The following is a 57,671-nucleotide window of genomic DNA, read 5'->3' on the forward strand; positions in this document are numbered from 1 at the left end:
GACAGAAAATCATCATTGGCGCCCTTCAAGAACCAGATCTTTCTGACGATCTGGCTGGCCAGCATCACCTCCAACTTCGGCGGCCTTATCCAAGATGTCGGCGCCGCCTGGATGATGACATCGATCTCCTCTTCGGAAAGCATGGTGGCGTTGGTCCAGGCCTCCAATACCGCGCCGATCATGCTGTTTTCGCTGGTGGCTGGCGCGCTTGCCGATGGGTTTGATCGCCGCCGGGTGATGCTGTTTGCGCAGGTCTTTCTGTTGACCGTCTCGGCGCTTCTGTCGCTCTTTACGTGGTTTGGCCTCTTGACCCCGTGGTCGCTTCTGGCCTTCACCTTTCTGATCGGCTGCGGAACGGCCTTGAACAGCCCGGCCTGGCAAGCCTCGGTCGGCGATATCGTCGGGCGCGAAGACCTGCCCTCCGCCGTCTCGCTCAACAGCATGGGCTTCAACATCACCCGCAGCGTCGGCCCCGCCATTGGCGGCCTGATCGTTGCTGTAGCAGGCGCTGCCACAGCCTTTGCCATCAATGCTGTCAGCTATCTGGCGATGATCTATGCCTTGTTTCGCTGGAAGCCGGTCTATCCGAAAAACACCCTGCCCCGCGAAAATCTTGGCCACGCCATCGCCGCTGGCCTGCGCTACATGGCCATGTCGCCCAACCTAATGAAAGTGCTGTTTCGCGGCTTTTTCTTCGGCTTTTGCGCAACCGCGATTCTGTCGCTATTGCCGCTGGTGGTGAAGGATAATCTGGGCGGCGGTCCACTGGCCTATGGCGGGTTGCTCGGGGCTTTCGGGATTGGTGCCATTGCAGGCGCGATTTCCAATGCCCGTATTCGTGAAAAGCTGAGCAGCGAACAGATCGTCAGCTGTTCCTTCGCCGGTTTTGCACTGGCCTCCGTTCTGACCGGTATCAGCCATCATTTCTGGCTGACGGCCCCTGCCCTGGTGCTGGCCGGAGCTTGTTGGGTACTGTCCCTGTCGCTGTTCAACACGGTGGTGCAGCTTTCAACCCCACGCTGGGTGGTGGGCCGGGCATTGTCGCTCTACCAGACCGCCACCTTCGGCGGTATGGCGGGCGGTGCCTGGATCTGGGGCCTGCTGGCCGAGTCCGGCAGCGCAGGCCATGCCCTGGTGATGGCGGCCGGGCTGATGGCTCTCGGTGTCGGCATTGGTCTCGCCTTGCCGATGCCCGCCTTTGCGACGCTCGATCTCAACCCGCTCAACCGTTTCAACGAACCGCCCCTGCGGCTGGATATCCGCCCACGCAGCGGCCCGATCGTTATCCAGATCGATTTCGAGATCGACGACAAGGACGTGCCGGAATTTCTGGAGGTTATGGTTGAGCGCAGGCGTATCCGCTTGCGAGACGGCGCCCAGAACTGGGCGCTGATGCGCGATCTGGAAAACCCTGACATTTGGACGGAAACCTATCACACCCCAACCTGGGTCGATTACGTGCGCCACAACCATCGCCGCACCAAGGCCGATGCCGAAATCACCGACCGGCTGGGAGACCTGCACAAAGGCTCAAAACCACCGCACGTTCACCGGATGATCGAACGCCAGACCATCCCGCCTGCCGACGACATATTCCACAAACCGCATATCGATCATCATTGAGGGGCTGTTGTCGTTACGCCGATAGGACCTTTTCCAGCAGGGCAAGATCAACGATCTGCCACATGTCGTTCCTGACCTTGACCTCTTTTGCTGTTCCGTCTGCATTCTGGCCGGGCATGTCGGGATTGATGATTGCCGTATAATCCAGTCGTTTTTCCTGGCAAATTCGGGCATAGCAGGCATTGATGCAACTCGCCTGGAACAGCTCAATAACCCTGGTTTTGGCTCCTGGTCGGCAATAGACAAGATTTGCCAAACCCGCGCCATGCGGGGCGACAATGACCTCGGCATCGCGGAAAGCGACCACCTGTTCCCTCACGGAAAGCTCACCAGGTGTGATGATTTCAAACCCACGGCTTTCGAGAAACGCGCAGACAGCCTCTTCATTGACAACTCGGCGCACATCGCCAGCATCCAGGCGCGAGACATAGAGCTTGCGGCTTAACCGGCGCTCAATTGTGACACGCTGCGCAAGGGCTTCGAATTCCGCGATAACGGCTGGATGGGGGAGGTGGGCAAAACCGCCGCCGGTTAGATTGCTGGTGATGCAGTCATCGACATGTAAAACATCGTGATAGTCCATCTCGAGCACTCGCCCATTAAACCCGGTGAGCGAAAGAACTTCATTCCTCCACCCATTCAGACGCGGCATTGCCAATAGAATATTATTATCATCGCGATGTTTTTTATAAATCAACAGACAGCTGATAGCCTGAAACGTCCAGTGATAATAGTTTTTGTACCAACCATTACCAATGACAATTGGTGATATATCCGTTACGCGCGATATTTTTGCATTTTTAGGAACCAATTCATCGACTATCTCTGGATATACGCCATACAGCGTGTCTTCGATATCACCGAAATTCTTCGATTTTATCGCACCACACCAGCCGAGAACGAAGGATTCCCCAAGCCTGCGAAAGGTGATTTCCGGGCTAGTATAACCAAGCGGAATGTCTTGCCGAAATTCCTCCAGCTCGTCGTCACGCTCAGCATCGGCGGCAACATAAATTTCAGGTGTCCAGGAACGCACTTCAGCGGCAGCGATGTTCAGGGTCATCTCAAAAATCCCATTAATTTCGAAAGACGTCTAAAAATTGGTATGGGCGTCAACCGAACATATTCCTGCATCGACAGGGAGTGATAGTGCTTTGAGACCATGAAATAAAGGGGCGCACGGCCAGGTTTTCATGATTGCGCCGCGAAGCCGTTTAGTGCTTACGCTGGCGTTTTTTGGCCAAACTATTGCGCGGACGATACTACAAGCATTGCTTTCATCTTTTGATTGTATTTTTCTAAATTAGACGATAAAATTCCCTCTATACGATTATACTCGGATATGCCAACTATAGCCTGGGACGCAATCAGGGGTATATTATATGGCGACTTTAACTGGTGATTCTGGAAACAACACTTTAAACGGCACTTCAGCGGCAGATACAATTTCAGGTCAGGCTGGCGACGACATATTAAACGGTAACGATGGCAAAGATACGCTAAATGGTGGCGCAGGGGCGGATACCCTGAATGGTGACAGTGGTGATGATACACTGATCGGTGGGGCAGGTGCCGACGTTCTGAAGGGGGGTGACGGTTCCGACACGGCGAGTTATTCGGGAAGTGCGGCGGTCAACGTCAATCTCAAGACCGGTGTAACATCGGGTGGAGACGCGGTTGGGGATAAGTTCGACAGTATCGAGAACCTGACAGGATCGAGCAATGCCGACACGCTGACGGGAGATGATGGGGACAATGTTATCAATGGCGGCGGCAGCGGCAATGATCTTCTTGATGGAGGAAAGGGAGCAGACACCTTCTTAAACACCACTGGTACGGTCACTTACGTAAACTCCGATGCCGCAGTTAATATTAGCGTTACGCTCGTAGATGGTAAATGGACAGGATACGGAACCGGTGGCGATGCTGAAGGGGATGTTCTGAATCAGATTATCAATGTTCGTGGATCGGAATACAATGATACATTCGAATCCGCGTCAAGAAACTCCTTTAATTTTGCAGGTGGATTAGGCAATGACACCTATATTGTAGGCCATATTGATGTCAGCGTCACGGAAGAACTGGATGCCGGCAACGATACTGTGCTTTCTTCAACTGATTACACTCTCTCAAATTACATCGAAACGCTGGAATACACAGGAACCGGCGACTTCACCGGCACTGGTAGCGCACAGGCCAACACGATCATCGGCGGCTCCGGTAACGATACGCTGATCGGCAAGGCGGGTGCCGACGTTCTGAAGGGGGGTGACGGTTCCGACACGGCGAGTTATTCGGGAAGTGCGGCGGTCAATATCAACCTCAAGACCAATGTAGCGACTGGCGGCGAAGCGGCTGGCGATAAATTCTTCAGTGTCGAGAACCTGACGGGGTCAAGCAACGCCGACACGTTGACGGGTGATGACAACAACAACGTTTTCAACGGTGACAAAGGCAATGACACGCTGACAGGCGGCAAAGGCGCCGATACCCTGATAGGTGGTTATGGTGATGACACCTTGGTAGGTGGCGAGGGTGCCGACACGCTGAACGGTGCCGCTGACACTGACACGGCAAGCTACGCCAGTTCGTTAGCCGCTATCCAAATCAATCTCATCACCGGCACGAATACGGGCGGTGATGCAGCAGATGATACGCTGATCAGCATTGACAAGATTATCGGCTCTGACTTCAACGACACATTCACGGCAAACTCAAGAATAATCTTCGCAGGTGGAAAAGGAGATGACACCTATGTCGTGGACAGCACCAGCGTCACCGTTTCCGAGGCAGCAGATGAGGGCAGCGATACTGTCCGTGCATCAATGGATTACACACTCTCGAACAATTTAGAGAATCTCGTATACACAGGCTCCAATGATTTCATCGGTACCGGTAACGCACTGAACAACACCATCACCGGCGGCTCCGGTAACGACACGCTGATCGGCAAGGCGGGTGGCGACGTTCTGATTGGCGGGTCGGGCTCAGATACCGCAAGCTATGCTGGGAGCGCAGCAGTTAATGTCAATCTCAAAACCAACTTGGCGACCGGCGGCGAAGCGGCTGGCGATACATTCTCCAGCGTCGAGAACCTGACAGGCTCCAGCAATGCCGACACGCTCACGGGCAATGACAGCAACAACGTTCTCAACGGTAGTGGCGGCAATGACACCTTGGCAGGCGGCAAAGGAGCCGACACGCTGAATGGTGGCGATGGCTCCGACACGGCAAGCTACGCCGCTTCCTTTGCAGCCATCCAGATCAATCTCGTGACTGGTACGCATACGGGCGGTGATGCCGCAGATGACACACTGAGCAGCATCGAAGGCGTGATCGGGTCTCAATATGATGATCGGTTCACGTCGGCATCAACAGGAACGCTTTCGGGTGGCGGTGGCAATGACACCTATGTCGTCAGCCAAGGTGCCAGTACGACGGTTCTGGTCGAAGAGGCCAGCGCTGGCACGGACACGGTTGAAACAACCTTGACCAGCTACACGCTGAAAACCAATTTCGAAAATCTCACCCACACCGACTCGACCAATTTTCTCGGTTACGGCAATAGTGCCGACAATGTCATTGTCAGTCAGGGCGGCGTCGATAAGCTCTATGGCTATGCCGGCAACGATACGATCCGTGGCGGCAGCGGTGGCGATACCATTGACGGTGGCGACGGAAGCGATACGGCAAGCTACAGCGATTCCAACGCAGCGGTGACCATTAATCTTCTCACGAAAACTGTCTCCGGCGGTTACGCCACAGGCGATGTATTCACCAGCATCGAAAACGTTGAAGGATCGGCCTATGCCGATACGCTGACGGGAGACACCGGGGCCAACGTGCTATCGGGTGGCTCTGGCGATGACCTATTGATCGGCGGCGCGGGTGCTGACACCCTCAATGGCGGCGCTGGCCAAGACAAGATCACCTATGAAGCCTCGTCTGCGGCGGTTACGGTGGATCTCAGCACTGGGACAGCAACAGGCGGCGATGCGCAAGGCGATAAACTCAGCAGCATCGAACGTGTCATCGGCTCCAGTTTCAATGACACGCTGATTGGAAGCAGCGTAGCGGAAATGTTAACGGGCGGCGCTGGCGACGATATTCTGATCGGCGGCGGCGGCAATGACGTCCTGAACGGTGGAGAGGGCGCCGATGTCCTCGATGGCGGTGCGGGAAATTACGACACGCTCAATTATTCTGCAGCAACATCGGCGGTGGCCCTGGATCTGACGACAGGAACCGGCTCCGGTTACGCGGCGGGCGATACATTTACCGGGATCGAGGCCTTCACCGGCAGCGCTTACGGTGACACCTATACCGGTAGCACCTATGCTGCCGAGTATAATGTCGGTGCCGGCAATGACACTGTGTTGGCGGGCTCCGGCGCAGAGAAAATCAATGGTGGCGCGGGGACGGATACGGCAAGCTATGCGCTTTCCACAGCAGGCGTGTCCGTCAACCTGGTGACGAATGTCGGCAACGGAGGTTACGCCGAGGGCGACCAGTATAGCAGCATTGAGGTCGTTGTCGGGTCAGACTATAGCGACACGTTCACCTCAAGCACCGACAAGACCCTGCTGGGCGGCCTTGGCGATGACACCTATGACATCGGCAGTTCGGCAAGCACTATTATGGAAAATGCCGATGCCGGGACAGATCTCGTCAAGACCAGCAGTGCCAGCTATACGCTGGGCGATAATCTCGAAAACCTCACCTATACCGGCACGGCCAACTTCACCGGCTCCGGCAACAGCGCCGACAATGTGTTGACCGGCAGTGCTGGCGATGACGTGCTGGATGGCAGCACCGGCAATGACTCCCTCTACGGTGGTGAAGGCAGCGATGTGTTCGAGTTCAACACCAGCTATGGCAATGATGTCGTTTTCGACTTCCAGGCCTCGTCGGACACAATCGATCTGACCGGCATGGGCTTTGCCACCGCCACCGATGCTGCCGCTTATGCGAGCGAGATTGAGGACGGCGTGCTGTTCAACTTCGGCAACGGGGATACGCTGACAGTGCATGGCTTGAATTATGCAAGCCTGACGTCAAACGATTCCTTGATGTAAAAATCGACTTGTGGCCGGGGTGCTTTCGTCCCGGCCACATGCTCCTGTTTCAATTTGATTTCATTGGCCGATCATTCAATCAAGACTTTTCCAGCAGGGCAAGATCGACGATCTGCCACATGTCGTTTCTCATCTGATCTCTTTCAGCGTCCCATCCGCGTCCTGCCCGGGCCTGTCATGATTGATGATTGCCGTATAATCCAGCCCGTTCGCCTGACAAACTCTTGCATAGCAGGCATTGATGCAACTCGCCTGCAACAGTTCGATAAGCCTGGTTTTGACGCCCGGCTGGCAATAAACGAGATTCGCCAAGCCTGCGCGATGCACGGCGACAATCCATGATTTAATATTGCTAAATTAGACGAAAATATTCCCTCTATGCGATTATATTTTGATATGCAATTTATAAGTCAGGGTGCAATCAGGGGTATGTCACATGGCGACTTTAACGGGCGATTCTGGAAATAATACTTTAAACGGAACAACAGCGGCAGATACAATTTCGGGCCTAGCTGGCGACGACATATTAAACGGTAGCGATGGTAACGATACGCTAGATGGCGGGGCAGGAGCTGACGTTCTAAAGGGCGGGTCGGGTTCCGACACGGCAAGCTATGGTGGAAGCGCGGCGGTCAATGTCAACCTCAAGACCGGCATCACATCAGGTGGAGATGCCGCTGGCGATACGTTCGACAGCATCGAGAACCTGACAGGGTCAGGTTATAACGATACGCTGACGGGAGATGATGGCAACAACGTTCTCAATGGCGGTAGTGGGAGTGACACCCTGGCAGGTGGTGAGGGCGACGATACAATCTACGGTGGCAATGACGGTGACACCTTGGTAGGTGGTGAGGGCGACGATACGCTCTACGGTGGCAATGACGGTGACACCTTGGTAGGAGGCCGGGGAGCAGATACGCTGATCGGTGGCGATGGCACGGCCACGGACACGGCAAGCTATGCCAGTTCGTCAGCAGCCGTCCAAATCAATCTCGTCACTGACGTGTTCACCGGGGGCGATGCCGAGGGAGATACGCTGACCTCAATCGAATGGATCGCCGGGTCGGACTTCAACGACACATTCACCGCATCGAATTTCATCATCCTGGCAGGTGGAAAAGGTGACGATACCTATGTCGTGGGCAGCAACGTCACCATCTCCGAAGGCGCAGGTGGGGGCAGTGACACGGTCCAAACCACTTTTGATTACACTCTCTCGACCTATTTCGAAACCCTGGAATATATAGGAACCGGCGACTTTACCGGTACAGGGAGTGCGCAGGACAACACGATCATCGGTGGCGCCGGCAACGATACGCTGATCGGCAAGGCGGGTGCCGACAGCCTGAACGGCGGATCGGGCACCGACACGGCAAGCTATAAGGGAAGTGCAGCGGTCAATATCAACCTCAAGACCAGTGTTACATCCGGTGGAGATGCAGTTGGCGATACGTTCACTAGCATCGAGAACCTAACTGGCTCCAGCTATTCCGACACGCTGACGGGTGATGATGGCGACAACGTTCTCAACGGCGGCGGCGGCAACGACACTTTGGCCGGCGGTGACGGTTCCGACACGGCAAGCTATGCCGGAAGTGCGGCGGTCAATGTCAACCTCAAAACCGGCGCGAAATCGGGTGGAGATGCAGTTGGGGATACGTTCACCAGCATCGAAAACCTCACGGGCTCCAGCTACGCCGACACGTTGACGGGCGATGATGGCAACAACGTTCTCAACGGCGGTAGCGGCGATGACACCTTGGTAGGTGGCGAGGGTGCCGATACGCTGATCGGTGGCGATGGCACGGACACGGCAAGCTATGCCAGTTCTCTAGCAGCCATCCAAATCAATCTTGTCACCGGCGTCTCCACCGGGGGCGATGCCGAGGGCGATACGTTCCAGACCATCGAAAAGATCACCGGCTCAGACTTCAACGACACATTCACCGCATCAACCTCTATCACCCTGGCAGGTGGCAAAGGGAATGATACCTATGTTGTGGGCGGCCGCGGTGTCGCCATCTCCGAAGACACAGGTGGAGACAATGACACGGTCCGGACCTCTGTAAACTACACGCTGTCGGACTATGTCGAAGCGTTGGAATACACGGGAACCGGCGACTTCACCGGTACCGGGAGCGCGCAGGATAACACGATCACCGGCGGTGCTGGCAACGATACACTGATCGGCAAGGCGGGTGCCGACGTTCTAAACGGCGGATCGGGCACCGACACGGCAAGCTATGAGGGAAGCGCAGCAGTCAATGTCAACCTCAAGACCGGAGAGAAATCTGGTGGAGATGCAGTTGGCGATACGTTCGACAGTATCGAGAACCTGACGGGTTCCAGCAATGCCGACACGCTGACGGGCGATGATGGCAACAACGTTCTCAACGGCGGTAGCGGCGATGACACCCTGACAGGTGGCGAGGGTGCCGACACGCTGAGCGGAGGCAGCGGCAACGACACCCTGACAGGTGGCGAAGGTGCCGACACGCTGAGCGGTGGTAATGACGCTGACACCTTGGTAGGTGGCGAGGGTGCCGATACGCTGATCGGTGGCGAGGGCACTGACACGGCAAGCTATGCCAGTTCTCTAACAGCCATCCAAATCAATCTTGTCACCGGCGTCTCCACCGGGGGCGATGCCGAGGGCGATACGTTCCAGAGCATCGAAAACATCACCGGCTCAGACTTCAACGACACATTCACCGCATCGAGCTCCATCACCCTGGCGGGCGGCAAAGGAGATGATACCTATGTCGTGGGCAGCAGCAGCGTCACCATCTCCGAAGACACAGGCGGGGGCAGCGTTGACAAGGTCTGGACCTCTGTAAACTACTCGCTGTCGGACTATGTCGAAACGCTGGAATACAAAGGAACTGGCGACTTTACCGGCACCGGGAGCGCACAGGACAACACGATCACCGGCGGTGCTGGCAACGATACGCTGATCGGCAAGGCGGGTGCCGACAGCCTGAACGGCGGTGACGGCACCGACACGGCAAGCTATGAGGGAAGTGCAGCGGTCAACGTCAACCTTAAGACCAGCGAGAAATCAGGGGGAGACGCAGTTGGTGATACATTCACCAGCATCGAGAACCTCACGGGCTCCAGCTACGCCGACACGCTGACGGGGGATGATGGCAACAACGTTCTCAATGGCGGCAGCGGCAACGACACCCTGACAGGTGGCGAGGGTGCCGATACGCTGATCGGTGGCGATGGCACGGACACGGCAAGCTATGCCAGTTCTCTAGCAGCCGTCCAAATCAATCTCGTCACCGGCGTCTCCACCGGGGGCGATGCCGAGGGCGATACGTTCCAGACCATCGAAAAGATCATCGGCTCTGACTTCAACGACACATTCACCGCATCAAGCACCATCACCCTGGCAGGCGGCAAAGGGAATGATACCTATGTTGTGGGCAGCAGCAGCGTCACCATCTCAGAAGGCGCAGGTGGAGACAATGACACGGTCCGGACCTCTGTAAACTACACGCTGTCGGACTATGTCGAAACGCTGGAATACACAGGAACCGGCGACTTCACCGGTACCGGGAGCGCGCAGGATAACACGATCACCGGCGGTGCTGGCAACGATACACTGATCGGCAAGGCGGGTGCCGACGTTCTAAACGGCGGATCGGGCACCGACACGGCAAGCTATGAGGGAAGCGCAGCAGTCAATGTCAACCTCAAGACCGGAGAGAAATCTGGTGGAGATGCAGTTGGCGATACGTTCGACAGTATCGAGAACCTGACGGGTTCCAGCAATGCCGACACGCTGACGGGCGATGATGGCAACAACGTTCTCAACGGCGGTAGCGGCGATGACACCCTGACAGGTGGCGAGGGTGCCGACACGCTGAGCGGAGGCAGCGGCAACGACACCCTGACAGGTGGCGAAGGTGCCGACACGCTGAGCGGTGGTAATGACGCTGACACCTTGGTAGGTGGCGAGGGTGCCGACACGCTGATCGGTGGCGAGGGCAATGACACTTTGGAAGGTGACGAGGGAGCAGATACGCTGAACGGCGGTTACGGTGGCGACATCCTGAGAGGTGGCGAGGGTGCCGATACGCTGAGCGGTGGCGATGGCAATGACACTTTGGTAGGTGGTGAAGGTGCCGACACGCTGATCGGTGGCGATGGCCCAGACACGGACACGGACACGGCAAGCTACGCCAGTTCTCTAACAGCCGTCCAAATCAATCTCGTCACCGGTGTCTTCACCGGGGACGATGCCGAGGGCGATACGTTCCAGAGCATCGAAAACATCACCGGGTCGAGCTTCAACGACACATTCACCGCATCGAGCTCCATCACCCTGGCAGGCGGCAAAGGGGATGATACCTATATCGTGGGCAGCAGCAGCGTCACCATCTCCGAAGACACAGGTGGAGACAATGACACGGTCCGAACCTCGGTAAACTACACACTGTCGAACTATGTCGAAACGCTGGAATACACAGGAACCGGCGACTTCACCGGTACCGGAAGCGCGCAGGATAACACGATCACCGGCGGTGCTGGCAACGATACGCTGATCGGCAAGGCGGGTGCCGACATCCTGAACGGCGGATCGGGCACCGACACGGCAAGCTATACAGAAAGTGCAGCGGTCAATGTCAACCTCAAGACCAATCTTGCCACCGGCGGCGAAGCGGCTGGCGATACATTCACCAGTATCGAGAACCTGACGGGCACCAACTACGCCGACACGCTGACGGGGGATGATGGAAACAACGTTCTCAATGGCGGCAGCGGCAAAGACACCCTGACAGGTGGCGACGGCGCCGACACGCTGATCGGTGGTAATGACGGTGACACCTTGGAAGGTGGCACTGGAGCGGATACGCTGAGCGGCGACGGCGGCGATGACACCTTGGTAGGTGGCGAGGGTGCCGATACGCTAAGTGGTGGCGATGGCAATGACACCCTGACAGGGGGCGAGGGTGCCGATACGCTGAACGGCGGTTACGGTGCTGACATAATGAGAGGGGGCGAGGGAGCAGACACGCTGAGCGGTGGTAATGACGGTGACACCTTCGAAGGTGGTGAGGGTGCCGACAGGCTGATCGGTGGCGATGGCACTGACACGGCAAGCTATGCCAGTTCTCTAGCAGCCGTCCAAATCAATCTCGTCACCGGCGTCTCCACCGGGGGCGATGCCGAGGGCGATACGCTGACCTCAATCGAAAAGATTACCGGGTCGAGCTTCAACGACACATTCACCGCATCAAGCTCCATCACTCTGGCAGGCGGCAAAGGGGATGATACCTATATCGTGGGCAGCAGCAGCGTCACCATCTCCGAAGACACAGGTGCGGGCAGTGACACGGTCCAGACCTCTGTAAACTACACGCTGTCAAACTATGTCGAAGCGTTGGAATACACAGGAACCGGCGACTTCACCGGCCAAGGAAACGGGCAGAACAACACGATCACCGGCGGCGCTGGCAACGATACGCTGATCGGCAAGGCGGGTGCCGACAGCCTGAACGGCGGCGAAGGCACCGACACGGCAAGCTATACAGAAAGTGCAGCGGTTAATGTCAACCTCAAGACCAATCTTGCCACCGGCGGTGAAGCGGCTGGCGATACATTCACCAGTATCGAGAACCTCACGGGTTCCAGCAATGCCGACACGCTGACGGGCGATGATGGCAACAACGTTCTCAACGGCGGTAGCGGCAACGACACCCTGACAGGTGGCGAAGGAGCCGACACGCTGAGCGGCGGGAATGATGCTGACACCCTGGTAGGTGGAGAGGGAGCCGATATGCTGATCGGTGGCGATGGCACGGACACGGCAAGCTACGCCAGTTCTATAGCAGCCGTCCAAATCAATCTCCTCACCGGTGTCTTCACCGGGGACGATGCCGAGGGCGATACGTTCCAGAGCATCGAAAAGATCACCGGGTCGAGCTTCAACGACACATTCACCGCATCGAGCTCCATCACCCTGGCGGGCGGCAAAGGGAATGATACCTATGTTGTGGGCAGCAGCAGCGTCACCATCTCCGAAGACACAGGTGCGGGCAATGACACGGTCCACACCTCGGTAAACTACACGCTGTCGAACTATGTCGAAGCGTTGGAATACACAGGAACCGGCGACTTCACCGGCCAAGGAAACGGGCAGGATAACACGATCACCGGCGGTGCTGGCAACGATACACTGATCGGCAAGGCGGGTGCCGACATCCTGAACGGCGGTGAAGGCACCGACACGGCAAGCTATACAGAAAGTGCGGCGGTCAATGTCAACCTCAAGACCAATCTTGCCACCGGCGGAGAAGCGGCTGGCGATACATTCACCAGTATCGAGAACCTGACGGGTTCCAGCAATGCCGACACGCTGACGGGCGATGATGGCAACAACGTTCTCAACGGCGGTAGCGGCAACGACACCCTGACAGGTGGCGAAGGAGCCGACACGCTGAGCGGCGGGAATGATGCTGACACCCTGGTAGGTGGAGAGGGAGCCGATATGCTGATCGGTGGCGATGGCACGGACACGGCAAGCTACGCCAGTTCTCTAGCAGCCGTCCAAATCAATCTCGTCACCGGTGTCTTCACCGGGGACGATGCCGAGGGCGATACGTTCCAGAGCATCGAAAACATCACCGGGTCGAGCTTCAACGACACATTCACCGCATCGAGCTCCATCACCCTGGCAGGCGGCAAAGGGGATGATACCTATATCGTGGGCAGCAGCAGCGTCACCATCTCCGAAGACACAGGGGGAGACAATGACACGGTCCGAACCTCGGTAAACTACACGCTGTCGAACTATGTCGAAACGCTGGAATACACAGGAACCGGCGATTTCACTGGCCAAGGAAACGCGCAGAACAACACGATCACCGGCGGTGCTGGCAACGATACGCTGATCGGCAAGGCGGGTGCCGACGTTCTAAACGGCGGATCGGGCACCGACACGGCGAGCTATGCCGGAAGTGCAGCGGTCAATGTCAACCTCAAGACCAATCTTGCCACCGGCGGAGAAGCGGCTGGCGATACATTCACCAGTATCGAGAACCTGACGGGTTCCAGCAATGCCGACACGCTGACGGGCGATGATGGCAACAACGTTCTCGACGGCGGTAGCGGCGATGACACCCTGACAGGTGGCGAGGGTGCCGACACGTTGAGCGGCGGGAATGATGCTGACACCCTGGTAGGTGGAGAGGGTGCCGATATGCTGATCGGTGGCGATGGCACGGACACGGCAAGCTATGCCAGTTCTCTAGCAGCCGTCCAAATCAATCTCCTCACCGGTGTCTTCACCGGGGACGATGCCGAGGGCGATACGTTCCAGAGCATCGAAAACATCACCGGGTCGAGCTTCAACGACACATTCACCGCATCGAGCTCCATCACCCTGGCGGGCGGCAAAGGGAATGATACCTATGTTGTGGGCAGCAGCAGCGTCACCATCTCCGAAGACACAGGTGGAGACAATGACAAGGTCTGGACCTCGGTAAACTACACGCTGTCGAACTATGTCGAAACGCTCGAATACACAGGAACCAGCAACTTTACCGGTACCGGGAGCGCGCAGGACAACACGATCACCGGCGGCGCTGGCAACGATACACTGATCGGCAAGGCAGGTGCCGACAGCCTGAACGGCGGCGAAGGCACCGACACGGCAAGCTATGCCGGAAGTGCGGCGGTCAATGTCAACCTCAAGACCAATCTTGCCACCGGCGGCGAAGCGGCTGGCGATACATTCACCAGTATCGAGAACCTGACGGGTTCCAGCAATGCCGACACGCTGACGGGCGATGATGGCAACAACGTTCTCGACGGCGGTAGCGGCGATGACACCCTGACAGGTGGCGAGGGTGCCGACACGTTGAGCGGCGGGAATGATGCTGACACCCTGGTAGGTGGAGAGGGTGCCGATATGCTGATCGGTGGCGATGGCACGGACACGGCAAGCTATGCCAGTTCTCTAGCAGCCGTCCAAATCAATCTCCTCACCGGTGTCTTCACCGGGGACGATGCCGAGGGCGATACGCTGACCTCAATCGAAAAGATTACCGGGTCGAGCTTCAACGACACATTCACCGCATCAAGCTCCATCACCCTGGCGGGCGGCAAAGGAGATGATACCTATGTCGTGGGCAGCAGCAGCGTCACCATCTCCGAAGACACAGGTGCGGGCAGTGACACGGTCCAGACCTCGGTAAACTACACGCTGTCGAACTATGTCGAAACGCTCGAATACACAGGAACCGGCGACTTCACCGGCCAAGGAAACGGGCAGGACAACACGATCACCGGCGGTGCTGGCAACGATACGCTGATCGGCAAGGCGGGTGCCGACGTTCTAAACGGCGGATCGGGCACCGACACGGCGAGCTATGCCGGAAGTGCAGCGGTCAATGTCAACCTCAAGACCAATCTTGCCACCGGCGGCGAAGCGGCTGGCGATACATTCACCAGTATCGAGAACCTGACGGGTTCCAGCAATGCCGACACGCTGACGGGGGATGATGGCAACAACGTTCTCGACGGCGGTAGCGGCAACGACACCCTGACAGGTGGCGAGGGTGCCGACACGTTGAGCGGCGGGAATGATGCTGACACCCTAGTAGGTGGCGAGGGAGCCGATATGCTGATCGGTGGCGATGGCACGGACACGGCAAGCTATGCCAGTTCTCTAGCAGCCGTCCAAATCAATCTCCTCACCGGTGTCTTCACCGGGGACGATGCCGAGGGCGATACGTTCCAGAGCATCGAAAACATCACCGGGTCGAGCTTCAACGACACATTCACCGCATCGAGCTCCATCACCCTGGCAGGCGGCAAAGGAGATGATACCTATGTCGTCAGTCAGATTGCCACAACGACGGTTTTGGTCGAAGACGCAGGCGCTGGCACGGATATGGTTGAAACAACCTTGACCAGCTACACGCTGAAAACCAATTTCGAAAACCTCACCCACACCGACTCGACCAATTTTCTCGGTTATGGCAATGGTGCCGACAATGTCATTGTCAGTCAGGGCGGTGTCGATAAGCTCTATGGCTATGCTGGAAACGATACGATCCGTGGCGGCAGCGGTGGTGATACCATTGACGGTGGCGACGGAAGCGACACGGCAAGCTACAGCGATTCCACCGCAGCCGTGACCATTAATCTTCTCATGAAAACTGTCTCCGGCGGTTACGCCACAGGCGATGTATTCACCAGCATCGAAAACGTTGAAGGATCGGCCTATGCCGATACGCTGACGGGAGACACCGGGGCCAACGTGCTATCGGGTGGGGCTAGTGATGACGTGCTGGATGGTGGCACCGGCAATGACGGACTTTACGGTGGTGAAGGCAGCGATGTGTTCGTGTTCAACACCAGCTATGGCAATGATGTCGTTTTCGACTTCCAGGCCTCGTCGGACACAATCGATCTGACCGGCATGGGCTTTGCCACGGTCAGCGACGCCGCCGCCTATGCGAGCGAGATTGAGGACGGCGTGCTGTTCAACTTCGGCAACGGCGATACGCTGACAGTGCATGGCTTGAGCTATGCCAGCCTGACATCCAGCGACACATTGATGTAAAGCGCGAAATGCCGTCGAGATCACTGTCTCGGCGGCATTTTCTTACTTCAATTTCGCCTTCAGGCCCTCATCGGGAAAGCAGGTCGGTTTCAGCCCGTTTTTCGCCTGCCAGTCGCCCAGCGACCGTCGGGTCTTGAAGCCTGCGAGACCATCGGCCTTGCCGACATCATAGCCCTTTTTCACCAGCGTCTGCTGCATGGACTGCACGTCGGAGCGCAGCATGTGGCCGACATCGCCCCATGGTGCCGAAAAGCTGCCTGAACCATAGGCGATCCGGTCGGCAAGATTGCCAATAAACAGGGCGTACAGGTCGGAATTGTTATATTCCTTCAGCACGTAGAAATTCGGCGTCACCAGAAATTCCGGCCCATGGGTTCCGGCGGGAACCAGCATCATGGTTGGGGCAGACAGATCCTGTTTCGGGAAGGCTTTGCCGCCAATGCGGCTGATGCCGGTTGCCGCCCAGGCCGACATCGGCTTTGCCAGATCCGGCCCTTCCTGGGCGCAGGAGACGCCGGACGGTATCGTCACTTCGAACCCCCAGTCACGACCACGCTGCCAGCCTTTCTGCACCAGGAAATTGGCCATGGAAGCCAGGCTGTCCGGCACCGAGGTCCAGATATTGCGATGACCGTCACCGTCAAAATCCACCGCATATTGCAGGAAGCTCGAGGGCATGAATTGCGGCTGGCCCAGCGCTCCCGCGCTTGAACTCAGCATGGCGTTGGCAGCAATATCCTTGCCGTCGATAATATGCAGCGCATCGATCAGCTCGCGGGTGAAAAGCTCTTGCCGTGTGGACATGAAGGCGCTGGTGGCCAGAACATCAACCGCTTCATAGGGAAGTTTCGCCCGGCCATAGCCGGTTTCCCGACCCCAAAGCGCCAGAAGAATCGGACCGGGAACGCCGTATTTGGCCTCGATTTTCTTCAATGTCGAGGCGTATTGATCAGCCAGCGCTCTGCCGCTCGCGGCCAGCGCCTGCATGCGGGCCTCACGGAAATACGGGCCGGGAGAGGAAAATTCCGCCTGGCTCTGCGGACGCTGCTTCGGTGGAGGGAAGCCGGGGGGCGCCAGATCGGGAAGCGACCAGTCGAGCTTCACCGTCTTCATCACCGAGGTAAAGGTTGCCTGCGAAATACCGGCCTGTTTGGCTTGCGGCCAGAGGTCCCGGCTGATCCAGGACTGGAACTGGCTTTCCACCTGCGCTTTCGATGGTGCTGCCATCGCAGATTTGATCGCCAGAAAGCAGAAGGCTGCTGCAAGCGCAGCCATCAGGGGGCGGCGAAAATGGGGCATGTCGTCTCCCGGTCAGAAATTATCGGTCAGATGTCTATTATCAGCATCGATCTATATCAGCGTGCGGGCGCGAAGTGCCGCCGAGAGCGTACCCTCGTCCAGATAGTCCAGTTCTCCGCCGACAGGCACGCCATGAGCAAGCCGGGTGGTTTTCACCCCTAGCCCGGCCAGGTGATCGGTAATGTAATGGGCCGTGGTCTGGCCTTCCACCGTGGCATTGACCGCGATGATGATTTCCCGCACGCCGCCCTTTGCCACCCGGTCAATCAGACCCTTGATGTTGAGATCGTCAGGCCCGACGCCATCGAGCGGCGACAGCGTACCGCCCAGCACATGATAGGCGACATTCATCGCGCCCGACCGTTCCAGCGCCCAGAGATCGGAAACATCTTCCACGACGATAATCACCGATTGGTCGCGCCGCTCGTCGGTACAGACAGTGCAGGGATCAATCGTATCGACATTGCCGCAACAGGAGCAGATCTTCACCTTCGCGTGGGCCTCGCCCATGGCCAGCGCCAGCGGCCCCATCAATTGCTCGCGCTTCTTGATCAGATGCAGCGCTGCTCTTCGGGCCGAACGGGGGCCGAGCCCCGGCACTTTCGCCAGGAGCTGGATCAGTTTTTCGATTTCGGGACCAGTGACTCGCTTTGCCATGGCGCGTTCTTAGCCCATATCTATCGGAAACGGAATCGCCGAAGGAGAACAGCCTCATGAAAATCCTCGCGGTCTGCCTTGGTCAACCACAAACCTTGCCCGGTAAAAGTTACAGGACAGGGATTTTCAAATCGGCGCGGACAGGTCCGGTGATGGTCGATGAATACGGTCTCGTCGGCGATGCGGTGCTGAATCGTAAGCATCATGGCGGGCCGGACCAGGCGATTTACCTGGAAGGTGCGCTGACCTTGCAATGGTGGGAGACACAACTGAACCGGCAGATCGCACCCGGCCTGTTTGGCGAAAATCTGGTCATCGACGGTCTCGACAACCGCGAGCTTGCCGTCGGCGACCGGCTTTCCATCGGTGACATATTGCTGGAAGTGACCGCGCCGCGTATTCCCTGCGCCACATTCTCGGCCCGTATGGAGGATTCCAGTTTCGTAAAGCGCTATGCCAAAGCAGCACGACCGGGCGCTTATTGCCGGGTGCTGCAAGTCGGGATGATCGAAACCGAACTTGCGGTCAGCTATCAAGCCGTCAAGGGTGACCGGTTATCGCTCAGCGAGATGATCGGGGTGTCGTGGAAAAACCTGCCGGCAGATACGGTTTTGCGATATCTCGCAGCGCCCATTGCAAAGCGCGTGAAGGAACAGCTTCCCATACACCAAAATCATCTTAAAATTGTAATAAATTAAAACACTCGTTAAGATTATACCGTTAACACACTCCTGTCAGTAAACATTGGTTGGGAGGACAGAGTGGCATGAGCGAACTAGCCGTCATTTATCATGATATTTTTGCTGCGGATTATAGCGTGACAGGCATTCGCCAGGATGGCGGTGATAGCCGTCCGGTTATCATCACCGGCAGTTACCAGCAGGCAACAAGCAAGCAACCGCAGGCTCTCCTCTATAGCGGGCCGCTTTATCCGACCGACAGTTCCGGTTATCATTATTTTCAACCAGCATTTTCCGGACAGACCGTTACGTCTGCAGTGTTTTACGGGCCGACGACCCCGCTGTTCGACCCAGGGATCGGCAAGGGTAATGTCCGGGTTGTCGGGAGCTATAAATATAGCGAGGGCGGCAAGGGCGATCACGGGATGATCTATCAGGGCCCGATTGACGGTTCAGGCGTATGGACGGCACTCGACCTGCCGGCCGATCTGGCGGGCGGGACTGTGGCCAATGTCATTGCTCATAGCACGATGGGCGATCTGGTCGTTGGCAACTACGATCTCGAAAAGCAGCCGGGATCGGCGAATGCGTTCATTTATCATATCAAGACGAAGACCTATACTTTGTTGGACCTTGGACCGCTGACCACCGCCTACGGTGTCTGGCAGAACAGGGATGACGGTTCCTACACGATTGTCGGCGGCAGCAAGGCCGATGGCGGACTGAACAAGGGACTGGTCTTCAGCTACGATGCGGCCACCGGGACCATTAGCCATGTCACCACCTTCAGCGGCAATAACGATCCGGGGCTGATCACCCATTTCGAGGGCATAACCGAACTTGGTGAGGGCTACAGTCTTGCAGCGGAAACCGACAAGGGCGCAGCCGTGGCTATTATCAGCCGCAAGGCCGATGGCTCCTATGGTGAGGCGACCTGGATTGCAATCGCAAACCCCGCCGCCGACGGCATCTGCACCGGTAATTCCATTTTGGAAAACAATCTGATCGGCATCTACCAGCCTTCATCCGGCGGCATCCAGAGCTATGTTGCCTCCGTAACCGGTGGGTCGGCAGCCAGCGCTTGATAACGCCGCCTATGGCTTTTCGATAAAATGAGCATGGCAGCCAAGGTCGGCTGCCATGCTTCACTGTAGCACTTTATATCTGCTGCATATAGGTCACGAGAACAATTGACAGAGCGCAAAGCATTGTCGATCCTCTGCGGTATATGGCACGGCATGGAACAAAATTCAGTTTATGGACTTGAGACGTCGGCACGATATTGCCGTCTTTGGCGGCATAAGGTGGATCTATAGACTTATCCATGAAGGAGTTTCCCATGTCATCGCTCACAAAGCTCTCAGCTCTGTTTGTCACCGCCGCCCTCGCGGTTCCGCTGGGCGCCACGGGCGCCAAAGCCGCGGTGCAGGTTGGCATGCTCACCTGCGAAATGAGCCCCGGCATCAGTGCGGTCGTCGGCTCCAGCCGCGACCTGACTTGCGAATTCAAGCCGACAACATCGGCACCGGTCGAATATTACCAAGGCACGCTTAGCAAGCTCGGCATCGATCTGGGCTATGTGCAGGGCGGAAAAATGGCCTGGGCGGTGTATGCACCAGGTCGCCTGGTGGAAGGCGCCTTGCAAGGTAGCTATGGCGGTACCAGCGCCAATGCCGCTGTTGGTTTTGGCGGTGCGGTCAACCTGCTGATGGGCGGTTTCCAAGGCTCGGTCGCCTTGCAGCCTATCGCGCTGGAAAGCACGCTCGGCGTCAATCTCGGAGCGACACTCGCCTCGCTGAAGCTCGCCTATATGCCGCCATCCACGCCAAAGTCGCTGGATAATGGCCCGCCGCTGCGCCACGGCAAGCACTACAAGGGCTGATCCGCCCGTCAACGGACTTCATCTCCCCGGCAAAACCTATGCCGGGGAGATTTTTTATGGCGATGTGATTTGGTTACTTATTGGCCATCGCCGCCATTTTTTCGGGATAGCGCCCGCCTGCCACCTTCTGCGGCGACAAGAGATCTCCCAAGGCCCTCACCTCTTCCTCACTCAGGACGATATCAACGGAACCGATATTCTTTTCCAGATTGGCTATTTTCGTCGTCCCCGGGATCGGCACGATGAAATCACCCTGGGCTAGCACCCAGGCCAGGGCCAGCTTGGCGGCTGTCGCACCCTTCGCTTTTGCCATGTCTTCCAGCGTCTTGACCAGCGCCAGATTGGCGTCGAAATTTTCCTGCTGGAAGCGGGGCAGACCCCGGCGGAAATCGGTGTCGGAGAGGCCATCGAGGTTCTTCAACGCACCAGTCAATGTGCCGCGACCGAGCGGACTGAAGGGTACGAAGCCGATACCCAGTTCACGGCAGGTGTCGAGCACGCCGTTTTCCTCGGGGTCACGGGTCCAGAGGGAATATTCGCTCTGAATGGCGGCGATGGGATGGACGGCATGGGCGCGACGCAAGGTCTCGGCGCTGGCCTCCGACAGGCCAAGGGCGCGCACTTTGCCCTGTTTCACCAGATCGGCCATCGCCCCGACTGTTTCTTCAATCGGCACATCGGGATCGACACGGTGCTGGTAGAAAAGGTCGATAACATCAATGCCGAGCCGTTGCAACGAGGCCTCGGCCACCGCTTTCAGATGTGCAGGCCGGCTATCGAGCCCGACCATGGCATTCTGTGAGGATTGCGTCGGGTCGATCTTGAAGCCGAACTTGGTGGCGATCACCACCTGGTCGCGATAGGGCTTCAACCCCTTGCCGACCAGAATTTCATTTGTGAACGGCCCGTAGACTTCAGCCGTGTCGAAGAATGTCACGCCAAGCTCGACGGCCCGCGCCAGCGTGGCAAGCGAAGCGCTTTCATCAGCCGACGGACTATAGGCATGGCTCATACCCATGCAGCCAAGGCCAATAGCCGAGACGGACAGGTCGGAGCCGAGTTTTCGGGTTTTCATGGTCTTCACCTTCTCAATCAGGATCGATAAAGCATTTCCAGGAAAAGTGGAAACCGGTTTTCCGTCCGGAAATGCGCAAAACAAAGAGCTAGAGCGTCGCTGCTATTCTATGAATTGCAGCGACGCTCTAGAAACAAAATACCGCCTTTGCCGCGAAAGATAATGGATGCAAATGCGCAATTACCGTTCTAACAAATAGAACAATGAACAGAATTCAATTATCCCAACTGGCCGTGCTGGCAACGGTGGCCGAAACATCGAGCTTCAGGAAGGCGGCGGAAGAGCTGGGCATTGCGCCTTCTGCTGTCAGCCATGCAGTGTCGGCGCTGGAGGCCAGCCTTGGCGTGCGGCTGCTGGCGCGCACCACCCGCAGCGTCGCTCCGACCGAAGAGGGGCGGCAATTGCTGCAAAAGCTGGCACCAGCGCTGGCCGATATCGGTACGGCGCTGGAAACCCTGGCGGAAAACAAATCCAATCCTGCCGGACCGCTGCGGATCACCATGCCGGCGCTGGCTGCTGAAGACCTGATTGTACCGCGACTTGGAGACTTCCTCGGCCTCTATCCGGATATCCAACTCGAACTGATCACCAATGATCCGTTCGAGGATATTGTCGAAAAGGGTTTCGACGCAGGACTTCGGCTTGGCGAACATCTGGAAGCAGATATGGTGGCGGTCAAGGCGAGCGGACCGATCAGCGGCACGATTATCGGCGCACCCCGCTATTTCGAAAGGCATCCCCTGCCCGTCCACCCACATGACCTGATGGAGCATCGCTGCATTCGCCGCCGCTTTTCCAGCGGGCGGATCTATCGCTGGGAATTGGAAAAACACGGCAAGCAGATTGCCGTGGATGTGCCTGATGTTCTGACACTGGCCGACCAGCGACTGATCCGGCTGGCGGCGCTAAAGGGTGTCGGGCTGGCCTTTGTCTTTGACCAGCGGGTAGACAAAGACATCCGCGAGGGCAGGCTGATCCGGGTGTTGGAAGACTGGTGCCCGCCGTTTGACGGCTTTTATATCTATTATCCCACCCGCCGCCAGATGCGACCGGCCCTGCGCGCCTTCGTCGATTTCTTCCGGCACCGGAATTGAGCCGAATTATTGCCCGCGCAAAGCCCTATCGGCTCGCCATGCCTCGTTAGTCTGCTCCGGCCTCATTCAGGCTTTGCATCTGCGCCGCAGATAATTCAAGCGTTCCAGCCCTGACCATCGCTTCAAGCTGCGACAGGCTGGTGGCCGAGGCGATGGGCGCGGTAATGCCGGGGCGGGCTGCGACCCAGGCAATGGCAACCGTGGCAGGGGTCGTGCCGGTCTCGGCTGCGACCGCGTCCAGGGCGACGAGGATGCGGTGGCCCTTGTCGTTCAGATAGTTGGTGACGCGGTAGGAGCGCGCCTTGCCCTCGGCATCTTCCACTTGGCGATATTTTCCGGTGAGAAAGCCTGCTGCCAGCGCGTAATAGCTGATCACTCCGATCTCTTCACGCATGCAAAGCTCTGCCAGCGACCCCTCGAATTTCTCGCGGGTATAGAGATTATACTCCGGCTGGATCACATCATAGCGCGGCAGGCCAGCCTTGGCCGCTGCATCGAAGGATGCCTGCAATTGGGCGGCATCGAAATTCGAGCAACCGAAGGCGCGGATCTTGCCCTCATCCTTCAGCTTGGCATAGGCACCCAGCGTTTCCTCATGCGGCGTATCGGCATCAAAGGTATGCGATAGATAGAGATCAATATAGTCGGTCTGAAGCCGCTTCAGGGAGTTTTCAACCGCCTCGACAATCCATTTGGCCGAAAGCGCCGGCTTGCCCTGGCCCATATCCATGCCGACCTTGGTGACAATCACCACCTTGTCGCGGGCGACATGTCCCTGTTTCAGCCATTTGCCAATCACGGTTTCGGATTCACCGCCGGAATGGCCGTCTATCCAACGCGAATACACATCAGCCGTATCGATGGCATTATAACCAGCATCGAAAAACGCATCGAGCAGCCTAAACGAGATTTGCTCATCCGCCGTCCAGCCGAACACATTGCCGCCGAATACGACGGGGGCGATTGTGAGGCCGGAGCGGCCGAGATTTCGTTTCTGCATGATAGGTCTCCATGACAAATCGAGAAGGGAAATTCGACAGGAAAATAACGCGGACTGCACCGATAACAACCAAGCCCTGTTCACAATCCGGGCATAGGCGTTATGTGTCGTCTACAGAAATACGATTTGCGGAGGAGATAGGACATGCTGCGGTTTGGAATTTTATCGACGGCGAAAATCGGCCGTGAACTGGTCGTTCCCGCCATTCAGGATGCGGAAGGGGCTGTGGTCAGCGCCATTGCCAGCCGTGACCTTGCCAAGGCCCGCGCCATGGCTGACCGATTTTCCGTGCCGCATGCCTTCGGCTCCTATGAAGACATGCTGGCTTCCGACCTGATCGACGCCGTCTATATTCCCCTGCCGACCGCCCAGCATGTGGAATGGACGATAAAAGCTGCCGATGCGGGCAAGCATGTGCTGTGCGAAAAGCCGATTGCCCTGAAAGCGGCGGACATCGACAGCCTGATTGCCGCGCGCGACCGCAACAAGGTGCTGATTTCGGAAGCCTTCATGGTCACCTATGCGCCTGTCTGGCACAAGGTCCGCGCCCTTCTGGCTAATGGCGCCATCGGCAAACTGCGGCATGTGCAGGGATCGTTCACTTACTTTAACCGCGACCCCGGCAATATGCGCAATATCCCGGAACTCGGCGGCGGCGCGCTGCCGGATATCGGTGTCTATCCGACCATCACCACCCGCTTCGTGACGGGCCTTGAGCCAGTACGAGTGCAGGCGGTGACGCAACGCGACCCTGAATTCGGCACCGACATCTATTCCAGCGTCAAGGCCGATTTCGGCAGCTTCGAGATAAGCTTTTACATCGCCACGCAGATGGCCGCCCGCCAGACAATGGTGTTTCATGGGGATGAAGGGTTTATCGAGGTGAAATCACCGTTCAATGCCGACCGCTGGGGGGCGGAAGAGCTGGAACTGACCAACCGCAACCACAGCGAATCGCAAATCTTCCGCTTTCCCGATAGCCGCCAATATCGTCTGGAGGCTGAGGCGTTTGCCAAGGCGGCGCGGGGTGAGGAGAGCGATGTTGTGACGCTGGAAAACTCCCGCGCCAACCAGCGCTTCATCGATGCGATTTACCGGGCGAGCGAAAAGGATGGTTGGGAGCCGGTTTGATCCAACCGATTTCAGTGCTTCAACGGCGAAACACAAACCGAGAATAGCCGAAAAAGCTGAAAGCCATCGCGGCAAGCGATGCGAAAACCAGCGCCGCGAAAGGATTGAGTGCCGGGATGGCGATCAACAACCCGGCATAAAGACCGTAATTGACCAGCGACGAGACGAGCCCGACCGAGCCATAGCGAAAGCCCTCGACGGCGAGGCTTCGCCGGGACGCTCCGAAGGTGAAGGCCCGGTTGAGCCACCAGGTGACGAGCAGGGCCGCCAGAATGGCAAGGGCGCGGGCCGCCAAGGGGCCGAGAGCGCTGTAAGACAGAAGCAGCCATAAAAGCCCGGCATCCACGGCAAAACCCGCACTGCCAACCAGAGCAAAACGGACCAGCTTCGTCATGCAGCGTCCGCAGCCGACCGAGCCGGATCGATGGCGGAATCAACCGCTGATAAGGCCGGGTTTTGATGAGCGACAAAGGCGGGCAAGGCGATGTAGGAAAGCCGCAAATGCTCGGCCCGCGCCCGTGACAGCGAATCCAGGATCAGCCCTGCAATAAACAATAGCTGGCTCATCAACAGCAGCGCCACCGACAGGACCCAGGTCGGCAGCCGCGAAACGAGGCCGGTGGTGAAATACTCGCCCAGAACCGGCACCATGAAACCGAGGCTTATCGCCAGGACCAGCCCGGCCAGCGCCGAGAACGTCGCGAATGGCCGCGTCTCCTTGGACAACATCGCGAACATCCAGAGGATTTTTGCGCCGTCGCGCAAGGTTGATAGCTTGGAATGAGAGCCTTCGGGCCTGCGTCCGTAGTCCAGTTCCAGTTCCACCACCGGCAATTTCAGCCGTGAGGCATGAACAGACATTTCCGTCTCGATTTCAAAGCCTGCCGACACCGCCGGAAAGGTTTTGACATAGCGGCGCGAAAAGGCACGGTAGCCGGAGAAGATATCGGTAAAGCCCGGGCCAAACAGAAAGCGGTAGAGCCCGTTGAACAGGCGATTGCCAAGCGCATGCCCCTGACGCCCGGCATCATTGTGGACATTGCGGCGCGTGGCGACCACCATGTCGGCGCGCTCTTCTATCAGCAGATGGATCAACGCATTCGCATCCTGCGGCGCATAGGTGCCATCGCCATCAGCCATCAGATAGACATCGGCGTCAACATCGGCAAACATCCGGCGCACCACATGACCCTTGCCCTGCCTGCGTTCTTGCAACACCTCGGCACCGGCCAGCATGGCGGCCAGCGCCGTACCATCGGTGGAATTATTGTCATAGACATAGACCCGCGCCTGCGGCAGGGCGGTACGGAAACCGCGCACCACCGAGGCAATGGTGCCAGCCTCATTATAGCAGGGAATAAGGACCGCCACGTCCGGTACTGGTGTCTGGCCCATGAACTTACTCGATACACATGTTCGGGCAGCCGAAACGCGGCTCCTGGAGATTTTACTATTTCTTGAGAAGGTTAAGGCTAGGTTTCGGATAAGCCGAACAATCGAAGAATCTTGGTCGCATCCCTCCAAAACGGGAGGCCCCGAACAACCGGAAATACCGATGACGTCCAAGTCTTCCCCTCCTGTACCTTCCATAGCCGTGCAGTCCCTTACGATTACGCATACGCGCGCGCAGCACCTCCTGCCGGTCATGCTGGGCTATTGCCTGCTGGTCATCGTCACCATTTGCGCAACGACGCTGCCTTTTGCCAAGGATTATGTCGGCGCTGACAATGACGATGCCATGCGGCTGCTGGAGGTCCGGGATTATCTTGCCGGTCAGGGCTGGTTCGACATGATGCAATACCGGCTGGGCCTGGCACCCGGAACGCTGATGCATTGGTCGCGGCTGATCGATTGGCCGATTGCCACCTTGATCCGGCTGGCGGATATCTGGTTTGCACCGCGCACAGCCGAAGCCGTTGCCCTTGCCATTTGGCCGCTCCTCTGGACCGTGCCGGTCATGCTGTCGCTCGGTGCTGCCGGATGGACGCTGGGCGGCCGGGTGACCATGCATCTGGCGCTTTGCCTGAGCGCCCTTTATCTTCTGACATCCAACCGTTTCCTGCCCGGCGCAATCGATCATCACAATGTCCAGATCGCCCTGATCGCGTTCCTGACCGCCGTGCTTTCCACCGCAGGGCCACAGGCTCAGACCAAATCCTGCTCATCGACACTGTTTGCTTTTGCCGGTGCGGCGGCGGCGCTGGCACTGGCCATCGGCGCGGAAACCACCCCGCTGATTGCCACGGCCTGCGCTATCGTCGCCCTGCTCTGGGCCCGGCATGGCAAAGCGATGCGGGCCTGCGCCATGGCCTATTCTCTCAGCCTGGCGCTGTCGGTCACACTTCTGTTCGCGGCAACCGTGCCTGCGCAATCCTATCGCACGGTGACTTGCGACAATCTCTCCTTCGGCTTTTACGCCCTGACAGCCATTGGCGGCGGATTGCTGTTTTCCGCTGCCGCCTTTGTCAGCCGGTTTCCTGCCGGTATTCGACTGTTCCTGCTGCTGGTGATCGGCGCCAGCGTCGGTTTCTCAGCCTTGATCGTCGCGCCTCAATGCCTTGGCAATCCGCTCGCCAACCTCGATCCGATGCTGGTGACGCTGTGGCTAAACAATGTTGGGGAGGCGCGCTCAGTCGTTGCCATGGCGCAGCAGGAGCCGGGAACTCTTGGCGGCTTTTACGCTGTCGGCCTGTTCGGGCTACTGGTCTGCCTGATCCAGGTCTGGCGGAAAAACCAGGTGGAGGCGCATCTGGCGCTGGCGCTCTTGCTGGCGGTCAGCTTCGGTGTCGCGCTGATCCAGGTGCGCGGCGCAATGTTTTCCAACCTGATCCCGATCCTGCCGCTCGCGCTGCTGGTTGCCGATCTGCGCAGGCGCGCAATGCTGCGACCGGCCCGCATGATCCCAAGCCTTGCCTATATCGCCAGCATTCTTCTGTCGGTCCCTTCCGTGTGGGCAATCGCAGGCACCCTTGCCGTGGAAGGAACCGCACGGCTAAAACTACAGACTCGCTCCGGCCCTGCATCCCAGGATGCCAGCCGCGATTGCTCATCTGAAAATGCTCTTGTCCAATTGACGAGTTTAGCGCCGACGACGGTTGCCGCCCCATCGGAAAGCGGCACTTCCATCCTGCGCTTTACCCCACACCGGATATTGACCGCGCCCTATCATCGCAACCAGGCGGGCATGTTGACGGAATTGCATATCGGTCTTTCGACCCCGCCGGACGCCCGTGCTTTCCTGGTGGGCGCCCATGTCGGCATTCTCGCCTTCTGCCCGTCCGATTCGCAAACCCGCCAGTTGATCGCCTTGAAGCCCGATGGGCTTTATGCGGATCTGAACCGCAACAGGGTGCCTGATTATCTTCAACCGCTTGCAGGCGACAGCCAGTCCGGCCTGCGGGTCTTTTTGGTCAAACCGCAGCCGTGAACGGATAGAGTTTACAAACGAATAGTGAGATCAGGCGATCTTGCGCTGTGACAGGGCAAGCGAGACCATCAGGCAATCGATCAACCCGACATTATAGGCAATCAGGGCCGTCAGCAGATCCATCGCCGTCATCGCAGGCGAAAGAGCCAGCATGACCAGCCCCGCCGTCAAAAGCACCAGGGAAACCGCAACAATCGCCATGATGCTTCTGGTCGTTGCGGTGGCGATGCCAATTGCCATGGCGATGAGAAAGGTCATGGATGCGATCCCGTATGACAGACAAATCGTGATGTCTGGTATATTGCCATCCGAGAGTTAACGATTGGCCCCATGAAATTGGCCCGAACAAAGCCTGTTTACTTCTTTCCAAAAAAAGATGCGTTTTTTTGCAAGCTTGGATAAAACACTGTCATGGCCTCTTTTTTTGACGACGACCAGCCCAGCAATCTGACCGAATTTTCCGTCTCGGAGCTTTCCGGATCGATCAAGCGCACCATCGAAACCGCCTTCGACCAGGTGCGGGTGCGCGGCGAAATTTCCGGTTTTCGAGGCCAGCATTCCTCTGGGCATGCCTATTTTTCGCTCAAGGACGACAAGGCGCGGATCGACGCGGTGATCTGGAAGGGCTCGTTTTCCAAGCTGAAATACCGGCCCGAAGAGGGTATGGAAGTGATCGCCACGGGCCGCATCACCACCTTTCCAGGCTCGTCCAAATACCAGATCGTCATCGAGCAGATGGAACCGGCCGGCGCCGGAGCCCTGATGGCGTTGATCGAAGAGCGCAAACGCCGCTTTACGGCAGAAGGCCTGTTCGATCCGGCCACCAAGCAATTGCTGCCCTTCATGCCAAAGGTCATCGGCGTCGTCACCTCCCCCACCGGTGCCGTCATCCGCGACATTCTTCACCGGATTTCCGACCGCTTTCCCGTGCATGTCCTGGTCTGGCCCGTCAAAGTGCAAGGCGAAGGCTCCGGCGACGAAGTTGCCAACGCCATCAACGGCTTCAATGCCTTTCAGTTGGGGGGTGACATCCCAAGGCCCGACGTGCTGATCGTCGCGCGCGGCGGCGGCAGCCTGGAAGACCTGTGGAGCTTCAACGACGAAGCGGTGGTGCGCGCAGCAAGCGCCAGCGCCATTCCGCTGATTTCGGCGGTCGGCCATGAAACGGACTGGACACTGATCGATTATGCAGCCGATGTCCGGGCACCGACGCCGACAGGGGCGGCTGAAATGGCGGTGCCGGTCAAGGCGGATCTGGAAGCGCAACTGGCCGGGCTTGCTGCCCGACTGGCAGGCGCCGTCAACCGCCAGATGGATCATCGTCGCCAGAACCTGCGGGCGCTGGCCCGCGCCCTGCCCTCTCTCGATCAATTGCTGGCGCTGCCGCGCCGCCGTTTCGATGAAGCCGCCAGCGGTCTTGGCCGCAGCCTGGAACTGAACACCATGACCAAGCGGCAAAGCTTCGAGCGGGCCGCCGCCAAATTGTCGCCGGACATGCTGGTGCGCCGCCTGGTCGAACGCCGACAGCGGGTTAGCGAGCGTGCAGCCCTTGCCGACCGGATTATCGAACGGCTGATCGAGCGGCAGAAAGCCAATCTTGGACGAATCGATGCAACATTGACGGCGGTCCCGGCCCGGCTGAAAGCGCAAACGGGACGCTCGAGAGACCGGTTGGACAGTTTTTCGCGCCGGGCCGACAGCGCTGTTATCAACGACCTGCGCCGCGCCCGTTCCACGGTGTCGGCCCATGACCGGATGCTGCAATCGCTGTCCTACAAAAATGTCCTGATGCGCGGCTATGCCGTGATCCGGGGGCAGGATGATCGGCCCCTGTCGCGTGCGGCGGGACTTGAGGATGGGCGGGCCATCGCCATCGAATTTGCTGATGGCCGGGTTTCAGCCGTGACCGGAGAGGGTGATAAGGCGTCACCTCCACCGCAAGCCCCTTCCGCGACGACAACCCCGGCCCCGGGAAAGCCGAATCCCTTGCCCAAATCGCCGAAAAAGTCGGAGCCACCCGCCGGACAGGGTAGTCTTTTCTAACCAAAAGAGTGCAAACGGCACAGTCACGAGCGACAGAATGGACGTTTGAACGCGGTGCCCCACAGACAGAGATTACGGTGCGGATACAAGGCTTTGGACCCCTTGACCATGGCTTGGAAAAAAGGCGGATCATAATAAATTCAAAGCTTTGGTTGACATGGCCGCCTTGAGGTAGTATCTATTGGTCATCGATATTTGCTTGCTGAGCTTTGGTTACCGCGCAATTAGCACCGCGCCCTGAACGAACCTTCCTTTCAAAAATCGCTATCCTCATCCACGGCGTTATGCGCTGTGGTCACTCAATATGCTATGAAAGGGTTCATCATGACCACTGGCACAGTTAAATGGTTTAATTCCACTAAGGGCTTCGGCTTCATTCAGCCTGACAATGGCGGCCCGGATGCATTCGTGCATATCTCCGCTGTTGAACGCGCTGGTATGCGTGAAATCGTCGAAGGCCAGAAGATTGCCTACGACATGGAACGCGACAACAAGTCCGGCAAGATGTCGGCCTGCAATCTCCAGGCTGCTTAATATAGGGTTCGGCTTTCCTTTGACCACGGATGTACTGGCATTGTTGAGAGCATGATCCAACCAAGGTCAGGCAGTTTGCCTGGCCTTTTTTATTGCCTGCCGCGCCGTCGCAGACCGCGCTCACACGATTTCCTGTTGCATAACCTCTTGCGCCCGGTTCGGGTCGCACATGAAATATGCAGCAGATGGTATGCGAAGAGACCGTGAAGATGGCAATTCCTATGCCTTTTGCAAACATCTCAAGTCCTTGTTGTCTTTGAGATATGTGAAATGTCTTCAGGGCAAGGATGTGATCTGCATCTTTGAGCCTTCGTAATAAGTGTCACAGCGGCCTCACGTACACTTGATGTACACGGCGCAGAATGTCGTAGCGTTTTTTGCGCGCCATGCCCGGCACGCGGCGCTGCCACCCAGAAAGGCGCGACCCCATGGCAGAAAACTATAGTAAATCACGTCAGCAGGCGGAAATCGCTTTTGACAAGGAGCAGTCGCAGTTCTTCGCGCGCGGTCGTGCCGTGGAAGAACAGGATTCGCTCGTGCTTGCCCGTGAAGAAAAAACCCTCAGGCTGCGCGAAGCACGGCTTGCCAAGGAATTGCAGGACCAGCAGATGGCTGACGCCGCGACTGCTGCCAAAACGACCCGAAAAGCCTGATTTGCAGGCCCTATCTACAACTGGAACATCTCTTTGAAAAATAGCCGGAAAAATGAAGTCGTCGACCGCCTTACCACCGCTGCCGACGCAAAGGCCGCTCTCCTTCAGGCCTATAAGGCCGCGCAGGAAGCGTCGGAACCAACCCGTCTCGCCCGCCAGGCAGAGCGCCAGGCGATAGCCGAGGCCAGAGAAGCACGGCGCGCCGAGCGCGAACAGACAAAATTGCAGGAACAGCAACAGCTTGCAGCCGAGACAGCTGCACGTGAAGCCGCACTTGCCGCTGAAGCAACAGCTGAAGCCGATGCCCGCGACGCCGCTGAAAAAGCCAGAATTTCCCGTCTGCTTGAAGACGAAGCCACCCGCAAGGCGCAACGCGATCAACGTTATGCCAACCGTAAGGCAAGACAGGGCTGATCGGCCTTACTGCATAATTCTTTAGACCGGAATCGGCTTAAAGAGAAAATTATGCAACAAATTCAAAAATTTATGACGACTTTCGCGCACCACATTTGGTGCGCGGGTCTCTATTTCGATGAAACCGGCCTGCGTTTATCAAACGCGGGCCGTGTGCATGTTCAGGCCCATTCGCCCTTGCGCATCACGGGCACCGTTGTGCCATCCGCTTTTACCCCGTCAATATCGACCTTGTCGGAACCGATCATCCAGTCGATATGGATCAACGACGAATTGCCGCCCTGGGCTTTGATCTGCTCCGGCGTCAGCGACGCCCCATTCAGGAAGCATTTGGAATAGCACTGGCCAAGCGCGATATGGCACGAGGCGTTTTCGTCAAACAGCGTGTTGTAGAACAGGATGCCGGACGCCGAAATCGGCGATGAATGCGGCACCAACGCCACTTCTCCCAGACGCCGCGCCCCCTCGTCAGTGTCCAAGACCTTATTGAGCACTTCCTCGCCGCGCGAAGCCTTGGCCTCGACGATCCGGCCTGCTTCAAACTGCACCTGGATATTGTCGATCAGCGTGCCCTGATGCGACAACGGCTTGGTAGAGGAGACAACGCCGTCCACTTTCAGCGCATGTGGCGTGGTGAACACCTCTTCCGTCGGAATATTCGGATTGCAGGTAATGCCATTCTTGGCCGTGGAGGAGCCCCCGTGCCATTCGTGGCCATCGGCCAGACCAACCCGCAGATCCGTGCCGGGGCCGGTAAAATGCAGACTGGAGAACCGTTCGCCATTCAACCAGGCCGACCGTTTGGCCAACTCGCCATTATGAGCCATCCAGGCCGCGACCGGATCGGGCTGATCGACCCGGGACGCAGCAAAAATCGCATCCGCCAGTTTTTTCACCGCCTCATCCAAGGGCAGATCCGGAAACACCTGCGCTGCCCAGGATGGGTTGGGATAGGACGAGATATTCCAGTTGATGTCGAAATTGGAAATCGGCTCCAAGGCAGGCTTGTAAGCAATTGAATTGGCCTTGTTGGCCCGCGCAACCTTGGCCGGGTCCTGGCTGGCGAGCAACATGGGATTATCGCCGGAAATCGCCAATCGCGCCGCACCGCCCGCATAGGCTTTGGCCATGCCCTCGTAGAGCCAACCGGAAGCCCGGTCGAAACTGGCATCCGAGCCATGGGCATAACGGGCCAGCGTCGTCTCTTCATCCGAATAGAATGTCGTCACAAGACCGGCACCGGCCATATAGGCATGGCGAGTAATGTTGCGCACCAGCGGCAGCGCGTTCAGCGGCGCGGTGATCACCAGATCCTGGCCCGGCACCAGCCGCAGACCAACCTTGACGGCCACTTCGGCCAGTTTGTCGAGCTTTACCGGATCGATGGAATTTGAGACATCATCAGGCAGGGTCATAGATTTTTTCCTGGTTTTCGAAACGAAAGGGCCTACGCTTTTCAATCGCGCGAAGGTCGCGGGAGGCTTCCGGCTGCATCATTCCAAGCCAAAGGGCGCTGGCATGAAGAATCAGATGGTCATAGAACAGATAGGCAATTTCATGCAAAATTGAAGGTGAAAACACCGTCAGGCAATAACCGATGCTGCAATGGCATTGAGCGCGACTTGCGCCGCCTTCGGCTCCAACCGGACCTGCAAGCCACGCTGGCCACCATTGAGATAGACATGCGGCTCATTGAGCGCCGTCAGTTCCATCACGGTCGGCACCGGCTTTTTCTGGCCGAAAGGGCTGATGCCGCCGACAACAAAACCGGTGAGCTTTTCGGCAGCGGCGGGCTTCATCATCGCGGCATGCTTGCCGCCGATGGCGGCGGCCAGTTTCTTCATGCTGACCTCCTGATCGGAGGGCAGGACGACGCAGACAGGCTTACCATCCACCTCTGCCATCAAGGTTTTCAGCACCCGGCGCGGCTCCTCGCCAATCGCTTCCGCCGCCTGCAGGCCGATACGACAGGCGTTCGGATCGTAATCGTAGTGATGCACGGTAAAGGCAAGACCAGCCTTTTCCATTGCCAGCGTGGCGCGGGTCGATTTCGACATTATTTGCCTCGTTACAGCGATGTAGACCCTGGAGCATCGAGCCGAAATTTAAGACACGGTACCTGCGAAAACAGCCTGATATTGCTCCGGCTTGAACCCCACCGTCAGCGCCCCGTCCTTGTCCAGAACCGGGCGCTTGATCATAGACGGTTGAGCCAACATAAGATCCAGAGCCTTTTCTTCATTCATATCGGCCTTGGCTTCATCGGGAAGTTTCTTGAACGTCGTACCCGCTCTGTTCAGCAACACCTCCCAGCCAAGCTTGGCACTCCAGGCCTGGAGGCTGGCGCGGTCTATGCCCTTGGCCTTGTAGTCGTGAAAGGCATAATCGATACCCGCCGTCTCCAGCCAGGTCCGCGCCTTTTTCATCGTGTCGCAATTCTTGATGCCATACAGCGTGATCGTCATGGGTGCCACCTCATCCTTGTTGGCCCATGCCTATCAAAAACGGGCGCTGTTGCAAGCTCCGCAGCACCTGGATTTCATCACTCAAAGGGTGCGATCTCAACGAGGGCTGACGTCCGTCAAGGTAAAATATATCTTTCCGGCAATGTCGGTTTCATCAGTATTTCCTTAAAGATTTCGGCCTAGCTTTTGCCCTGGCAGCAAAACGGACAAACGTTCGAGCCGGCTGCCAAAGATCGATGGGACAGGCCGGGCGCAACGATGTGTGCGCATCCAAGCCATTGCCCGTTCAAAGTGAAGCCATAGCGACCATGGATGAAGCCATGTGTGCCTGACCTGTGTGACCATGATGGATACTGCATCAATTGCGAGAGACGGTGTTTTGCTTTCCTCCGCGCCTTCCGCCCAGACCTATCCTGTGGAACGGACTGTGCGGCTCGGAGCGGCACATGACGACAGCCAGCAGATCGGGTTCCTGTTCTCCACCCCTCAACGCCAACTGCCGAGGGAGGAAATTCCACCTCTTTCTGCGGAAATGATCGAGGAAATTGCCGAGATCAAGGCAGATGACGTCAAGGAAGAAGAGCGATTGCCGGCCAATTGGCTCGATGCCATGTCCTCAAGCGAGGAGGATGGATCACCGGTCATCGAGCGTCCTTCGGGCTTCCTTGCCGACGACAATGGTCTCTATCGCATGTTCCTGCCCGACACCGTTTGAAGCAGAAACCCCAAACAGCACTTCAGAATTGACCACCAATTCACGCCATCGCATCACATATCCATGCGATGCGGCGTCCTGGCCTTTGCTTTGATTTCGTCGAAACTCCATTCTTTCAGCAGGCGGCCATTTTCCCAAACCGGCTGCAAATGATTGGTGCGACGGCCTAGATCCTCCAAAGCAATGGAGGCAAACTCGTCTCCCTCAACGATCACGGCGCGGCGCCCAGGTTCCGGCATGCGCTCCTGCATCGTGACCGGACGGCGGGAAATGGGACGCCAACGCTCCTGCCCGTCCATGATGGCACTGCATTTCATCGTGAAGGAATAGGTCGAGCGGCTGACCTTCTGCAATTGCGATGCGCCGATGCCGAAGGAAATATTTTCCGCCGAAAAGCCCATGGCTTCCAGCCGACCAAGGATCATGGTGATATCGCGCAGCGACACGCCATCCGCCTGCAAGACCCGCACCTTGTCATCCAGAACCTTATAGCCCTTGGCATTCAACCGCGTGCCGAACTGATAGGCGAGTTGGGCCACCGTCTGGACCGGAACATCGATCGGATCGCCGCTATCGGGCCGCACAATCAGCCTGCCGGGCTTGGAGCGCACTTTCTGTTGCAACGTTTTGCCCCAGATTTCGGACACTGCATTGTGAATGTCATAGCTGTCCGATACCACCGAATAGGCCGGATAATCGCCGAACCGGTCGATCATATTGGCGAAGGACTGCACTTCCTGGTCCTGGCCCCAGGCAATCATGGTCGTGTGTTCCGAGGCCGGAATCGAAAGGCCAGCCATGTCAGCGCTATAATAGCGGCGGGCATAGAGCACGGCTTCCAGCGTATCGGTGTGGTCGAAATGCAGCAGGTTGGCCACGCCGCCCAATCCGGCCTGTTCCAGACTGGCTGCACCGCGCGCGCCGTATTCGAACAGCCGCGAGCCAATCTTGTCCGATGGGTCGTCACAGCTTTTATCGAGGAAGGGCTTCAAAGTCTGTTTCACATGGCGAAGCGAGCTGGCGACCGTGGACGGATACCACACTGCCCGCAACAGTGCCGTCTCAATATAGGAGGGCAACCAGAAGCAGGCCGGATCGGTATTAACCACCTGCACCATCGGCACGCCGCGATGCAAGAAGCTGCCCTCTGGCAGCGCCTCTATGCGCAAAGGCAGAAATCCGCCATGGGCAGAGAGAATATAGTGCCAGCCGGCCTGGTCGAAAGGCTGGCCGTGCAGGGCGGCCAGTTCCTGCGCTTCATCAATATCGGCCTGGGTGATGGGCTGTGACAGATATTCCTTCAAGAACATCTGCAAGCCGAAAAACACCACTTCCGGCCGCAGGGAAGCACCACGCGTGGTGACATAGCCGCTCACCGCCCGGGTTCCGGGAGGATATTGCAGGAAATGCCCCAGCTTGTAGCTATCGGTGTTCAAGATCGGATTGATACGGCTCATCAGGCTCACCGGCATGTTGCAATCGGGCAGGGTTATGGTGCGGTGTATGCTACTTCATAATTCCCGAAACCGGAATCGATTTAAGGAGAAAATTAACCAGCAGATAGAAAGGATTACGGCGAAACACTCTCTCCGAGACGAGCAGATGAGAGCTTTAACATATTGTTAACCATGTGCAGCCATTCTATCCTGATAAGGTGATTCGCAACTGCCTTGCACGGCGTTCGATGCAATCCCGCGTAGCTGGGGTGCAACGGGTTTCAGGTCCGGTGCATAAGGTTCTGGGCCGGGGCAGACGATATCAAAGCCGCATGAGCGGCTTTCCAGCACACTCTGCCCTTAAACTCCGGATTGCATGGCCGGGCCTTGGTTGGTCAGGTCCTTTTGCAAAAAGGGATATGCTATGTTGCCTCCCGTTCAAGCTTTATCGCGCACTGCGCCAAATTTTCACGACAGCGCTACCGAGGCCGCCCTGTCCGACACGGCTATGAGCGGCTTGACGAGCGATAGCATGATCCGGGTGGACCGGGAGGGCGGTTCGGCGATTGCCGGACGCATCAATAACCTCTTGCTCAACAGCCGGGAAAGCGTGCAGACGGATCTGGCGGAAATCGCCGATCTGGTCGGCCAATCGATCGGGCTGAAGCGTGATCCCGGCGAAACCGACGCGGCCTTTGCCCAGCGCTTCGCGACAGCCCTTGCCAATCTGGACGACGGCCAAAGAGCACGGCTGCAAACGCAGTTGACCCAAGCGCTGAAAGGATTGCAGATCGAGGTCCTGTTGCGGGTTCTACAAAATACCGATGGTCCGGAAGCCGCTTTGCTATCCGCCTATATGGAAATCAAACGCAACAATAGCGGTGATCTGAAGGCGCTGAACGTGGTGTCGTCCTATAGCCAAAATGGTGCGAGCCCATCCAACCCCCTGCCACCTCAATCCGCCGGGGGCCCGCCAGCATCGGGCCAGACAGCATCGGGCCAGACAGCGGCGCCGCAAACGTTAAATCCTGCAACAGGGCAACACGTGCCAGCTGCCGGGTTAAGCGAACAGTCTCCTGGCCCGGTTGCGGGACAACCCGTAACCGCGGCACTCGCAGCGCAAAGCGCGGCGGTCTCTACCGCGCAACCGCGAGCCGAACAGGCGGCAGTCGTTGCTCAAACCGCGCCGATTGTGTCGGAACCGGAAGACGTCACCACGAACCGCACGCCATCCACACCAGTTCTTGATAGTACGCAGGCGGAGGAAACTCCGGCCGCTCGCAGCCTTCTGGCGCAAGCGCCCGCAAACCCTGAAATGGCAGGGCGCCAGACGGCTTTGCAAGCTGTCCGCCCTGAAGCGCTTGCTTCCGCAATGGCGCTGGTAACAAACGAAACGGCAATGACAGGCGCTGCACCAACCACGGACAACAGGTCAATTGCTGGCCATATGGCTCCTGAAACGGTTATGACCGGCATGGATGACCTGCCGGAGGAAACAAGCACGGGACTTGCGGCCAAAGCTGCCACGGAGGCAGGCTTGAAAGCGCCAGCTTTCGACCGCAATGGCCAGACTGGAACCTCTGGAATGACCGGAACGCCAGTAGCCGGGGCGATGGGGAATAGCGCGGCACCGACCCTTGCCACAGGCCTTGCACAGACAGGGCGGGAAGCCGCGATGGATGGCCTGGCGACACAAGCGACGAACCGAGCCTATGGAGCTTTCACCTCATCTGCTCCATTGCAGGATAATCGCCAGGATGCGATCCCGCGCCGCAGCGATGATGGCACTGGAATCGATACAATGGTCGCCACCGTGCTGTCTTTGAAGGGCTGGATGGATGTAACAGGAGCATCACTCCAAGCCCCGGCGATGCCGGAAGAGGATTCCGACACGGATTTGCTACGCCAAATGTTTTTCCAGACGGAGGATATGCAGGAGAATGAACAGAACGATCTGCACCCTGCGATCAATGCTGATGCCCGCGCCAACCAGGCTACATTGCTGGAGATAAACCAAAGGCGTTTAAGCCAGATGCAAGCTGGCCAGATGCAGGCGCATTCCTCGGCAAACCAGACACCAGCCGGCGACGCGCAGGCGGAACTGGTTTCCGTACGGCAAGAAGAGATTATCCGTGAGCAGGCCATTCTATCGCTTGCCGGAGCACAGGCCATAGTGCATGCGTCGGTTTTGCATGTGCCGCCCTTCGTGCCGTTTCCGGTGGTGAGCTATCTCGCGGTTCAGGATGAACCCGGTCGCGGCAAGACTGAGACTGTGGATGCCATCGAGGCTCTGGGCGACGACGACGCGCATCAGGACAACAACGGCCAGCACCAGCGCGACGGCTCTGCCGAGGATGAGGACACGGCGGAAGAAGACAGCGGCAGCGCGGCAGAAACCCTATCCGAAAGCCAGTCTTATGCCCTGAGCGACGATGTGACGCTTGAAACAGCCGACCGCACTGACGTTCTGGAGCTTGAGACAGAACATTATACTGCCCCGACCTTGGCGCTAGCGGCGCCGCAGGAAGACGCCCTACCAGCCGACGCGCTCTATTGGCGGATCGCCGATCTGGCCTGAGTTTTTACACATCGCTCCCATTCTGGCTTTGTACGCAAAGCATTCATATCACGCGCCCAGCAGCCACGCCCAGAACGTGACGGAAAACACACCAAGTGCTGTTGTAATGGTAATGGTCGAGGCGGCCAGCGCATGGCCGACCCCAAACCGATTGGCGATCAGCCAGGCGTTAACGCCCGTCGGCACCGAAGACGTCAGCACCAGCGCCATGGTCCATTCATGCGGCAAATGCAGAAGGTGGCAGGCCATCCACACGGATGCGGGCATCAGAACCAATTTCAGGGCCGAAGTAACGCTGGCAATACCGACATTGCCGGTGACACGATATTTGGTCAGCGCCATGCCCAGCGAAATCAGTGCTGCCGGCCCGGCCATGGCGGAGATCTGACTGAGCACGGTCTCAATCGTCGCCGGGATTGGCAGGCCGATCACATGCACCATAAGTCCGATGGCAAGACCAATCACCAGAGGATTGGTGACAAGATTGCGCCCGACCTGGCGCAAGACGGCGAGCATTCCCCGCAATTGCACCCCGCTTTCCCGGCGCTCGGCATGTTCCATCAAGACTGTGCCGATCACCATCATCAAAGGCAGATGGACGGCCAGCAGAATGGAGAGAGCAACAATACCGTCATTGCCAAGCATGCGGCTGACCAGGGGCAGGCCGATGAAAACATTATTGGCAAAGGCTGAGGACACCCCGGCCAGCACGCCGATCCGCTGGTCGCGGCCAAAAACCCGTGTCGCCACGAGATGGCCGATGGTCCAGGTGACACCTACTCCGGCAAAATAGGCAATCCACAAACGAAAAGGCGATGCGCCCTGAAAGTCAGCCTGGGTAATCGTATGCAGCAACAGAACCGGCACCGCGACCTTGAAAACAAATTCGCTTAAGGCATCACCGATATCCACGTTCAGGAACCGGCTGCGCACCAGCGCCCAGCCGGAAAAGATCAGCAGGAAAATCGGCAGGACATTCAAGGTGATTTCGGTCATGTAATCGATCTGTTCCGGCGGAAGAGCATCTGTGGGGCAGCAGAGAGCCGCAGGTCATGACGCAAAAAGGCGCCGTTGAGGGTTAAACGATCAAATCCCAAACTATGATGTTTTAGTCCTGACCGGACAACTTGACCTGCTTGAAACGATGCTCGAATTCCTGACGCAGGGCGCGACGTTCTCGGGCCGCCTTTTCCCGGCGGATTTTGGCTGGCGTCTCGGGACAGAAGGACGGAACGGTGGTTGGCTTGCCCTCGGTATCCACGGCAACCATGGTGAAATAACAGGAATTGGTATGGCGGCGTTCACCGGTGCGGATTTCCTCCGCCTCGACCCGAATGCCGATTTCCATCGAGGTGCGCCCGGCATAATTGACCGAGGCGCGGAACGTCACCAGTTCGCCGACATGGATCGGCTGACGGAACACCACCTGATCCACCGACAGCGTCACCGCATATTGCTGGGAAAAGCGCGAGGCACAGGAATAGGCGACCCGGTCGAGAATATTCAGCAGCGCGCCGCCATGCACCTTGCCGGAAAAATTCGCCATATCCGGCGTCATCAATACCACCATTTCAAGTTCGCTGGGGTCGTGGCCACGGTCCATCGGTCATCCTTTTGCAATAAAATCGGTCCTGCAAATGATGTAACCGCAGCAGGCACGCGGCGGAAGAGAAAAGCGCATGATTGTCGCTTCCGCTCCACGGACAGCACCCCGCCGGGAACCGCATCACCTTGTTTATAGGCTTGATTTACAGGCCTTTGGGTTTGTCAATCTGGCCATTTTGCCAGCAAGTCAAGACCTTGGTCCAGCAGACTGGCCGCCGCTGCATGGTCGCTTGCCTCAACATAACAGCGCATTTCCGGGGCGTTGCCGGAAGGGCGGAAATGGATGACCCTGTTATCATCGAGCGTCACCCGCAAACCATCGATATCGCTGGTTTCGCGCACACCCCCTATAGGCGCCAGGAAACTATGCAGGTTTTCGTCCGAACCGCGCAGAAACGCCATCAGCGCACTGCTTTTGTCCAGGGCATAGTGCTCAAGACGGTCAGAAAGAGCAATCGGCAGGCGATAGTCTGACACCACGGCAGAGAGTGCGCGTCCGGCGCTTGCCGCAGCATAAAGCGCCGCCAGGATAGGCATAACACAATCGCGGGTCGGCAGAGCGGCAAGCCTGCCGTCATGGACGGTGAAATCGGAGGCCAGCATAACGCCACCATTCGCCTCAAAGCCGATCACGCCGCTTTCACCCACTGAGAGCGCCGCATTCATGACGGAAATCACATAAGGAGAGCCGACGCGGGTGCGCAGGACCTTAAAGCCGCTTGCGGCTTCAATGCCCGAATTGGAGGTAACGGGTGTGGCAATCACCTTGGCGCCCAGCAGGTTTGCCGTGATCAGCCCCAGCAGATCGCCGCGCAACGGCGCGCCCTTTTCATCGGCCACCAGCGGACGGTCGGCATCGCCATCGGTGGAGACGATGGCATCCAGGCCATGCTCGCCTGCCCAGGCGGAAAGCTTGCCGATTGTGTCCGGGGATACCGCTTCGGTATCAACAGGAACGAAGACCTCTGAGCGTCCCAGCGGCAGGACGGATGCGCCATAGCCCTCAAGCAGGGTCACCAGCATGTCACGCGCCACGCTGCTATGCTGATAGACGCCGATTTTCATGCCCTTAAAGGCGGCAGGGGGCAAAACCGCCATGTTGCGTTTTAGAAACAGGTCTACGGCAATGGCGTATCGGTCTTCGCCTGCGCCATGCTCAACGTGGTTAGCGCGCTCATCAGCCGCCAACTCGGCGGCAAGGGCAGTGATCGCCTCTTCATCAGCCTTGTCGATTTCTCCATCCGGCCGATAAAATTTGATGCCGTTGCGGTCGGCTGGAATGTGGGAGCCAGTGACCATTAGCGAGGCTGAACCGATCCTGCTGCCATAAAAGGCCAGCGCAGGGGTGGGAATGGCCCCACAATCGACCGGTACCAGCCCTTCCCGTTGTAGCGCGCCCATGCAGGTGGCAGCGATTTCCGGGCTGGAGGGGCGAAAATCCTGGCCGATCAGCACGGTCGCGCCCGATTTCGCATAGCCCTTGGCAAGCAGCATTCTGGCAAATGCCGTCGCATGCAGAGCCGAAACGCTGCCAACCAGGTCCAAAGAGAGACCGCGCAGTCCGCTGGTGCCGAATTTTACCGCCATAGGGTCAAGCCTCACTGTCATCAGGTGATCGCACACATCCTCCGCGCGGTCATCACGCGAGGTGGTTCGATTAAGACTGTTTAAACCAATTCAAAGCAGACGAAAGCATCGTTTATGCATCGAACCGGATAAGACTGGATTGAAGAGAGGAAATGCCAGGGCCAGAACGCAAAAGAGCCCGACGCGGGAGGAGGATGCGTCGGGCTCTTGAACTTGATCGGCAATTGGGAGGAGGAGTATCGCCGATCCCTTCAAAGCGACACTGGGAGGAGGAGTGCGTCGCTTCGATGATTTCAATATAGAGGATTTCCCGGAGATGAATATCGTTAATACCGCATTGCAGCAATGTATTCAGCGCATAGCGAAAACATGAAAATATCGGCGTTTTGCGAAATCTATCAAGAAACGGTGGCTTTTCACCCTCCATCATCGATCATCCGCTGGCGAATGAGTAGAATTTGCGCACTTCCAAACGAGACGATTGCATAGCCCCCGAATCAAGCGCGGGCGGAGCTGGAGGATTGCCACGAGGCCTGGCGGCGCAATGGCCAAGCAGGCACCCCCCCTGCTGAAGGGAAAGCTCGAAAACCAAGCCTGCATGGAGCTTAGAAAGACCCAAAAACCGTCCTAGGAAAACCAGATCCTCGCCGATATAAATTTTGCACATCACGTCCGTGGCAAAACAAGCAAAGACCTCATCCATGCAGAAAAAGCCGAATATCCTGCTGATCACTGCGGACCAATGGCGGGGCGATTGCCTGTCAGCGGTTGGCCATCCCGTGGTGCAGACCCCCAATGTTGACGGGTTGGCGGCAGAAGGCCTGTTGTTTCACCGGCACTTTGCCGCGGCTGCTCCGTGCTCACCGGCGCGCGCAGCGATCTATACCGGACTTTACCAGATGAACAACCGGGTCTGTCGCAATGGCTCACCGCTCGATGCCCGTTTCGACACGGTGGCGCTGGCGGCACGCCGGGGCGGTTACGACCCGACGCTGTTTGGCTATACCGATGTTTCGCCCGATCCACGGCGTCTGGCCCCCGCCGACCCACATCTGACCAGTTACGAGGGCGTGTTGCCGGGCTTTACGGTTGGGCAATTGCTGCTGGAAGACGATCGGCAATGGCTGAGCTGGCTGAAAACCCGGCGCGGCGGTGCACGGCCCGGGCGCGAACTCCATCAGACCGGACGGGATCGGCCCGTCCAGCCCAATCAGGAACCACCGGCCTATAGTGCGGAGGAAACCCCGACCGCATTTCTGACCGAAGCTTTCCTGAACTGGCGCGAGGAGCAGACGCAGCCCTGGTTTGCACATATTTCCTTCCTGCGCCCGCATCCGCCCTTCTGCGTTCCCGAACCCTATAATCGGATGTTTACGCCGGGCATCGGCCCAAAACCGGTGCGTCATCCGACGCTGGAAGCGGAAATGGCCGTGCATCCTTTGTCGGAACTCATGCTGCCGCATCTGCCGCAATCCTCTTTCATTGCCGGTGCCGAAGGCCGCGTCTGCGACTGGAGTTCCGAACAGATCGACGTGATCCGCGCCACCTATTACGGCATGATCGCCGAGGTCGATGCCCAATTTGGCCGAATCGTCGATGCCCTGAAAGACAGCGGCACCTGGGACGACACAATCATCGTCTTCACCTCCGACCATGCCGAAATGCTGGGCGACCACTGGATGCTGGGCAAGGGCGGTGTCTATGATGGCAGCTATCACATTCCACTGGTGATCCGCGATCCGGCGAACACTGGCACCCATGGGCAAGTGGTGGGGGCCTTCACCAGCGCCGCCGACCTGATGCCGACGCTGCTGGACCGGATGGGCGTCAGCCCGCTCAATCATCAGGATGGCGGCTCTCTGCTGCCTTTTCTGGCTGGCACACAACCAGAGGACTGGCGAGACCACGCATTCTGGGAGTTCGATTTCCGGGAAGTGGTGACAAATTCCACGGAGAATGCCCTCGGTCTGAAATCCAGCCAGTGCAATCTGGCCGTGATTCGTGACGAAAAGTTCAAATATGTGCATTTTGCCGGACTGCCGCCGTTGCTGTTCGACCTTCAGGCCGATCCGGGCGAGTTAACCAATCTGGCCGAGGACCCGGCATATGGTGCGATAAGGCTGCATTATGCTGAAAAGCTGTTATCGCTTCGCGCCGAGCATCTGGACCAGACCCTGGCCTATACCGAGCTTTGCGATGAAGGACCGGTGAGCAATCCGAAACTGTGACGTCATGATTTCAGGCGTGGTTCTTGATATTCGGTATCGCTGCACGGCTGTTTCCGCTATAGGCCGCACAAAGACCAAAGAGACAGCAGGAGACAGGCATGGCTTCCACCATTCGCTACCATGAAGGCGATATCAGCAGCGAAGACGCGGCGCGCTATACCCGCGCCATCGCCATCGACACCGAAACGCTGGGGCTTATCCCCCGCCGCGACCGGCTCTGCGTGGTCCAGCTTTCGTCGGGTGACGGCACAGCCGACGTCATTCGCATTGCGCCGGGCCAGCGCCAGGCCCCCAACCTGACCGCCCTGCTGGAAGACCCGACCCGGGAAAAAATCTTCCATTATGGCCGGTTCGACATCGCCGTGCTGTTCCATACCTTCGGCGTCACCACCACGCCGGTGTTCTGCACGAAAATCGCCTCGCGCCTATCGCGCACCTATACCGACCGGCATGGGTTGAAGGACAATCTCAAGGAAATGCTGGATGTGGATGTGTCCAAGGCCCAGCAATCCTCGGACTGGGCGGCAGAAACGCTGTCTCCCGCGCAGCTCGAATATGCGGCCTCCGACGTGCTCTATCTGCATGCGCTGCGCGACAAGCTGACCGCCCGGCTGGTGCGCGATGGCCGCATGGACCATGCCACCGCCTGCTTCGAGTTCCTGCCCACCCGCGCCAAACTGGACCTGCTGGGCTGGGAAGAGACCGATATTTTCGCCCATAGCTGAACCGGCGTCATCCTGATTGAAAAAGGCGGAAAACCTTCTGGTTTTCCGCCTTCTTTGTTAAATGCCGTCTATTTTGGTCAGTTACTCGTCGCTCATCTTCAGGGCAGCGATAAAGGCTTCCTGCGGGATTTCGACCTTGCCGAACTGGCGCATCCGCTTCTTACCGGCCTTCTGCTTGTCCAGCAGCTTGCGCTTGCGGCTGGCATCGCCACCGTAGCACTTGGCAGTCACGTCCTTGCGCATTGCTGAAATGGTCTCACGCGCGATCACATTGCCGCCGATGGCAGCCTGGATCGGAATCTTGAACATATGCCGCGGAATAAGATCCTTCAGCTTTTCACACATGTCGCGACCACGCTTTTCCGCTGCCGAGCGATGGACCAGCATCGACAGAGCATCGACGGGCTCGCCGTTGACCATGATCGACATCTTGACCAAATTGCCTTCGCGATAAGCGTCCAGGTGATAGTCGAAAGAGGCATAGCCCTTGGAGATCGACTTCAATCGGTCGTAGAAATCAAACACCACTTCATTGAGCGGTAGTTCATAGGTCAGCATGGCCCGCTTGCCGACATAGGTCAACTCGGTCTGCACACCACGACGGTCCTGGCAGAGCTTGAGAATGCCGCCGAGATAGTCATCCGGCGTCAGGATCGTCGCCTTGATCCACGGTTCGTGTATTTCCGAGATTCGCACCACATCGGGCATGTCCGCCGGGTTGTGCAATTCGCGCTCGCTGCCGTCGGTCATGAACAGCTTGTAGACAACCGAAGGGGCCGTGGCGATCAGGTCAAGGTCGAACTCACGCTCCAGCCGCTCCTGAATGATTTCCAGATGCAGCAAGCCCAGGAAGCCGCAGCGGAAACCGAAGCCCAGCGCTGCCGAACTTTCCATTTCAAACGAAAAGCTCGCGTCATTGAGGCGAAGTTTGCCCATCGCTGAACGCAGATCTTCAAAATCAGCTGCATCGACTGGAAAGAGCCCACAGAACACCACGGGCTGGGCGGGCTTGAAACCGGGCAGCATGGTGGCTGTCGGGCGCTTGTCTTCCGTGATGGTATCGCCGACTCGGGTATCGGCCACTTCCTTGATCGAGCCGGTAAAAAAGCCGATTTCGCCGGGACCAAGACTGTCAACCGCCAGCATTTTCGGCGTCAAAACGCCGACCCGCTCCACCTGATATTTCGCGTCCGTCCCCATCATCCGGATAGTCTGACCCTTGGTCAAAACACCGTCGATGACGCGCACCAGAACCATAACGCCCAGATATGTATCATACCAGCTATCGACCAGCAGTGCTTTCAGCGGGCCTTTGTCGCCCAGTTCACTTTTCGGCGCCGGCAAATGTTTGACAATGGCTTCCAGCACGTCGGGAATGCCAAGCCCGGTCTTGGCGGAAATCAACACGGCTTCAGAAGCATCGATGCCGATGACTTCTTCGATCTGTTCCTTGATCCGGTCCGGTTCGGCAGCAGGCAGGTCAATCTTGTTGAGAACGGTGACGATCTCATGATTGTTGTCGATAGCCTGATAGACATTGGCCAGCGTCTGGGCTTCGACGCCCTGGGACGCATCCACCACCAGCAGCGAACCTTCACAGGCCGACAGCGACCGCGAGACTTCATAGGCGAAGTCAACATGGCCGGGCGTGTCGATCAGGTTCAGCACATAGGTTTCACCATCATTGGCCTTATAGTGCAGGCGCACGGTCTGCGCCTTGATGGTGATGCCGCGCTCACGCTCGATGTCCATGCTATCGAGCACCTGCTCCGACATATCACGCTCTGCCAGGCCACCGGTGGTCTGGATCAGGCGGTCGGCCAGCGTCGATTTTCCATGGTCGATATGGGCGACGATGGAAAAGTTGCGGATATGGTCGAGAGGCGTGCGGTTCTGTGTGCTCATGGCCTGCGCATATAGCAGCGCGCCCGCATGCCGCAAAGCGGAAATGCGGGGCATTTGAAGGATAATTTTGACAAAGGCCGGGCGAAATCAGCGTGCCTGCTGATGGTCACCCTCTTCGCCAAGCCCGGTTGCGACCACCGACACCCGGAACGTGCCGTCCAGTTCCTTGTCGAAGATCGCGCCGACGACGATATCGGCCTCGTCATAGACCTCGTCGCGGATGCGGGTGGCGGCTTCATCGACCTCGAACAGCGTCATGTCCATGCCGCCGGAAATCGAGATCAGCACGCCGCGCGCGCCGCGCATCGACACTTCGTCCAGCAGCGGATTGGCAATCGCCGCTTCCGCCGCCTTCATGGCGCGGCTGTCGCCAGTCGCCTCGCCGGTGCCCATCATCGCCCGGCCCATGCCCTTCATGACGGATTTCACGTCGGCGAAGTCCAGATTGATCAGGCCTTCCTTGACGATCAGATCGGTAATGCAGGACACGCCCGAGAACAGCACCTTGTCGGCAATCACGAAAGCATCGGCAAAGGTGGTCTTGGCATCGGCAATGCGAAACAGGTTCTGGTTGGGGATGACGATGACGGTATCGGCGGCTTCACGCAGCCGCTCGATGCCTTCTTCGGCAGCCTGCATCCGGCGGCGACCTTCAAAGCTGAAGGGCTTGGTGACGACACCGACTGTCAGAATACCGGCCTCGCGGGCCGCACGCGCAATCACCGGCGCTGCACCCGTGCCCGTGCCGCCGCCCATGCCGGCGGTGACGAAGCACATATGCGTACCGGCCAGGTGATCCATCACTTCATGCAGGGATTCCTCGGCGGCCATCCGTCCGGTTTCCGGCACCGAACCGGCACCGAGACCCTCGGTCATTTCGGCACCAAGCTGAATGAGGCGCGGGGCTCTCGACATGGTCAGCGCCTGGGCATCGGTATTGGCGGCAATGAAATCGACGCCTTGCAGGCCTTCGTTGATCATGTTGTTGACGGCATTGCCGCCCCCACCACCAACCCCGATGACGGTAATCTTCGGCCGCATTTCCTCGATTTGCGGTTTTCTGATCTCAATCACGTCTGTCTCCTTGGGGTTGTGCTCGACTCGTCCTGTCGTGCGAATCATACGCTCTCTTGGCACGCGAAAAAGGCCGGGAGTTGGGCGACATGCAAGAGGCTTGTTGATAAAACGTGATTTTGCTGCTGTGAGCCGCATGAGAAAGGCTATTGACTCCACTATAAGATACTATATTTCTTATATCATGGAAAATACGCCTGATACCCTCACTCTCGCCATTGCCGCAAGGCTGAAAGCGATCCGCACAGCACGCGGCCTGACACTCGACCAGTTGGCGGATCTCTCCGGCGTCAGCCGGGCCATGATTTCCCGTATCGAGCGCGCTGAAGCCAGCCCGACCGCCACCCTGTTGGCACGGCTATGCTCGGCGCTGGGTCAATCGCTTTCGATATTTTTTGCCGAACCCAATCATGGCTCACCCTTGATGCGCCACGCCGACCAGCCAGTGTGGCAAGACCCCGAAACCGGCTATCTGCGCCGCGCCGTTTCCGCACCCGGCACCGGTGCGCGGGTCGATGTGGTGGAGGTGGAGCTGCCGCCGGGGGCGCTTGTCCAATTTTCCGCACAGCCTGCCAGCCCCCATCCCAGCAGCAGGCAATGGCAACATGTCTGGCTGTTTGAAGGCACTATCGAGTTGACCGTCGGCGATACCGTTCACCGGCTGGAGCCGGGCGACTGTCTTTATATGGATATCGGCGCGGTCCACGCCTTTCATAACCCCACGGACCGCCCTGCCCGCTACGGCGTGATCATCGATCTTGGCCGCTGATTCGAAGGAAATGACCATGACTGCAATTCGGCTGCTGAACGCCAATGACGCCCGTGAAGCGATACCCGACCTCTGTGAGATTCTCTGCGATTGCGTCAATGGCGGCGCATCGGTGGGCTTCATGCTGCCCTTCGACCCCGAAACGGCCCGGCCCTTTTGGGAAGGCGTCGCCAATGCTGTCGAGGCGGGTGATAGCCTGCTGCTGGTGGCAGAACATCAGGGAACCGTGGTGGGTACGGTACAGATCGGCCTGAAACAGCCGCCCAACCAGCCACACCGTGCCGATCTCAAAAAATTGCTGGTGCATCGCTCTGCCCGTGGACTTGGTCTCGCGCGCCAACTGATGGAGGCGTCGCAGCATCAGGCCGCCCGCGCAGGCAAGACATTGATCGTACTGGATACAGCGACCGGCGAACCGGCTGAAGCAATTTACGAGAAGCTCGGCTGGACGCGGGCTGGTGTCGTGCCGGATTATGCGCTGTTTCCCGATGGGCGCTTCTGCGATACGACGATTTTCTACAAGCGTGTGGGCTCTCTATAAGAGCTTGGACACATCGGCGAGGCAATTTGGCCACGCCGATCACGCCCTATCAGACAGTTGCCGTGGTCTGGTCTTCGATCTTTGCCTCAGGCGCATTTTTCTGAATGGAGGCAATCGCGCTCATCACCGAGGCTTTTGCCTTGTAGCCTTCAGAGCTGAACATTGTTTCGCCATTCGACGCCTTGAACCGAAACCGGAATTCGCCTGCCTTGTCTTTATAAACTTCAAATTTGTACATTCTGCCCTCCCAAGCCGGTGCTGTACATTTCTACGGATTTCACTTTTCCTAAGGCAAACTCTAAGACTATCACTGCCCAGCCTACACCGGGAAAGATCTAAATTCAATTTCACTTATACTGTATTTATGCGCCAACGCGACCTATGCGAAACACCGAGAGCCTTGCCCCGTGACCACTGAACCTGAGACCGAAAAACCGAAAATCACCATTCTCTACTGCACCCAATGCAATTGGTTGCTGCGCGCCGCCTGGATGGCGCAGGAACTCTTGCAAACCTTTGGCGATAGCCTGGGCGAAGTGGGCCTGATCCCCGGCACCGGCGGCAATTTCGAGATCCGAGTCAATGGCGACGTGATCTGGGAGCGCAAGCGGGATGGCGGCTTTCCGGGGCCGAAGGAATTGAAACAGCGGGTCCGCGATATCATCGAACCCGGCAAGGATCTAGGCCATACAGACCGCGTTGATGGCAAGACAGAAAAAGGCGAGGAATGACCCCGCCCCTTTTCTCTAAACAGCGTCTGGAACCGATTAAAACGGCAGCTTGAAACCGGGTGGGATCGGCAGACCGGCGGTCATGTCCTTGGTTTTTTCGGCAGCAATCGCCTCGGCCTTGTCCTTGGCGTCCTTGTGGGCCGCGACGATCAGGTCTTCGAGGATTTCCACGTCGTCTTCTTTGAAGAGCGACGGGTCGATCTTCAGGCCTTTCAACTCACCCTTGCCGGTCATCGTCACAGTCACCAACCCGCCGCCGGATTTGCCTTCGACCTGAAGCGATGCAATCTCTTCCTGCATCTTCTCCATCTTGGCCTGCATTTCCTTGACCTTGCCCATCATGCCCATGATGTCGCGCATATGATCTGCCTCCTTTATATAGTCCGTTGTTTTGGCTTCGCCTATCAGACGGATGGTGATTTCACGCTTCCGCGACAGATCATAAGCCGGCTAAACTCTAAAACTCGATATCATCTCCGGGAAGGATATCACCCTCGGCGGATTCGGCCACGGCTGGCGGAGGCAGGGCCTCGTCCTCTTCCTCCGTGACGGTGCGGATGCGCACGTCGGTGATTTTCGCGCCGGGAAAGCGCGACAGGATCGCCATCACATCCGGATCGGCGGCTGCATCGGTCATCCGCGCTTCGTGATCGCTCTTTTCCTGCTCGGCCAGGGTCTTTTCCCCCGGCTCGCGACTGAGGATGACCATCCAGCGGATATCGGTCCATTCCTCCAGCCGCTTTTGCAGATCACCAACCAGCGATTTCGGCGCCTCCGGCGGCAGGTTGATTTCCAGCCGGCCATTTTCCAGCTTCACCAGCCGCACATAGGCGCGGGTCAAGGCTTTCAGCTTCGGATCGCGGTTTGCGGTACAGAGATTGACGATATCATTCAGTGACCGCACGGGAACCTTTGGCTCGGGCACATCCGGTTGGATGTCAGGTTTTGTCTCTGGACGGGCGGCAATGTCCGGCGACGGCGATGCCTTGGGAACCACCTGCAAATGTGCGGTCGGCTGGGTCTGGCCCATTGCGTGTGGGGCCGGATCGCTCGACGCCCGCGCCACCGCCTGCCCGCCATAGCTGACCGATGCACCGCCTCCATTACCGCCCCTGGGACTGGTCCCCTGCGGCGCACCCCCGCCATCCTGTGCCATGTCCAGCAGGCGGCGCGCCGCTTCTTCCGGCGAAGGCAGATGGGCGGCATGGGCCAGCCGGATCAGCACCATTTCGGCGGCACCGGCCTGACGAGAGGCGTTTTCCACCTCGGGAATGCCCTTGAGCAACATTTGCCAGATACGCGACAACGTGGTGACAGCAACGCTCTCGGCGTAGTCCGCACCCCGCACCCGCTCGACTTCACTCAGCGACGGGTCATTCGCACCATTGGGTACATATTTCAGCCGCGTCACCAGATGGGTGAAATCGGCAAGATCGGTCAGCACCACGCTCGGGCTGGCACCGGCTTCGTATTGGCTGTTAAATTCCGAAAGGGCTGCGGCGACATCGCCAAGCACGATATGTCCGAACAGATCGACCACCCGGGCGCGGTCGGCCAAGCCCAGCATGGAGCGCACTGCGTCTGCTTCGACCCGCCCTGCGCCATGGGCAATGGCCTGATCGAGCAAGGAAAGTCCGTCGCGGGCCGAGCCTTCGGCGGCGCGGGCGATCATTGCCAGCGCCTCGTCTTCCGCCTCGATATTTTCCTTGGAGAGAATGGTGGAGAACAGCCCGACCAGATCCCCGGCATTGATGCGGCGCAGATCGAAGCGCTGGCAGCGTGACAGCACCGTGATCGGCACCTTGCGGATTTCAGTGGTGGCAAAGATGAACTTCACATGTTCCGGCGGCTCTTCCAGCGTCTTCAACAATCCGTTGAAGGCAGCAGTGGAGAGCATATGCACTTCGTCGATGATATAGACCTTGTAGCGGGCCGATACCGGGCGGTAGCGCACCTGCTCGATGATTTCCCTGATATCGTCGATACCGGTATGGGAGGCGGCATCCATCTCGATCACATCGACATGGCGGCCTTCCATGATCGCCTGGCAATGCTCGCCGGGGATTTTCAGGTCGATGGTCGGACGGTCGATCTCAGTGGTTTTGTAGTTCAGCGCACGGGCGAGGATGCGGGCGGTGGTGGTCTTGCCGACCCCGCGCACGCCGGTCAGCATATAGGCCTGGGCAATGCGGCCCGTCTCGAACGCATTGGTGAGGGTGCGAACCATCGGCTCCTGGCCGACCATCAGGTCCGTAAAATCCTTGGGGCGATATTTGCGCGCCAGAACGCGGTAAGCACCGGAGGCTTGGCCGGACGCGGGAGCAGCTTGTGCTGTGGGTTCCAGATCGGACATCGCGCTGCCAGTCTCCCCGTTTCGGGCGGGATACGGCCACGCTTGATTAGGACTGGCCATAAACATGAAGGGTGGGAGGCTGGCACGATGACCCGTGCCGCGCTCGTTAGGGCTGCTTCCTTCCGGACCTGACCCGGTTGGCGAGTGGCTCGTCCACCACCAACCTCCCGAGCGACATATCGGCAATTCCTGCGGCAATTGCAAGCCGAGGACCAAAAAAACTATTCGCCTTTCCGGGAAAAGTGGATATCGGCTTTACGGTCAGGCATGCGTAAAAACAAAATGACCTTGAGGAGACCGATCTTGGAGCTTTTCCGTCTCGATGAACGGCTGGCGCGCGACAGCCAGTCAATCTTGCAGCTGCCGTTAAGCGACCTGCGCCTGTCCAGGGATAGCCGCTGGCCCTGGCTGATCCTCGTGCCGCGCCGCAATGATGTTGCTGAAATTTTCGAGCTTTCCAAGGACGACCAGATCCAGCTGCTGCACGAACAGGTGCAGGTGGGTGCCGCCTTAAAAACCGCGACCGGCGCCACCAAGATCAACATCGCCGCCATTGGCAATGTGGTGCGCCAGCTCCATGTTCATGTCGTCGCCCGCTTTGAAAACGACCCGAACTGGCCGGGGCCGATCTGGGGCCATGGGGTGGCAGAGCCATATTCGGACACAGCTCTTGCGACGATGACAACGACAATTCTGGATGCGCTGACATGACCCTAATTTCCCTGTTTGAGACCGATACACCCCATCCGGAGGCAAGCGCCCTCACCGCTTTTGCCGGTAATGGACTGGAGCGCTACGCCGAGCATCGCTCGGAAGAGAGCCTTTCCGAGGCTTTCAAGGCCGAGGGCATGCATGTGCTGGCTTTTGCCGGCAATCGGCTGGTGTTCAAGCATGAAGGACTGGTGCTCGACCCGCTATTTGCACCTTATGAGCTGACAGCCCTGCAACCGGACCTCGACAATGCCGTGCTTTTGGGTCGCCGCCCCAGTGGCGAGCCGCGCATTGCCGTCCCCGTGACAATCAGCGAAGAGCAGCTTGCAAGTGGCTACAAGGCTTTAACAGCGCGCGAGCTGTTTCGTGATCCCAATATTGATGCCGAACTGGTCGGCGAAGCCGCACAGGGTTTCAGTCTCTTGCACTGGAACAGTGAGAACCGCTTCTGCGGCACCTGCGGCAAGCCGATGGAGCCACGGCTTGGCGGCTACAAGCGCGAATGTCCGGCCTGTGGGCGCATGGCCTTTCCGCGTACTGATCCCGTGGTAATCATGATGACGGTGGATGAGGACAACGACCGCTGCCTGCTGGGGCGCGGAGCGCATTTTCCCGAAGGCATGTATTCCTGCCTCGCAGGCTTTGTCGAACCGGCGGAAACCATTGAAAACGCCGTGCGGCGGGAGACCTATGAGGAGGCCGCCATCACCATTGGGCGTGTGCGCTACCACGCCTCCCAGCCCTGGCCGATGCCGCATCAACTGATGATCGGCTGCTATGCGCAGGCCCTGAGCTTGGAGATTTCCCGCGACGAGAACGAACTGGCCGATTGCCGCTGGTTCAGCCGGGCCGAGGTGCAGGCAATGATTGACCTTGAGACTGAAACGATAAAAGCCCCCGCGCCCGGCACCATTGCCCAACGGTTGATGAGCGACTGGCTTGACTGGGGCAAGGCTGGTTAAGGTGGTGAATACTGCGTCAGGAACGGCCTTTAACACCATTTACGCGGAAAACGTGTGAGGCTATGGTAAGCGAATGTGATGTCATCGTCCGATGGGAGGGGTCAACGGACGATGAAGCAAAACATCACGCGCGATAGTCTATTTCGAGGGAGGATATATCTTTGCTTTCAAAACCCAATGCCACGGTGAAATGGCGGGCTGTGCCTCGATAGGCCTTCCGCTTGGCTTTTCAGCAATCCGTTTTTTGGCCCGTTTTTCGGCGAAAATTCATCAATTCAGGAAATCATCGATGAAAATGTTTAGCTTGGCGTCCTGCGCCATTCTGATGGCGTCTGTTGCCATCGCGCAAAATCAACCTGTCGTAACCGCCCGTTCCGCGGCGATCCTCACGGTCGATGGAAAGACCTTCAAGGACCTTAACCGCAACGGCCGCCTCGACCCTTATGAGGATTGGCGTCTAACACCTGCGGAGCGCGCAAGTGACCTCGTCAGCCAGATGACCCTGATCGAAAAGGCCGGGTTAATGATGCATGGGACTGCCCCGGCTTTGGCGTCTGGATCGGAGGCCGGACAGGGACGCGGCAGCGGTTACGATCTGGAGCGGATCAAGCCGCTGATCAACGATGCCAAGGTTGCCACCTATATTACCCGGCTATCTTTGCCACCCGAACAGCTGGCCGCAGAAAACAACAAGCTCCAAGAGATTGCCGAGGCCAGCCGGCTTGGTATTCCGCTGACGATCAGCACCGATCCGCGCAACCATTTCCAATATGTGCTGGGCGCTTCGGCCCAGAGCGGTGGTTTCTCCAAATGGCCGGAAAGCCTGGGTTTTGGCGCGCTCAACGACGCGAAACTGACGCGCCGGTTCGGCGATATCGCACGGCAGGAATATCTGGCCGTCGGTATCCAGCAGGCCCTGTCGCCGCAAATCGATCTCGCCACGGAGCCACGCTGGCCACGCTCGACCGGCACATTCGGAGAAGATCCGCAGATTTCCCGGCGCATGGCGGAAGCCTATGTCGCTGGTTTCCAGAACGGCACCACGGGCCTGAAACCCGGCAGCGTCAGCGCCGTCGCCAAGCATTGGGTGGGCTATGGCGCAGCACCGCAAGGCTTTGACGGCCATAACTCCTATGGTCGCCATGTGGTTTTTAAGGCCAAGGACTTCGAAAAGCATGTCACCCCCTTCAAGGGTGCCTTTGCCGCCAAGGTGGCGGGCATCATGCCGACCTATTCGATTGTCGATGGCGTCAAGCTTGATGGCAAACCCCTGGAGCCTGTGGCTGCGGGCTATAGCAAGCAATTGCTGACCGATCTCCTGCGTAAGCGTTACAAATTCGATGGCGTCGTGGTCAGCGACTGGCTGATTACCAATGACTGCAAGGATGAATGCCTGAATGGCGAAAAGCCTGGCGACACCCCGATCATCCGGCCCGATACGTTTGGCATGCCCTGGGGGGTCGAGGATCTCAGCCGCGAGGATCGTTTTGCCAAGGCGGTGAACGCCGGAATCGACCAATTCGGCGGCGTCGCCAATTCCGATATCCTAGTGAAAGCCGTCGAGGACAAGAAAGTCAGCGAAATCAGGATCGATCAGTCGGCCAAGCGGTTGCTGATCCAGAAGTTTGAACAAGGCTTGTTCGAAACCCCCTATGCCGACCCGCAAAAAGCCAAAGCCATCGTTGGCAATACCGATTTTGTCGCCGAGGGCGAAAAGGCCCAGGCCCGCGCCATGGTTGTTCTGCAAAACAAGGGGAAGATTCTGCCGGTCAAGCCTGGCAGGAAGGTCTATCTTCTCAATGTCGATGCCGCCACTGCCCAGAAGCGTGGCTATCAGGTGGTGACAAAACCGGAAGAGGCGGATTTTGCACTGGTCCGTCTGATGGCACCGTTCGAGCGCCTGCATCCCAATTACTTCTTCGGGGCGCGGCATGAGGAAGGCGACCTGTCCTTCAAGCCCGGCAACCCCGATTACGACGCCGTGACCGCCATTGCCGGAAAGACACCAATCATTGCCACGGTGTTTCTGTCACGCCCGAGTATTCTCACCAATCTGAAGGGCCAGACAAAGGCGTTGATCGGCAATTTCGGTGCCAGTGACGAGGCGCTGTTCAATGTCATCGAGGGCAAGCAGAAGGCGCGGGGCAAGCTGCCATTTGAACTGCCGTCTTCCATGCAGGCTGTCGAGGCACAGGCACCAAGCACACCGCATGATTCGAAAAAGCCGCTCTACAAGATCGGTTATTCGCTGAAGTATTGAATACGCAAAGCAATGGCGGCACCCCGCCGCCATTGCTCCGATCTCTGATTAAAACTTGCCGCGCATGGCATGAGCCTTGTAGACGCCGAGAATGTGGACCTTCTCGGAGAAGAAGCGCAATTCCTCCAGCGCCCGCTTGACCGGCGCATCCTCTGGATGCCCTTCGATATCGGCATAAAACTGAGTGGCGATGAATTTGCCGCCGATCTGGTAGCTTTCCAGCTTGGTCATATTGACCCCATTGGTGGCAAAACCACCCATGGCCTTGTACAGCGCTGCCGGAATATTGCGGACATTGAAAACGAAGGTGGTGATGAAGCTTTCATCCGCAGCCGCCCGCGTCAACGCCACCTCATCGCGCGACAGCACCACGAAGCGGGTGATGTTGTTTTCGGAATCCTCGACATTTTCGGCGAGAATATCCAGCCCGTAGAGCGAGGCGGCAAGGCGCGGTGCCAAGGCCGCCATGGAGCGGTCGCCCAGTTCCGCAACCTGCTTGGCAGCCCCTGCCGTGTCGCCCGCCACCACGGCCTTCCAGCCATGGCTGCGGATGATCTTGCGGCATTGGCCGAGCGCATGGATGTGGCTGTGGACCGTGCGGATCTCCTCGGCCTTCACCCCCGGCAGCACCATGAGTTGAAAACGGATCGGCATGAAATATTCACCGATGATTTTCAGGCGTGACAGCGGCAGCAGATAGTGAATATCGGCGACCCGCCCAGCCAGCGTGTTTTCAATCGGGATCATCGCCAGATCCGCCTCGCCGTTTTCCAGCGCCGTGAAAGCGTCCTCGAATGTCGGGCATGGCAGCGGCTCCATATCCGGGAACATGTCTCGGCAGGCCATGTCGGAATTGGCG

The 57,671-nt window shown here is 58.0% G+C and carries 44 protein-coding genes and 1 other RNA gene (1 of these 45 cut by a window edge); 23 read left to right on the forward strand and 22 right to left on the reverse strand.

What is annotated here, in order from left to right; genetic code table 11:
- Window positions 1-1,623 carry the 3' portion of an MFS transporter gene (locus H1Y61_RS01120; RefSeq protein WP_012654628.1) on the forward strand. 6 nt of this gene lie to the left of the window's left edge, so the window shows 1,623 of its 1,629 coding nt (coding positions 7-1,629); its start codon lies beyond the left edge, outside the window; it ends in the stop codon at window positions 1,621-1,623.
- Window positions 1,624-1,636: 13 nt separating this feature from the next.
- Here H1Y61_RS01120 and H1Y61_RS01125 read toward each other — a convergent pair whose 3' ends face one another.
- Window positions 1,637-2,686 (reverse strand): glycosyltransferase family 61 protein, encoded by a 1,050-nt coding sequence (locus H1Y61_RS01125; protein ID WP_180573463.1) that lies wholly within the window; start codon window positions 2,684-2,686, stop codon window positions 1,637-1,639.
- Window positions 2,687-3,005: 319 nt separating this feature from the next.
- Here H1Y61_RS01125 and H1Y61_RS01130 point away from each other — a divergent pair, with 319 nt between their 5' ends.
- Both H1Y61_RS01130 and H1Y61_RS01140 read left to right on the forward strand, forming a co-directional pair.
- Window positions 3,006-6,698 carry a beta strand repeat-containing protein gene (locus H1Y61_RS01130; RefSeq protein ID WP_180573464.1) on the forward strand — a complete coding sequence of 1,231 codons (3,693 nt, stop codon included), beginning with the start codon at window positions 3,006-3,008 and terminating at the stop codon, window positions 6,696-6,698.
- A gap of 436 nt (window positions 6,699-7,134) precedes the next feature.
- Window positions 7,135-16,278, forward strand: a complete 9,144-nt coding sequence (locus tag H1Y61_RS01140; protein ID WP_180573466.1) for a calcium-binding protein — start codon at window positions 7,135-7,137, stop codon at window positions 16,276-16,278.
- 42 nt (window positions 16,279-16,320) lie between these two features.
- Here H1Y61_RS01140 and H1Y61_RS01145 read toward each other — a convergent pair whose 3' ends face one another.
- Entirely contained in the window at window positions 16,321-17,553 is a 1,233-nt protein-coding gene (locus tag H1Y61_RS01145; protein WP_180574370.1) for a lytic murein transglycosylase, read from the reverse strand.
- Window positions 17,554-17,628: 75 nt separating this feature from the next.
- Entirely contained in the window at window positions 17,629-18,234 is a 606-nt protein-coding gene (recR, locus tag H1Y61_RS01150; protein ID WP_087726999.1) for a recombination mediator RecR, read from the reverse strand.
- Window positions 18,235-18,290: 56 nt separating this feature from the next.
- Between recR and H1Y61_RS01155 the strand changes: the two genes are divergently transcribed.
- From H1Y61_RS01155 to H1Y61_RS01165, 3 genes are all read left to right on the forward strand, one after another.
- Complete coding sequence (locus H1Y61_RS01155; protein ID WP_180573467.1) at window positions 18,291-18,932, forward strand: MOSC domain-containing protein; 642 nt, start codon at window positions 18,291-18,293, stop codon at window positions 18,930-18,932.
- Window positions 18,933-19,000: 68 nt separating this feature from the next.
- Window positions 19,001-19,999 (forward strand): hypothetical protein, encoded by a 999-nt coding sequence (locus tag H1Y61_RS01160; RefSeq protein ID WP_180573468.1) that lies wholly within the window; start codon window positions 19,001-19,003, stop codon window positions 19,997-19,999.
- A 254-nt stretch (window positions 20,000-20,253) separates the two neighbouring features.
- On the forward strand, window positions 20,254-20,796 hold the full coding sequence (locus H1Y61_RS01165) for a DUF992 domain-containing protein (RefSeq protein WP_235680805.1): 543 nt from the start codon (window positions 20,254-20,256) through the stop codon (window positions 20,794-20,796).
- Window positions 20,797-20,869: 73 nt separating this feature from the next.
- Here the strand turns inward: H1Y61_RS01165 and H1Y61_RS01170 are convergent, their stop codons facing one another.
- On the reverse strand, window positions 20,870-21,871 hold the full coding sequence (locus H1Y61_RS01170) for an aldo/keto reductase (protein WP_180573470.1): 1,002 nt from the start codon (window positions 21,869-21,871) through the stop codon (window positions 20,870-20,872).
- A 203-nt stretch (window positions 21,872-22,074) separates the two neighbouring features.
- Between H1Y61_RS01170 and H1Y61_RS01175 the strand changes: the two genes are divergently transcribed.
- Entirely contained in the window at window positions 22,075-22,965 is an 891-nt protein-coding gene (locus H1Y61_RS01175) for a LysR family transcriptional regulator (RefSeq protein ID WP_180573471.1), read from the forward strand.
- A gap of 46 nt (window positions 22,966-23,011) precedes the next feature.
- Here the strand turns inward: H1Y61_RS01175 and H1Y61_RS01180 are convergent, their stop codons facing one another.
- On the reverse strand, window positions 23,012-23,965 hold the full coding sequence (locus H1Y61_RS01180; RefSeq protein ID WP_180573472.1) for an aldo/keto reductase: 954 nt from the start codon (window positions 23,963-23,965) through the stop codon (window positions 23,012-23,014).
- A gap of 144 nt (window positions 23,966-24,109) precedes the next feature.
- Here H1Y61_RS01180 and H1Y61_RS01185 point away from each other — a divergent pair, with 144 nt between their 5' ends.
- Entirely contained in the window at window positions 24,110-25,096 is a 987-nt protein-coding gene (locus tag H1Y61_RS01185; protein WP_180573473.1) for a Gfo/Idh/MocA family protein, read from the forward strand.
- A gap of 19 nt (window positions 25,097-25,115) precedes the next feature.
- On the opposite strand, the gene H1Y61_RS01190 is transcribed toward H1Y61_RS01185, so the two are convergent.
- Together H1Y61_RS01190 and H1Y61_RS01195 are read right to left on the reverse strand one after the other, a co-directional pair.
- Window positions 25,116-25,490: a GtrA family protein gene (locus tag H1Y61_RS01190; RefSeq protein WP_180573474.1), complete on the reverse strand. Its 375-nt coding sequence runs from the start codon at window positions 25,488-25,490 to the stop codon at window positions 25,116-25,118.
- Window positions 25,487-26,491, reverse strand: coding sequence for a glycosyltransferase (locus H1Y61_RS01195; protein WP_180573475.1), 1,005 nt, complete (start codon window positions 26,489-26,491; stop codon window positions 25,487-25,489). The genes H1Y61_RS01190 and H1Y61_RS01195 overlap by 4 nt, the downstream gene beginning before the upstream one ends.
- A 160-nt stretch (window positions 26,492-26,651) precedes the next feature.
- Here H1Y61_RS01195 and H1Y61_RS01200 point away from each other — a divergent pair, with 160 nt between their 5' ends.
- The gene (locus H1Y61_RS01200; RefSeq protein ID WP_180573476.1) at window positions 26,652-28,523 is read left to right on the forward strand and encodes a hypothetical protein; all 1,872 of its coding nucleotides are present in this window, start codon (window positions 26,652-26,654) and stop codon (window positions 28,521-28,523) included.
- A 30-nt stretch (window positions 28,524-28,553) separates the two neighbouring features.
- On the opposite strand, the gene H1Y61_RS01205 is transcribed toward H1Y61_RS01200, so the two are convergent.
- Window positions 28,554-28,781, reverse strand: a complete 228-nt coding sequence (locus H1Y61_RS01205) for a hypothetical protein (RefSeq protein ID WP_143245006.1) — start codon at window positions 28,779-28,781, stop codon at window positions 28,554-28,556.
- Window positions 28,782-28,934: 153 nt separating this feature from the next.
- On the opposite strand from H1Y61_RS01205, the gene xseA reads away from it, so the two are divergent.
- From xseA to H1Y61_RS01225, 4 genes are all read left to right on the forward strand, one after another.
- Window positions 28,935-30,566 (forward strand): exodeoxyribonuclease VII large subunit, encoded by a 1,632-nt coding sequence (xseA, locus tag H1Y61_RS01210; protein WP_180573477.1) that lies wholly within the window; start codon window positions 28,935-28,937, stop codon window positions 30,564-30,566.
- 324 nt (window positions 30,567-30,890) lie between these two features.
- The gene (locus tag H1Y61_RS01215; RefSeq protein WP_025427963.1) at window positions 30,891-31,100 is read left to right on the forward strand and encodes a cold-shock protein; all 210 of its coding nucleotides are present in this window, start codon (window positions 30,891-30,893) and stop codon (window positions 31,098-31,100) included.
- A gap of 428 nt (window positions 31,101-31,528) precedes the next feature.
- Complete coding sequence (locus tag H1Y61_RS01220) at window positions 31,529-31,753, forward strand: hypothetical protein (RefSeq protein WP_041697321.1); 225 nt, start codon at window positions 31,529-31,531, stop codon at window positions 31,751-31,753.
- Between the two features lie 33 nt (window positions 31,754-31,786).
- Complete coding sequence (locus tag H1Y61_RS01225; RefSeq protein WP_180573478.1) at window positions 31,787-32,167, forward strand: DUF6481 family protein; 381 nt, start codon at window positions 31,787-31,789, stop codon at window positions 32,165-32,167.
- A gap of 161 nt (window positions 32,168-32,328) precedes the next feature.
- On the opposite strand, the gene H1Y61_RS01230 is transcribed toward H1Y61_RS01225, so the two are convergent.
- The 3 genes from H1Y61_RS01230 to H1Y61_RS01240 form a co-directional block, all read right to left on the reverse strand.
- The gene (locus H1Y61_RS01230) at window positions 32,329-33,582 is read right to left on the reverse strand and encodes an aminopeptidase (protein ID WP_180573479.1); all 1,254 of its coding nucleotides are present in this window, start codon (window positions 33,580-33,582) and stop codon (window positions 32,329-32,331) included.
- 168 nt (window positions 33,583-33,750) lie between these two features.
- Window positions 33,751-34,224 carry a Cys-tRNA(Pro) deacylase gene (gene ybaK, locus H1Y61_RS01235; RefSeq protein ID WP_180573480.1) on the reverse strand — a complete coding sequence of 158 codons (474 nt, stop codon included), beginning with the start codon at window positions 34,222-34,224 and terminating at the stop codon, window positions 33,751-33,753.
- Between the two features lie 48 nt (window positions 34,225-34,272).
- Complete coding sequence (locus tag H1Y61_RS01240; protein ID WP_180573481.1) at window positions 34,273-34,632, reverse strand: ArsC family reductase; 360 nt, start codon at window positions 34,630-34,632, stop codon at window positions 34,273-34,275.
- Between the two features lie 346 nt (window positions 34,633-34,978).
- Here H1Y61_RS01240 and H1Y61_RS01245 point away from each other — a divergent pair, with 346 nt between their 5' ends.
- A complete protein-coding gene (locus H1Y61_RS01245; RefSeq protein WP_139191538.1) occupies window positions 34,979-35,347 on the forward strand; it encodes a hypothetical protein in 369 nt (122 codons plus the stop codon).
- Between the two features lie 53 nt (window positions 35,348-35,400).
- On the opposite strand, the gene H1Y61_RS01250 is transcribed toward H1Y61_RS01245, so the two are convergent.
- Entirely contained in the window at window positions 35,401-36,804 is a 1,404-nt protein-coding gene (locus tag H1Y61_RS01250; RefSeq protein WP_235680807.1) for a nicotinate phosphoribosyltransferase, read from the reverse strand.
- Between the two features lie 403 nt (window positions 36,805-37,207).
- Here H1Y61_RS01250 and H1Y61_RS01255 point away from each other — a divergent pair, with 403 nt between their 5' ends.
- A complete protein-coding gene (locus H1Y61_RS01255) occupies window positions 37,208-39,361 on the forward strand; it encodes a hypothetical protein (RefSeq protein WP_180573483.1) in 2,154 nt (717 codons plus the stop codon).
- Window positions 39,362-39,409: 48 nt separating this feature from the next.
- Here H1Y61_RS01255 and H1Y61_RS01260 read toward each other — a convergent pair whose 3' ends face one another.
- The 3 genes from H1Y61_RS01260 to H1Y61_RS01270 all read right to left on the reverse strand — a co-directional run bounded on the left by H1Y61_RS01260 (window position 39,410) and on the right by H1Y61_RS01270 (window position 42,553).
- Complete coding sequence (locus tag H1Y61_RS01260) at window positions 39,410-40,357, reverse strand: AEC family transporter (RefSeq protein WP_156532520.1); 948 nt, start codon at window positions 40,355-40,357, stop codon at window positions 39,410-39,412.
- A gap of 112 nt (window positions 40,358-40,469) precedes the next feature.
- Window positions 40,470-40,964, reverse strand: a complete 495-nt coding sequence (locus H1Y61_RS01265; protein ID WP_174109595.1) for an acyl-CoA thioesterase — start codon at window positions 40,962-40,964, stop codon at window positions 40,470-40,472.
- 164 nt (window positions 40,965-41,128) lie between these two features.
- On the reverse strand, window positions 41,129-42,553 hold the full coding sequence (locus tag H1Y61_RS01270) for a phosphomannomutase (RefSeq protein ID WP_180574371.1): 1,425 nt from the start codon (window positions 42,551-42,553) through the stop codon (window positions 41,129-41,131).
- Window positions 42,554-43,254: 701 nt separating this feature from the next.
- Between H1Y61_RS01270 and H1Y61_RS01275 the strand changes: the two genes are divergently transcribed.
- Both H1Y61_RS01275 and H1Y61_RS01280 read left to right on the forward strand, forming a co-directional pair.
- Window positions 43,255-44,781, forward strand: a complete 1,527-nt coding sequence (locus tag H1Y61_RS01275; RefSeq protein WP_180573484.1) for an alkaline phosphatase family protein — start codon at window positions 43,255-43,257, stop codon at window positions 44,779-44,781.
- Window positions 44,782-44,879: 98 nt separating this feature from the next.
- Window positions 44,880-45,506 carry a ribonuclease D gene (locus H1Y61_RS01280; RefSeq protein ID WP_180573485.1) on the forward strand — a complete coding sequence of 209 codons (627 nt, stop codon included), beginning with the start codon at window positions 44,880-44,882 and terminating at the stop codon, window positions 45,504-45,506.
- An 81-nt stretch (window positions 45,507-45,587) separates the two neighbouring features.
- On the opposite strand, the gene lepA is transcribed toward H1Y61_RS01280, so the two are convergent.
- Window positions 45,588-47,411: a translation elongation factor 4 gene (lepA, locus tag H1Y61_RS01285; protein WP_060719491.1), complete on the reverse strand. Its 1,824-nt coding sequence runs from the start codon at window positions 47,409-47,411 to the stop codon at window positions 45,588-45,590.
- A gap of 87 nt (window positions 47,412-47,498) precedes the next feature.
- Window positions 47,499-48,485, reverse strand: a complete 987-nt coding sequence (gene ftsZ / locus H1Y61_RS01290) for a cell division protein FtsZ (protein ID WP_049777113.1) — start codon at window positions 48,483-48,485, stop codon at window positions 47,499-47,501.
- A gap of 184 nt (window positions 48,486-48,669) precedes the next feature.
- Here ftsZ and H1Y61_RS01295 point away from each other — a divergent pair, with 184 nt between their 5' ends.
- The gene (locus H1Y61_RS01295; RefSeq protein ID WP_180573486.1) at window positions 48,670-49,254 is read left to right on the forward strand and encodes an XRE family transcriptional regulator; all 585 of its coding nucleotides are present in this window, start codon (window positions 48,670-48,672) and stop codon (window positions 49,252-49,254) included.
- 16 nt (window positions 49,255-49,270) lie between these two features.
- Complete coding sequence (locus H1Y61_RS01300) at window positions 49,271-49,795, forward strand: GNAT family N-acetyltransferase (RefSeq protein ID WP_180573487.1); 525 nt, start codon at window positions 49,271-49,273, stop codon at window positions 49,793-49,795.
- 49 nt (window positions 49,796-49,844) lie between these two features.
- Here the strand turns inward: H1Y61_RS01300 and H1Y61_RS01305 are convergent, their stop codons facing one another.
- Entirely contained in the window at window positions 49,845-50,033 is a 189-nt protein-coding gene (locus H1Y61_RS01305; protein WP_012654592.1) for a YegP family protein, read from the reverse strand.
- Window positions 50,034-50,202: 169 nt separating this feature from the next.
- Here H1Y61_RS01305 and H1Y61_RS01310 point away from each other — a divergent pair, with 169 nt between their 5' ends.
- Complete coding sequence (locus tag H1Y61_RS01310) at window positions 50,203-50,526, forward strand: Rdx family protein (RefSeq protein ID WP_180573488.1); 324 nt, start codon at window positions 50,203-50,205, stop codon at window positions 50,524-50,526.
- Between the two features lie 36 nt (window positions 50,527-50,562).
- Here H1Y61_RS01310 and H1Y61_RS01315 read toward each other — a convergent pair whose 3' ends face one another.
- The 3 genes from H1Y61_RS01315 to ffs form a co-directional block, all read right to left on the reverse strand.
- Window positions 50,563-50,886 carry a YbaB/EbfC family nucleoid-associated protein gene (locus H1Y61_RS01315; RefSeq protein ID WP_012654590.1) on the reverse strand — a complete coding sequence of 108 codons (324 nt, stop codon included), beginning with the start codon at window positions 50,884-50,886 and terminating at the stop codon, window positions 50,563-50,565.
- A 97-nt stretch (window positions 50,887-50,983) separates the two neighbouring features.
- The gene (locus tag H1Y61_RS01320; RefSeq protein ID WP_180573489.1) at window positions 50,984-52,879 is read right to left on the reverse strand and encodes a DNA polymerase III subunit gamma/tau; all 1,896 of its coding nucleotides are present in this window, start codon (window positions 52,877-52,879) and stop codon (window positions 50,984-50,986) included.
- 71 nt (window positions 52,880-52,950) lie between these two features.
- Window positions 52,951-53,047, reverse strand: an RNA gene (gene ffs, locus H1Y61_RS01325) — signal recognition particle sRNA small type.
- 135 nt (window positions 53,048-53,182) lie between these two features.
- On the opposite strand from ffs, the gene H1Y61_RS01330 reads away from it, so the two are divergent.
- From H1Y61_RS01330 to H1Y61_RS01340, 3 genes are all read left to right on the forward strand, one after another.
- On the forward strand, window positions 53,183-53,590 hold the full coding sequence (locus tag H1Y61_RS01330; protein ID WP_180573490.1) for an HIT family protein: 408 nt from the start codon (window positions 53,183-53,185) through the stop codon (window positions 53,588-53,590).
- Window positions 53,587-54,552: an NAD(+) diphosphatase gene (nudC, locus tag H1Y61_RS01335; protein ID WP_180573491.1), complete on the forward strand. Its 966-nt coding sequence runs from the start codon at window positions 53,587-53,589 to the stop codon at window positions 54,550-54,552. The genes H1Y61_RS01330 and nudC overlap by 4 nt, the downstream gene beginning before the upstream one ends.
- Before the next feature lie 289 nt (window positions 54,553-54,841).
- Window positions 54,842-56,812 (forward strand): glycoside hydrolase family 3 protein, encoded by a 1,971-nt coding sequence (locus tag H1Y61_RS01340; RefSeq protein WP_180573492.1) that lies wholly within the window; start codon window positions 54,842-54,844, stop codon window positions 56,810-56,812.
- Window positions 56,813-56,860: 48 nt separating this feature from the next.
- Here H1Y61_RS01340 and H1Y61_RS01345 read toward each other — a convergent pair whose 3' ends face one another.
- Window positions 56,861-57,658 carry a prephenate dehydratase gene (locus H1Y61_RS01345; protein ID WP_235680864.1) on the reverse strand — a complete coding sequence of 266 codons (798 nt, stop codon included), beginning with the start codon at window positions 57,656-57,658 and terminating at the stop codon, window positions 56,861-56,863.
- Window positions 57,659-57,671: the final 13 nt, after the last annotated feature.

The organism is Agrobacterium vitis, assembly GCF_013426735.1.
In the GTDB taxonomy this organism is placed as follows: Bacteria; Pseudomonadota; Alphaproteobacteria; order Rhizobiales; family Rhizobiaceae; genus Allorhizobium; species Allorhizobium vitis_D.

Bases quoted from the DNA above. Each gene is read 5' to 3' on its own strand.
- H1Y61_RS01125 (WP_180573463.1), bottom strand. From the start codon at position 2,686: ATGACCCTGAACATCGCTGCCGCTGAAGTGCGTTCCTGGACACCTGAA.
- H1Y61_RS01130 (WP_180573464.1), top strand. From the start codon at position 3,006: ATGGCGACTTTAACTGGTGATTCTGGAAACAACACTTTAAACGGCACT.
- H1Y61_RS01140 (WP_180573466.1), top strand. From the start codon at position 7,135: ATGGCGACTTTAACGGGCGATTCTGGAAATAATACTTTAAACGGAACA.
- H1Y61_RS01145 (WP_180574370.1), bottom strand. From the start codon at position 17,553: ATGGCTGCGCTTGCAGCAGCCTTCTGCTTTCTGGCGATCAAATCTGCG.
- recR (WP_087726999.1), bottom strand. From the start codon at position 18,234: ATGGCAAAGCGAGTCACTGGTCCCGAAATCGAAAAACTGATCCAGCTC.
- H1Y61_RS01155 (WP_180573467.1), top strand. From the start codon at position 18,291: ATGAAAATCCTCGCGGTCTGCCTTGGTCAACCACAAACCTTGCCCGGT.
- H1Y61_RS01160 (WP_180573468.1), top strand. From the start codon at position 19,001: ATGAGCGAACTAGCCGTCATTTATCATGATATTTTTGCTGCGGATTAT.
- H1Y61_RS01165 (WP_235680805.1), top strand. From the start codon at position 20,254: ATGTCATCGCTCACAAAGCTCTCAGCTCTGTTTGTCACCGCCGCCCTC.
- H1Y61_RS01170 (WP_180573470.1), bottom strand. From the start codon at position 21,871: ATGAAAACCCGAAAACTCGGCTCCGACCTGTCCGTCTCGGCTATTGGC.
- H1Y61_RS01175 (WP_180573471.1), top strand. From the start codon at position 22,075: ATGAACAGAATTCAATTATCCCAACTGGCCGTGCTGGCAACGGTGGCC.
- H1Y61_RS01180 (WP_180573472.1), bottom strand. From the start codon at position 23,965: ATGCAGAAACGAAATCTCGGCCGCTCCGGCCTCACAATCGCCCCCGTC.
- H1Y61_RS01185 (WP_180573473.1), top strand. From the start codon at position 24,110: ATGCTGCGGTTTGGAATTTTATCGACGGCGAAAATCGGCCGTGAACTG.
- H1Y61_RS01190 (WP_180573474.1), bottom strand. From the start codon at position 25,490: ATGACGAAGCTGGTCCGTTTTGCTCTGGTTGGCAGTGCGGGTTTTGCC.
- H1Y61_RS01195 (WP_180573475.1), bottom strand. From the start codon at position 26,491: ATGGGCCAGACACCAGTACCGGACGTGGCGGTCCTTATTCCCTGCTAT.
- H1Y61_RS01200 (WP_180573476.1), top strand. From the start codon at position 26,652: ATGACGTCCAAGTCTTCCCCTCCTGTACCTTCCATAGCCGTGCAGTCC.
- H1Y61_RS01205 (WP_143245006.1), bottom strand. From the start codon at position 28,781: ATGACCTTTCTCATCGCCATGGCAATTGGCATCGCCACCGCAACGACC.
- xseA (WP_180573477.1), top strand. From the start codon at position 28,935: ATGGCCTCTTTTTTTGACGACGACCAGCCCAGCAATCTGACCGAATTT.
- H1Y61_RS01215 (WP_025427963.1), top strand. From the start codon at position 30,891: ATGACCACTGGCACAGTTAAATGGTTTAATTCCACTAAGGGCTTCGGC.
- H1Y61_RS01220 (WP_041697321.1), top strand. From the start codon at position 31,529: ATGGCAGAAAACTATAGTAAATCACGTCAGCAGGCGGAAATCGCTTTT.
- H1Y61_RS01230 (WP_180573479.1), bottom strand. From the start codon at position 33,582: ATGACCCTGCCTGATGATGTCTCAAATTCCATCGATCCGGTAAAGCTC.
- ybaK (WP_180573480.1), bottom strand. From the start codon at position 34,224: ATGTCGAAATCGACCCGCGCCACGCTGGCAATGGAAAAGGCTGGTCTT.
- H1Y61_RS01240 (WP_180573481.1), bottom strand. From the start codon at position 34,632: ATGACGATCACGCTGTATGGCATCAAGAATTGCGACACGATGAAAAAG.
- H1Y61_RS01245 (WP_139191538.1), top strand. From the start codon at position 34,979: ATGGATACTGCATCAATTGCGAGAGACGGTGTTTTGCTTTCCTCCGCG.
- H1Y61_RS01250 (WP_235680807.1), bottom strand. From the start codon at position 36,804: ATGAGCCGTATCAATCCGATCTTGAACACCGATAGCTACAAGCTGGGG.
- H1Y61_RS01255 (WP_180573483.1), top strand. From the start codon at position 37,208: ATGTTGCCTCCCGTTCAAGCTTTATCGCGCACTGCGCCAAATTTTCAC.
- H1Y61_RS01260 (WP_156532520.1), bottom strand. From the start codon at position 40,357: ATGACCGAAATCACCTTGAATGTCCTGCCGATTTTCCTGCTGATCTTT.
- H1Y61_RS01265 (WP_174109595.1), bottom strand. From the start codon at position 40,964: ATGGACCGTGGCCACGACCCCAGCGAACTTGAAATGGTGGTATTGATG.
- H1Y61_RS01270 (WP_180574371.1), bottom strand. From the start codon at position 42,553: ATGGCGGTAAAATTCGGCACCAGCGGACTGCGCGGTCTCTCTTTGGAC.
- H1Y61_RS01275 (WP_180573484.1), top strand. From the start codon at position 43,255: ATGCAGAAAAAGCCGAATATCCTGCTGATCACTGCGGACCAATGGCGG.
- H1Y61_RS01280 (WP_180573485.1), top strand. From the start codon at position 44,880: ATGGCTTCCACCATTCGCTACCATGAAGGCGATATCAGCAGCGAAGAC.
- lepA (WP_060719491.1), bottom strand. From the start codon at position 47,411: ATGAGCACACAGAACCGCACGCCTCTCGACCATATCCGCAACTTTTCC.
- H1Y61_RS01295 (WP_180573486.1), top strand. From the start codon at position 48,670: ATGGAAAATACGCCTGATACCCTCACTCTCGCCATTGCCGCAAGGCTG.
- H1Y61_RS01300 (WP_180573487.1), top strand. From the start codon at position 49,271: ATGACTGCAATTCGGCTGCTGAACGCCAATGACGCCCGTGAAGCGATA.
- H1Y61_RS01305 (WP_012654592.1), bottom strand. From the start codon at position 50,033: ATGTACAAATTTGAAGTTTATAAAGACAAGGCAGGCGAATTCCGGTTT.
- H1Y61_RS01315 (WP_012654590.1), bottom strand. From the start codon at position 50,886: ATGCGCGACATCATGGGCATGATGGGCAAGGTCAAGGAAATGCAGGCC.
- H1Y61_RS01320 (WP_180573489.1), bottom strand. From the start codon at position 52,879: ATGTCCGATCTGGAACCCACAGCACAAGCTGCTCCCGCGTCCGGCCAA.
- nudC (WP_180573491.1), top strand. From the start codon at position 53,587: ATGACCCTAATTTCCCTGTTTGAGACCGATACACCCCATCCGGAGGCA.
- H1Y61_RS01340 (WP_180573492.1), top strand. From the start codon at position 54,842: ATGAAAATGTTTAGCTTGGCGTCCTGCGCCATTCTGATGGCGTCTGTT.
- H1Y61_RS01345 (WP_235680864.1), bottom strand. From the start codon at position 57,658: ATGGCCTGCCGAGACATGTTCCCGGATATGGAGCCGCTGCCATGCCCG.